Consider the following 57,671-nt stretch of genomic DNA (forward strand, 5'->3'; position numbering starts at 1 on the left):
TGAGCCAGATGATCAACATTCTGGAGAACGCCCCATGAGACGACAACTGCGCTGGATGGCCATCGGCGGCGCCGCCGGCGCCGCTGCCCTGCTGGGCGGATGCGTGGTCGCGCCGCCTGCCTACGGCACTTACGGGCCCTATGGCGAGGCCGCCTACGTGCAGCCGGCGCCGGTGGTGGTGGCACCGCCGGTCAGCGTCGGCATCGGCGTCGGCGGCTATTACGGGCGTCCCTACTACGGGCGCCCCTATTACGGCCGGCCCGGCTATTACGGACGCGGCTACTACGGACGTGGCTACTGGCGCTGATGGCGCTATCGCAGTCCTGCGCGGATACAGGCGCGTGCGCCACATAATCGGCGCATGGCTGTTCGAGAAATCCTGATGATGGGCGACCCCCGCCTGCTGCGCGTGGCGCAGCCGGTGGGCGAGTTCGACAGTGACGCGTTGCACCTGCTGGTGCGCGACATGTTCGAGACCATGGCCGCGGTCAATGGTGCGGGCCTGGCGGCCCCGCAGATCGGGGTCGACCTGCAACTGGTGATCTTCGGCACCGATGCACCCAATCCGCGCTATCCGGATGCGCCCGCCGTGCCGCGTACGGTGCTCATCAATCCGGTGATCACGTCGATCGGCGAGGAAGAAGAAGAAGGCTGGGAAGGCTGCCTCTCGGTGCCCGGCCTGCGCGGCGTGGTGCCGCGCTTTGCCAATATTCGCTACACCGGCTTCGACCCCTACGGCGATCCGATCGACCGCACGGTGAGCGGCTTTCATGCCCGCGTGGTGCAGCATGAAGTCGATCACCTGCTGGGCAAGCTCTACCCCATGCGGGTGCGCGACTTCACGCGCTTCGGCTTCACCGAGGTCCTGTTTCCAGGCCTGGACGCCGCCGAAGACGACTGAGTGCCTTGCTACCTTAGTTGTATTTGCCGCCGCTGCCGCCCACGCTGAAGCGGCCCGCGCCCATCAGGGCGACGGCGATGGCGGCAAACAGGAACATGCCTTGCAGTTCCAGCGCCCAGCCGCCGTTCTTGCCCAGCACGAACAGCTCCTTCATGTGCACCAGGTAGATGGCCACCAGCATGTTGATGGCCATGATCCAGGCTGCCGGCCGCGTGTAGATGCCGGCGATGATGAGCACCGGCGCCAGCACTTCGCCGACATACACGAAGTAGGCCAGTGCGCCGGGCAAGCCATGCGCCGACAGCCCGCCGGCAATGCCGCTCACGCCGGTGCTGATCTTGGCGATGCCATGCAGCAGGATGAGCACGCCCAGTGCGAGGCGAAGGATGAGTTTGCCGGTGTCGTCGGAACGGATCATTGCAGTTGCCACTTTCTCTTTGCTTTGGTTGGTTGACGAAAAAAAGCGCCATTGTGGTTCAAGACCGGATGCGCGCAAGCGCAATCGCTTGTGAGCATCGGCGCCCTGACGAGTTCCGCGATCAATGAAGGATTTGTCTTACAGCGTTGCCCTTGCTTTGGTCACACGGGCAAGCTACGCTGCGCGCGACCCGGGTTAAATGCGCAGCCTAGAACGACAAACAAGCGCAGCGGGCAAATTCAGGGAGCCAACCGGTCCGAAGCAACAAGACATCGGTGGCTATGACAGTATTCTTTGGTGGCGCAGGCAGCGCATGGTGGCGCAGCGCTGCGCGCTGGCTCGTGGCCAGCTTCGTGGCGCTCGGCGCGGCAGGCTGCGTCGGCCTTTCATCATCGGGCAGCGATCCCTTGCCGTCCTGGGCCGACGGCCCGGCGCGGCAGGCGATCATCGCCTTTGTCGACGACGTGACGCGTGACGGCTCGCCCAACTACGTGCCGCCGGCGCAGCGCATCGCCACCTTCGACAACGACGGCACCTTGTGGGTCGAGCAGCCCATGTACACGCAGTTCGCCTTCATGATCGATCAGGTCAAGGTGGCGGCGCCGCGCAACCCGCAATGGGCGAGCAACCCGGTCTACAAGGCGCTGGCTGCCAATGACCTGAAGGGCGCGCTGGCCCAGGGCGAGAAGCCGCTTCTGGAACTGCTGGTTCAGGCCAACGGCGGCATGTCGGTGGACGAGTACGACAGGTCGATCCGGCAGTGGCTGGCGACGGCGCACCATCCCACCCTGAAGCGTCCCTACACGGAAACCGTCTACCAGCCGCAGCTCGAGCTGCTGAGCTACCTCCGAAGCAAAGGCTTCAAGACCTTCATCGTCTCGGGCGGCACCATGGAGTTCATGCGGCCCTGGAGCCAGGCGGTGTACGGCATCCCGCCGGAGCAGGTGGTGGGTTCTACGCAAGGCATCGCCTTCGACGGCAGCGGGCTGATGCGCCAGCCGAACCTGCATTTCGTGGATGACGGCCCCGGCAAGCCGGTGGGCATCTACATGCACATCGGCCAGCGGCCGATCCTGGCCTTCGGCAATTCGGATGGCGACCTGCAGATGCTGCAGTACACCGCCGGCGGCCCGGGGCGGCGCCTTGCGCTCATCGTTCACCACGACGACGCGGAGCGTGAATTCGCCTACGACCGCGCATCGCCCTTCGGCAAGCTGGACAAGGCGTTGGACGAAGCGGCCGCGAAGAAATGGATCGTCGTCAGCATGAAGAACGACTGGAAGAAGATCTTTCCCGAGGCCCGAAAGCCTTGAACAACGCAAGGAGTGAAGAGATGAGCATGACCCATTCCCGATGGCATCGATTTCGCAGGCTGCTCCAGGCCTGCAGCCTGGTGATCGGCACCACCGTGCTCGCCACCGGTGCGCAAGCCCAAGCCCAGCCCAAGCCGCAGGCCCAGGGCCAGACCCAGTCGGCCAAGCCCAACATCCTGGTGATTTTCGGCGACGACATCGGGCAGACCAACATCAGCGCCTACTCGATGGGCGTGATGGGCTACAAGACGCCCAACATCGACCGCATCGCCAAGGAAGGCATGATGTTCACGGACTACTACGCCGAGAACAGCTGCACGGCGGGGCGCTCCTCCTTCATCACCGGTCAGACGCCGCTGCGCACCGGCCTGTCGAAGGTCGGCTTGCCGGGCGTGTCGGTCGGGCTGCAGAAGGGCGACATCACCATCGCCCAGGCCCTCAAGTCGCAGGGCTACGCCACCGGCCAGTTCGGCAAGAACCACCTGGGCGACAAGGACGAGTACCTGCCGACCGCGCACGGTTTCGACGAGTTCCTGGGCAACCTCTATCACCTCAACGCCGAGGAAGAGCCGCAGCGCGACTACTGGCCCAAGGACAAGAACGATCCGTTCGTCAAGGCCGCCTCGCCGCGCGGTGTCATCCATTCCTTCGCCGACGGCAAGATCAACGACACCGGTGCGCTCACCACCAAGCGCATGGAAACCATCGACGACGAGACCACGGCGGCGGCCATCGAGTTCATGCAAAAGCAGGTGAAAGCCGGCAAGCCCTTCTTCACCTGGATGAACACGACGCGCATGCACCTGTTCACCCACGTGCGGCCCGAGTACCGGGGCAAGAGCGGCATGCCGGGCAACGAGTACGGCGACGGCATGTGGGAGCACGACCAGGACGTCGGCAAGCTGCTCAAGGCGGTGGACGACCTGAAGATCGCCGACAACACCATCGTCATCTACACCACCGACAACGGCCCCAACCAGTTCTCCTGGCCCGACGCGGCGACCACGCCCTTCCGCAGCGAGAAGAATACCAACTGGGAAGGCGCCTTCCGCGTGCCCGCCATGGTGCGATGGCCGGGCAAGATCAAGGCCGGCGAAGTGTCCAACCAGATGTTCTCCGGGCTCGACTGGTTCCCGACCCTGCTGGCCGCGGCCGGCGACACCGGCGTCAAGGACAAGCTGCTCAAGGGCTGGGCGCCCAAGGCAGGCGGCACCAGCTTCAAGGTGCACCTGGACGGCTACAACCAGCTGCCCTACCTGACCGGCCAGTCGCCCAAGAGCGCGCGTGACGAGTTCTACTACTTCAATGACGATGGCGAACTGGTCTCCATGCGCAACGGCGACTGGAAGATTGTCTTCTGCGAGCAGCGGATGCCAGGCGGTATGCAGGTCTGGTCCAATCCCTTCACCTGCCTGCGCTTCCCGAAGGTGTTCAACCTGCGCATGGACCCGTATGAGCGGGCGGACGTGGTCTCCGATCAGTACTACGACTGGATCACCAAGAACGCCTATGTGGCGGAAATGGGCACCATGAAGGCCGCCGCTTTCCTCGAAACCTTCGTGGCCTATCCACCCAGCCAGAAGCCGGCCAGCTTCAGCATCGACCAGGTGCGCGCGAGTGTGGACGAGAGGATCGAGGCGAAGCGGCGCCAGGGTGCTGCGAAGAAGTGACGGTGGGCTGAGTGCATGGCGTGACGCTGCGCAACAAGGCGGCGACCCGGTCGGCCGATCTAGTGGCACGCAGTGCAACACTGGCGCTCGGCGCCGCGTGGCCGGCGGCCCTGCTGTTCGTCTCGGGCGTGGCGGCGCTCATCTACCAGGTGCTGTGGATCAAGCAGCTCTCGCTGGTGGTGGGCGTGGACGTCTACGCCGTCACGGTGGGCGTCAGCGCCTTCTTCGGCGGGCTGGCGCTGGGCGGCTGGGCCTTCGGCCGCCTGGCCGACCACAGCACGCGGCCCCTGCGCCTCTATGCCGTGCTGGAGTTCGTCGTGGCCCTGCTGGGCGTGGCGGCCACGCTGGGCCTGGCGCTGGCGGCTCGCCCCTTTGTCCTGCTGGAAGACCATGTCGGCCCCTTGGCCTGGTCGCTGCCTTTTGCTCTGGTCGGCATTCCTGCCGGCCTGATGGGCGGAACCCTGCCGGTACTGATGCGCGCCTTGCGGCCGGTGCTGGGCCAAGTGGGCACGGCCGGCGGCCGGCTTTACGCGGCCAATACCTGCGGAGCCATTGGCGGTACGTTGCTGGCGGCGTTTTTCCTGATTCCCAGGTTTGGCGTTCGCGGCAGTGCATTGGCGGCCGCGTTGCTGAACCTGCTGGCGGCAGGCGGCGCGCTCTGGCTGGCGCGCAACGCCGCACCGGTCGCCGCTGACTCGTCGGTGCTCCGGGATTCGCCGGTGCGCAGCTGCAACGCCCGCCTGGCCCTGGTGCTCTATGCCATCGCGGGCGGCATCGCACTGGGCTACGAGGTGGTCTGGTCGCAAGCCATCGTTCAGTTCATCAGTACCCGCAGTTTTGCCTTTGCCATCGTGCTGGCCAGCTACCTGCTGGGGCTGGTGCTGGGCAGCGCGTGGATTGCGCGCCGTGCCGACAGCCTGCGCGACCCCTGGGGTGCCTTCGCCTGGCTGATCAGCGCGGCCGGCGCCGTGGCCCTGCTGGAAATCGCGTTGCTGGGCCCCTGGCTCCTGCAATGGCAGTCGATGGTGGCGCGCTGGGTGCTGGACGCCGGCGGCGGCCTGCTGGCCTCCATGTCCGCGCGCTTCGCCGTGGCGGCGCTGTGCATCGTGTTCGTGCCGACCTTGCTGCTCGGCGCTGCCTTTCCGATCGTGCTGCGCCTGGGCGTGGACGACAGGCGGGTGGGGCAGGGCGTAGGCGCCGTGGTGGCGCTCAACACGCTGGGCGGCATTGCGGGTACGGTGCTGGCGGGCTTTGTGCTGGTGCCGCTCCTGGGCCTGGTGCGGGCCATGGCGGTGCTGGCAGTGGCGGCCTGCGGCGTGGGGCTGGCGGCGGTGCTGGCCGGCCCGGGCGTGCGGCCGCTGGCGCGTTGGAGCGTCGCGGCCCTGGCCGGCTTCGTGCTAGCCGGTGCCGCGCTGGCGCCACCCGACCGGTTGGCGCGCCTGCTCACGCATTCGCGCGGCGGCGATCTGGTCTTCTACGAGGAAAGCCGCGGCGGCACCGTGGCCGTGGTGGAGCAGCGCACCGGGCAGAACCGCTTCAAGCGCCTGTACATCCAGGGCGTGTCCAATTCGGGCGATGCGATGACCTCGCTGCGCTACATGCGGCTGCAGGCGCTGCTGCCGCTGATCGTGCACGGCGGCGAACCGCGCTCGGCGCTGGTCATCGGCCTGGGCACCGGCATCACCGGCGGCGCCTTGCTGGCCTATCCCGCGCTCGATCAGCGGGTGGTGGCCGAGTTGCTGCCGGCGGTGGTGCGCGCCGCGCCGCAGTTTCGCGGCAACCACGGCATCGTCGGCGACGGTCGCGTGGACATTCGCGTGCGCGATGGCCGGCGCGAACTGCTGCGCAGCGAGCAGGCCTACGACCTCATCACGCTGGAGCCGCCACCGCCTTCGGCGGCAGGCGTGGTCAATCTCTACTCGAGCGACTTCTATCGCCTGGCCGCCAGCCGGCTGCAGGCGGGTGGGCTGGTGGCGCAATGGCTGCCGCTGCCCACGCAGAACGACGAGGACACGCGCTCGCTGGTCAAGAGCTTCATCGAGGTCTTTCCGCATGCCACGCTGTGGACCACCGAGCTGCACGAGATGATGCTGGTGGGCTCGATGCAACCCATCGTGCTCGACGCGGCGCGCATCGCCGAACGCCTGGCGCAGCCTTCGGTGATGGCGGCGTTGGGCGAGGTGGGCGTGGCCTCGCCGGCGGCACTGCTGGCCACCTGGGTGGGCGACCACGCCATGCTGGCGCGCTACGCCGGCGAAGCGCCGGCGGTCACGGACGACCACCCGCGCATCGAGTACGCCGGCTGGGTGCGGCGCGAGGACTTTCCGCGCGTGCTGTCTCGCATGCTGGACCTGCGCAGCGAGCCGGCGCTGCTGGGCGCCAGCGCCGAGTTGATGACGCAAATTGCACGGGAGCGTCAGCATCTCTACCGCTTCTACAGTGCCGGCCTGCACGCCTACGAAGGCGATCGTGCCGGGTGGGCGCGCGATGTGCAGCAGCTGATGCGCGACGATCCCGCCAATCCCTACTACCGCTGGTTCACCGGCGGCAGCAGCAGCGCACAGCCGCGCTGAATCTTTCATGCTTCGAGGGCTGCCATCATGAGCGCACGCGACGACGTTTTACGCCTGAAGGGGCAGATGGGCGAATCCATCGTCGGCCAGGAGAAGATGATCGAGCGCCTGCTGCTCGGGCTGCTGGCCGACGGCCACCTGCTGGTGGAAGGGCTGCCGGGCCTGGCCAAGACCCGCGCCATCAAGAGCCTCGCCAGGCACCTGGACGCGAAGCTGTCGCGCATCCAGTTCACGCCGGACCTGCTGCCGGCCGACATCACCGGATCAGAGATCTATTTCAGCGAAGGCGGCAAGGGCGAGTTCCGCTTTCAGGCCGGGCCGCTGTTCGCCAACCTGATCCTGGCCGACGAGGTGAACCGCTCGCCGGCCAAGGTGCAGGCGGCGCTGCTGGAGGCGATGGAAGAGCGGCAGATCACTGTGGGCGGGACCACCCACGCCTTGCCGCCGCTCTTCCTGGTGATGGCCACGCAAAACCCGATCGAGCAGGAAGGCACCTATGCGCTGCCCGAGGCGCAGATGGACCGCTTCCTGATGCATGTGAATGTGGGCTACCCCGAGGCGTCGGCAGAGTCGCAGATCGTGCAACTGGCGCGCGCCGAGGAAGCAGCCGCCGCCCATGGCGCCGCGCAGGGCGAGGCCCGGCTCTCGCAGGACAGCATCTTCACCGCGCGTGCCGAGATCCACGCGGTGCAGGTCAGCGAGGCGGTGGAGCAGTACGTCGTGGCGCTGGTGCAGGCCACGCGCGAGCCGGCGTCCATCGACCCAGAGCTGGCCCAATGGATCCAGGTCGGCGTGAGCCCGCGCGGCTCCATCGGCCTGGACAAGGTGTCGCGCGCCTTTGCCTGGCTGCAGGGTCGCGACTACGTCACGCCGGAAGACGTGCAGGCCGTGGTGCACGAGGTGTTCCGCCATCGCCTCATCCTGTCCTATGAGGCGCATGCGGCGCGCATCGATGCGGACGCCGTCATCGACCGCCTGGTGCAGAAGGTGGCCGTCGCCTGAGGGGCGCCACCGGCGAGGAAGGCGCGATGCGCAGCCCCACGCGATTGCACCTGGCGAGCCGGGCCCGCGCCGGGCCGCCGCTGGCTGCACCGGCCGTCGCCGGCCCAGCCACGCGGCCGGGCGTGTACGTGAGCGCGGCGGATCTCGCCGCCCTCGAGATCGCGGCCCGCGACTTCCACTTTCTGCCGCGACAGCCCGTGCACAGCGTGCTGGCAGGCCGGCATGCCTCCAAGGTGCGCGGGCGCGGCCTGGAGTTCGAGGAGCTGCGGCCCTACCTGCCGGGCGACGACATCCGCAGCATGGACTGGCGCGTGACGGCGCGCACCGGCGCGCCGCACGTGCGCGTCTATTCGGAAGAGAAGGACCGGCCGGTGCTGCTGCTGGTGGACCAGCGCATGAACATGTTCTTCGGCACGCGCCGTGCGATGAAGTCGGTCAGCGCGGCGGAGGCAGCGGCGCTGGTGGCCTGGCGCGTGCTGATGGATGGCGACCGTGTCGGCGGGCTGGTGTTCGGCGACACCGACTTCTCCGACCTGCGGCCGCAGCGCAGCCGCGAAGCCGTGCTGCACCTGCTGGGCGAGGTGGCGCACCGCAACCAGCTGCTGCGTGCCGACGCGCCGGCCGGACGGGGCGGCGATCAGCTCAACCGGGCCCTGCAGCACGCGGCGCGGCTGGCGCACCACGATCACCTGGTGGTCGTCATCAGCGACTTCGACGGCCATGACGCCATGACGCGCGACCTGCTCACCCGCATCGCCGCGCGCAACGACCTGCTGGCGGTGATCGTGCACGATCCCTTCATGAGCGAGCTGCCACCGGCGGGCGACCTGGTGGTGAGCGACGGCGAACTGCAGGTGGAGCTGGGCCTGGGCCGCGATGCCGTGCGGCGCGGCATTGCCAGCTTCGTCGATGCGCGCAGCCGCGAGCTGTTCGAATGGCGCCACTTGATCGGCGTGCCGGTGCTGCCGCTGTCGGCCGCCGAGGAGACGGCGCCGCAATTGCGCCGCCTGCTGGGGCAGGACAGCGCCCACATGCGCCGGGGGAGGCGTGCATGAGCAACACCGCCGAGGTGCCTTCGCTGGCGCAACTGGCCGATGTGGCGCAGCCGCCGCCGCCCCCCTGGACGCCGCAGACCGTCGGCTGGGACGTGCTGGCCGTGTTGCTGGCCGGAGTCGCGCTGTGGCTGGCCTCGCGCGCATTGCGGCGCTATTGGCGCAACCGCTACCGCCGCGACGCGCTGGCCGAGCTGAAGCGGCTCGAGGCGCGATGGCAGAGGGCCGAAGGCGCCCGCGAAGAGGGCGCGCAGGTGTTGGTCGCATTGCCGGTGCTGCTCAAGCGCTGCGCGCTGGCGGCCTGGCCGCGCGCGCAGGTGGCAGGGTTGAACGGCGAGGACTGGGCTCGCTTCATCGTCGCGCATGCCGGCCACGCCACCCATGGCGCGCAGGCGCTGGCGCCGCTGGTGCGCGAGCTCGAATACCGCGATCGGGAGGCGCTGGCGCGGGTCTCGGCGCATGACGTGGAGGTGCTGCTGGAAGCCTCGCGCCAATGGGTCCAGGACCATGTATCAGCTTGAGTACCCCTGGTTGCTGGTGCTGCTGCCGCTGCCCCTTCTGGTGTGGTGGCTGCTGCCGGCCTACCGCGAAGAAGGTGCCTCGGTGCGCCTGCCATTCTTCGGCGAGGTGGCCAGCGCCACCGGGCTGAAGCCGGCCGCCGGTGCCGTGGTGGCTCGCCGCAACTGGCTGCAATGGCTGCTGGCGCCGCTGGCCTGGGCGCTCGTGGTGCTGGCGCTGGCCCGGCCGCAATGGGTGGAGCCGCCGATCGAGCACATCCAGCCGGCGCGCGACCTGCTGCTGGCGCTGGACCTGTCGCAGTCGATGGACACGCGCGACTTCAAGAATCCTGACGGCACCATGGTGCCGCGCGTCGATGCGGTGCGCCAGGTGGTGCGCGATTTCGTCGCGCGCCGCACGGGCGACCGCATCGGCCTCATCGTGTTCGGCGACGCGCCTTACCCGCAGGTGCCCTTCACCATGGACCATGCCCTGGTGCAGTCCATGATCGACGAGATGCTGCCCGGAATGGCCGGTCCGCGCACCGCGCTGGGTGATGCCATCGGCTTGGGGCTGAAGATGTTCGATGCCAGCCAGGCACGGCAGAAGGTGCTGATCGTGCTGACCGACGGCAACGACACGGCCAGCAAGATGCCGCCCGCGCGCGCCGCCGACATCGCCAAGGAGCGCAAGGTGATCGTGCACACCGTCGGCATCGGCGACCCGAATGCCAGCGGCGAGGACAAGGTCGACCTGGATGTGCTGCGCGCGGTGGCCGCCGCCACCGGCGGGCGCTTCTTCTTCGGCGGCAATCAAGGCGAACTGGCGCAGATCTACGCCACGCTGGACCGCATCACGCCGGAAAACCACAAGACCCTGTCGTGGCGGCCCAAGCGCGACCTGTTCCTCTGGCCGCTCGGCGCCGCGCTGGCGCTGCTCATCGCCTACCAGTTGCTGATGGCGGCCTACGCGTGGGTCCGGCGGCGCCTGGGCCGGCGCCGGCCGGAAGGCGAGGGCGCCTTGCCCGGCCGCGGGGCGGGAGGACCGGCCTGATGGACGCGCTGGCCCAGTTCCATTTCCTGCGGCCGCTGTGGCTGCTGGCGCTGTTGCCGGCCGGCTGGCTCCTGTGGGTGGTGGGCCGGCAGGGCGATGTGCGGCGGCGCTGGCGCCAGGCCATCGCCGCGCATCTGCTCGAGGCCCTGGTGGTGCAGGGACGCGCCGGTTGGCGGCTGCGGCCGGTGCACCTGGCGGCCGCGCTCATTGTGCTGGGCGCGCTGGCCATGGCGGGCCCGACCTGGGAGCGCGACCGGCCTCCCTTCGTGGAGGAGAAGGCGCCGCTGGCGATCGCCATCGACCTGTCGCGCACCATGGACGCGATCGACGTGAGCCCGACCCGGCTGGAGCGCGCCAAGCTCAAGGTCAAGGCCCTGCTGGTCCAGCGCCAGGGCGCGCGGACCGCCGTCTACGCCTATGCCGGCTCCACGCACCTGGTGCTGCCGCTCACCGAAGACAGCCAGCTCGTCCAGACCTTCGTGGACGCGCTGCAGACGCACATCATGCCGCTGCCCGGCAAGAACACGGCGCTGGCACTGCGCACCATCGACGCGGTGCTCGGCAAAGAGGACACGCCCGGCACCATCGTCTTCTTCACCGATGGCGTCGAGGCCGCTGCCACGGCCGCCTTCAAGGCCCAGCTCGACAGCGGCCGCAGCCAGCCGGTGGTGCTGGGCTTCGGCACCGCACAGGGCGGGCCGGTTCGCGCCGTGCCGGGCGATGGCTTCGTGACGGACGCGAGCGGCCAGCAGCTTTTTGCCAAGCTGGACGTGGCGGCCTTGCAGCGGCTGAAGAGCGAGTCCGGCGTGCCGGTGGCCACGGTCACGCTGGAGGGTGACGACGATGTGCGCTGGGTGCAGCGCCGCGTTCAGTCGCACCTGGCGCAGAAGGAGTCGGACGCGAACGTGCGCTGGAAGGAGGCGGGCTGGTGGCTGCTTTGGCCCATCGCCGTGCTGGGCGCGCTGTGGTTCCGCAAGGGCTGGACGGTGCGCTGGGTCGGCGCATGGATGCTGGGCCTGCTGGTCGGCCTGGCGATGCTGCCGCAGGACGGCCTGGCGCAGACGCCTTCGAGCGAGGTGCCGGCCGAGCACGGTGGGCGCTTCGTGGATCTCTGGCTCACGCCCGACCAGCAGGGCCGCCGCGCCTTCGAGAAGGGCGACTTCAAGGCCGCCGCCGCGCTGTTCCAGGATCCGATGTGGCGCGGCATCGCGTTGTACCGCGGTGGCCGCCATGCCGATGCGGTGCAGGTCTTCGCGCTCGTCGATTCGGCCGAGGGCGAATACAACCAGGGCAATGCCTTGGCGCAGTTGAAGCGCTACCCGGAGGCGGCAGCGCGCTACACGCAGGCACTGCAGCGCCGCCCGGGTTGGAAGGAGGCCCAGGCCAACCTGGCGCTGATGGCCAAGCTTACGCCGCTAAAGAAGAAGGACGACCCGGCAACGCAGGAGCAGGCGCCCGATTTGGCGCCCGACCAGATCCAGTTCGACGACAAGGGCAAGCAAGGCCAGAAGCAGATGCAGCTGGCCAATGCGCAAAGCGCCGAGGCCTGGATGCGCAACATCCAGACCACGCCAACCGAGTTGCTGGCGCGCAAGTTTGCGTTGCAGAGCCAGGGTGCTTCCAGGCAGCCGGCGGGAGCCAGGCCGTGAGCCGCGTTCTTTGCACAACGCTTGGCCTGCTGCTGGGTCTCTTGTCGACCGTCGCGACGCAGGCGGCCGAACCGGCGCTGCGGGTCGAGGTGCAGGCCAGCCAGCCGGTGCTCGTGGGGCAGCAGGTGCAGATCGACGTGACGGTGGCGGCGCCCAACTTCTTCACCTCGGCACCGCCATTTCCGCCGCTGGCGGTGCCGGGCGCCATCGTCACCATGCCGGACGAGCGAGGGCAGAACGGCGTGGAGCAGGTGGGCGGCGAAACCCTGGCGACCATCACCAAGAGCTACCAGTTCGCTGCGCAGCAGGCCGGCGACTTCAGCTTGCCGCCGGTGAAGATCGAGTTCAGCTACGGCGGCGACGACGGCAAGCCGCGCAGCGCCAGCCTGACCCTGCCGCCCACCCGCATCACGGCGCGCCAGCCGGAAGGCGCGGCGGCGCCTGGCGGGGCGGCCTTGCCGGTGGCCCGCCTGACGATCCGCCAGGTCTTCGATCGCAGCACCGATGGCCTCAAGGCCGGCGATGCCCTGGTGCGCAGCATCGAGATTTCCGCTGCGCGCACCCAGGCCATGCTGATCCCGCCGCCACGTTTCGAGGCGCCGGACGGCGTGCGCGTTTTCGTCGCCGACCCGCAACTCAGCGACGAGAACCCGAGCGGCGGCGGCGGCTTCGTCGGTGGCACGCGCACCGACCGCGCCACCTACGTGTTCGAGAAGGCGGGGCGCTACACGCTGCCGGCCATCGAGGTGAAATGGTTCGACCCGGCCAGCCGCCGGCCGATGAGTACGCAGGCGCCCGCCGTCACGGTGCATGTGGCCGCCGCGGCGCATCGCGGCGAAGCCATTGCGCCGGAAGTGCCGGCGCTGGGTGTCGACCCGGCGCCGCGGCGCCCCATTGATTGGGCATCGCTGGCCGTCCAGGCGGTCAGCCTGATCCTGCTGGCCGCGCTGTCCTGGTGGGGGCATGGGCAGTGGCTGCGCTGGCAGGCCCGGCGCAATGCCCGACGCCAGGCCCAGGCGGCTTCCGACGGCGCGATGTTCCGGCAGGTGCTCGACGCCAGCGCGCAGGGCGACGCCCGGCGCACCCATGCTGCGCTGCTGGCCTGGTGCAGCGCCCATGCCGGCGCCGCGCCGCACGCATGGGCCGCGCAATTGCAGGACACGGCGCTGGGCGCGCAGATCGAGGCGTTGCAGCGCCAGCTCTATGGCGGCGCCACAACCGCGTCAGGGGGCACGACGCCGTGGTCGGGGGGCGCCTGCGCCGCCGCCCTGCGGGCGGCCCATCGACAATGGCGCGCCGTCCGGCCAGCGCCAACCAACCGGCGCTGGCGACAGCACGCGCTGGGCCCGCTCAATCCATTTCGCAGCAGCAATTCGAAAGCATGACCCGCAACAAATCCATCGCGCTGGGCGCCGGCCTGGCCATCGTCCTTCTTCTTCTCGTGGCCGCGGGCATCTACGCCAGCCCCTACTGGTCGGTGCACCAGATGAAGGAGGCAGCGCGCGAACGCGACGTCGACGCATTGTTGGCGCGCGTCGACCAGAGCGCGCTGCGCCAGAGCGTCCGGCTGTCGCTGGGCTTCAAGTTGAGCGAGGCGCTGCACGACGCGCAGGCCGAAAGCGGCAAGGCGCAGGCGGAAGGCGCACGTGCCCAGGCGGCAGCGCAGGTCGATCCGCTCACGGAGGCCCTGACCTCGCCACCCCTCCTGATCGCCATGCTGATCGAAGGCCGCCCCAGCCGGGCGCTGGGCGGCATCGGCCGGCTGCCGGCCTCCGGCGACGCCGACCTGGGCGAGTGGGAGGCGCAGCTGCGCTATGTCGACAGCGCCACCGTGCAGGTGCGATCCAGCCAGGCACCGCAGGCCGGCGGCTTCATCCTGCGGCGCAGCGGCCTGATCGACTGGAAGCTGAGTGGATTGCTGCTGCCGGGCCAATAGGGCGATCGATCTGCGCTCGGCAGGCGATGCCGGGCGTTCAACTTGGCGGCGGGAGTCCTAGGGAGAAGCCCCTGATCTGCGCGTTTGTTGTGTTGCTGCGTGCGATCATCGAACAGTCGACGTGCTCAGGTCTTGGCGCCAACGGAGGGCAAACCTAAAGTTCGTCCCATGCGCCGATCCATCGCCACCGTCTCCCTCAGCGGCACCCTGCGTGAAAAACTGGAAGCCATCGCGGCAGCGGGCTTCGACGGCTACGAGCTGTTCGAGAACGACTTCATCAATTTCAAGGGCTCGGCGCGCGAGCTCAAGCGCATCGGCGAAGACCTGGGCCTGACCCTGGCGCTGTACCAGCCCTTCCGCGATTTCGAAGCCATGCCGCCGGCCCAGTTCCAGCGCAGCCTGGAGCGGGCCGAGCGCAAGTTCGACCTGATGGGAGAGATGGGCGCAGAGCTGATGCTGTGCTGCTCCAACACCTCGCCGCTGGTGATCGACGATCCGGCGCTGGCGGCCGAGCAGCTGCAGGAGCTGGCGCGGCGCGCGGCCCAGCGCGGCCTGCGCATCGGCTTCGAGGCGCTGGCCTGGGGCCGCGCCACCAAGCTTTACGGACAGGCCTGGGACATCGTGCGCCGGGCCGACCACGCGAATCTGGGCCTGATCCTCGACAGCTTCCACACCTTGTCGCTGAAGGACGATCCGGCCGGCATCGCCGACATTCCCGGCGAGAAGATCTTCTTTCTGCAGATGGCGGACGCGCCGCTGCTGTCGATGGATGTGCTGCAGTGGGCGCGCCATCACCGCTCCTTCCCCGGGCAGGGCGAGTTCGACATGGCCGGTTTCTTCGAGCAGGTCTTGCGTGCTGGCTACCAGGGCGTGCTGTCGCTGGAGATCTTCAATGACGTGTTCCGCGAGACGCCGAACCGGCGCACCGCGGTGGATGCGATGCGCTCCCTTTTGTATCTGGAAAGCCAGGTGCGCCAGCGCCTGCAGGCCTCGGCGCCCGTCGATGCCAAGGCGCAGCGCGCGCTGCAGGCGGTCGAGCTCTTCGATCCGCCGGTGGTGCCGGAAATGAAGGGCCTTTCTTTCATCGAGTTCGCGGCCAACGACGATTCGGCCGTGGCGCTTGGCCAGCTCTTTCTGCAACTCGGCTTCAAGCGGGTAGGGCGGCACCGCTCCAAGGCGGTGGTGCTGTACCGCCAGGGCGACATCCATTTGATCGTCAATGGCGAGCCCGATTCCTTTGCGCGCAGCCGCTTCACGCTGCACGGCACCGGCGTCTGCGCGCTGGGCATCCGCAGCACCCACCCCGAGCAGTCGGTACAGCGCGCCACCGGCATGTGCTCGCAGCGCCACGACAGCCCGGTCGGTGCAGGCGAAGTGACCGTGCCGGCCATCGTGGTGCCGGGCGGCAACCTGATCCATTTCATCGACGCGGACCTGGGGCCCGAAGGGCTCTACCAGGCCGATTTCATCCTCGATGCCGCCGCCATAGCCGATGCCGGCGCGTCCGCCGGCCTCATGGCCATCGACCACGTGGCGCTGGGCCTGGCGTCCGACCAGCTCGATACCTGGGTGCTGTTCTCGCGCGCCGTGCTGGGCCTTACGGCGGGCGAAAGCCTGGAGCTGGCCGACCCCTTCGGCCTGATTCGCAGCCGCGGCTTCGCGAACGAAGCGCGCACGGTGCGGCTGGTGCTCAATGCCTCCATGAGCCGGCGCACCCGCACCGCCCGCACGGTGAATGTGCGCGGCGGTGGCTCGGTGCATCACATCGCCCTGGCTTGCGAGGACATCTTCGAATCGGTAAACAAGCTGCGTGCGCAGGGCGTGCGCTTCGTGCCGATCTCGCCCAACTACTACGACGACCTGCCCACCCGCATGGACGTCGACCAGGTCCTGCTGGCGCGGCTGCGCGCTGCCGGCGTGCTGCTCGACCGCTCGCCGGCCGGCGAGGATTACCTGCACATCTACACCGAAAGCTTCGAAGAGGGCGGCTTCTTCTTCGAACTGGTGCAGCGCCAGGCCGGCTACGACGCCTACGGCGCCAGCAACGCGCCGGCGCGCATGGCGTCCGAGGCGCAGCTGCAGACCTGAAGCCTTTTCTTTTCGCATCCCCGTCGTTCACACACATCAGGCAGGAGACCACAACCATGGCCAATCCCAACGAGCACGAGCCGCAGGGCACGCACCAGTCGAAGAAGGCCGCCGCCAGCGGCTGGATCGGCTCGGCGCTCGAGTACTACGACTTCTTCATTTATGCCACCGCGGCGTCGCTGATCTTTCCGCAGATCTTCTTTCCGGCCGGCAACCCCAAGCTGGCCATCATTGCCTCGCTGGCGACCTATGGCGTGGGCTACGTGGCGCGTCCCATCGGCGCCTTCGTGCTCGGGCACATGGGCGACACGCACGGGCGCAAGCAGGTGCTGCTGATCTGCATGTTCCTGATGGGCTTCTCGACCGTGGCGGTGGGCCTCTTGCCCACCTATTCGCAAGTGGGCCTGCTGGCACCGGTGCTGCTGGTGATCCTGCGCCTGGTGCAGGGCTTCGCGGTGGCCGGCGAGATCTCGGGCGCCAGCTCGATGATCCTGGAGCACGCGCCTTTTGGCCGACGCGGCTTCTTTGCCAGCTTCACCCTGCAGGGCGTGCAGGCCGGCCAGATCCTGGCGGCCGCGGTCTTCCTGCCGCTGGCCCACTACATGCCCGAAGACGCCTTCAACAGCTGGGGCTGGCGCATTCCCTTCCTGCTGTCCTTCCTGGTGATCGTGGCCGGCTACATCATTCGCCGCGAAGTGGCGGAGACGCCGGCCTTCACCGAAGAAGGCAAGCAGGGCGAAGTGCCCAAGTCGCCGATCGTCATGGCCTTCCAGGACAGCTGGCAGGACATGCTGCGCGTGATCTGCATGGCGCTGATGAACGTGATCCCGGTGGTGGCCACCGTGTTCGGTGCGGCCTATGCGGTGCAGTCGGCCTACGGCATCGGCTTTGCGAAAGACGTGTACCTGTGGATTCCGGTGCTGGGCAACATCCTGGCCGTGATCGTGATTCCCTTCGTCGGCAACCTGTCGGACAAGATCGGGCGCAAGCCGCCGATCATCGTCGGCGCGCTGCTGTCGGGCCTGTTGTCCTTTGCCTACCTGTACGCCATCAGCATCCGCAACGTGCCGCTGGCCATCGTGATCTCGCTCTTGATGTGGGGCGTGGTCTACCAGGGCTACAACGCCACCTTCCCGAGCTTCTATCCGGAGCTGTTCCGCACCCGCAGCCGCGTTTCGGCAATGGCGATCTCGCAGAACCTCGGCACCACCGTCACCGCCATGCTGCCGGCGCTGTTCGCCGCCGTGGCGCCTCCTGGCTCAGACAACATCTGGTTCACGGTGGGTGCCATCACCTTCGGCGTGACGGTGCTGGCCGCCATTGCCTGTGCCAGCGCGCGCGAGACCTACCGCATCCACATGAACGATCTGGGCAACGCGGACGCGGTGCCGGTGCCCAAGCCCGACTACGAGCGCATGCGTGCCCAGACTGTGGCGCAGGGCCAGCTGGCCAAGGCCTGAACGACTACTTCACGGGCGCCCGAGCGCATCGAGCCAGGGCACGATGGCGTCCAGGCCGGCCACGATGAGGTCGGGCCTTTGGCCCAGTTCGTCGAAGTGGCCGGCGCCGCGGTCCAGCCAGGCAGTGACAAAGCCGAAATGACGCGCGCCGCTGGCGTCCCAGGCATTGGAAGACACGAACAGGATCGAGGCGCGGTCCACGCCCAGCGCATCCGTCGCCAGCTGATAGACGCTGGCGTGCGGCTTGAAGATGCGCAACGGATCCACGCTCAGCAGATGGGCGAAGTGCCCGCCAAGGCCGGCATGGCGAACCACGTCTTCGATCGAGCGTGCGCTGCCATTGGAAAGCACGGCCAGGGGCAGTCCCCGCGCCTTCAGCGCCGTCAGCGCTGCCGGCACTTCCGCAAAGGGCGTGAGCCGCAGGTAGGCGTCGCACAGCGCCTGCTCGCTCCGCGCATCCAGCGGCAGCGCGAGTTGCCGGCAGGCAAAAACCAGGGCGTCACGCGTGACCTGGTCGAAATCCGCGAAGTCCCCCATCAGGCTGCGCAGCCAGGTGTATTCGAGCTGCTTCTGACGCCACAGCATGCTGAGCGCCGCGCCCTGGCCGGGAAAGAGCGCCTCGCAGCGCCCCCGCACCGAATGCACGTCGACCAGCGTGCCGTAGAGGTCGAAGACGATGGCCCGGATGTTCATGCGCGGTCTCAGGAGGACAGCGCCTCGACCAGCTCGGTTTCGATTTCCATCTGGGACCGGTGGCCCTGCAGTTCGGGGCCGCTGATCAGGAAGGTGTCTTCCACCCGCTCGCCCAGGGTCGTGACCTTGGCCAGCTGCAGGTTGAGGTGGTGCCGGGCCAGCACGCGCGCCACCGAATAGAGCAGGCCGATCCGGTCGCTGGCCGAGATGTTGAGCACCCAGCGCTGCGCCTTCTCGTCGGGCATGAGCGTGACGCGGGTCTTGATCGGGAAGCTCTTGACCCGGCGCGACACCCGGCCACGGCTGGGCGCGGGCAGTTCGCCCAGATCGGTGAGCGCATGGGCCAGGTCGGTCTCGACCATGCTGATCAACTCGCGGTAGTGGTCCGGCAGGAAGGTGGTGATCACCTGGAAGGTGTCGAGCGCATAGCCGTTGCTGGCCGTGTGCACCTTGGCATCCAGGATGCTGAAGGAGGCGTGGTCGAAGTAGCCGCAGATGCGCGCGAACAGGTCGGGCTGGTCGGGCGTGTAGACCAGCACCTGCAGCCCTTCGCCCACCGGCGACATGCGGGCGCGCACGATGGGCGGCGCCTTGGGGTCGATCGGCACGCCGGCCAGCGGCACGTGGCGCGACAGCTGGCGCGTGTGCCAGGCGATCTCGGCGGCGTCGTGGCGCATGAAGTAGCCGACGTCCAGCGTCTCCCACAGCGCCTTGTGCGCCTCGAAGGGCAGGGCGTGCGGTGCCAGCAGCGCCAGCGCCTCGCGCTTGCGTGCCTCGATCTCGGCCCCCGGGTCGGGCATGCGGCCGCCCAGGGCGCGGGCGGTGGCGCGGTACAGGTCTTCGAGCAGCTTGCCTTTCCAGGCGTTCCACACGCGCGGCGAGGTGCCGCGGATGTCGGCCACGGTGAGCAGGTACAGCGCCGTGAGGTAGCGCTCGTTGCCAACCAGCTTGGCGAAGTCGCCGATGACTTGCGGATCGCTCAGGTCCTGCTTCTGGGCGATATGGCTCATCACCAGGTGCGAGCTGACGAGAAACTCGATGAGCTTCGCGTCTTCGCGCTCGATGCCGTGCTGGCGGCAAAAGCGCTGCACGTCGCGCGCGCCCAGCACCGAATGGTCACCGCCGCGGCCCTTGGCGATGTCATGGAAGAGGGCGGCCACGTACAGCACCCAGGGCTTGTCCCAGCCGCCGGCGAGCTGCGAGCAAAAGGGGTACTCGTGCGCATGCTCGACGATGAAGAAGCGCCGCACGTTGCGCAGCACCATCAGGATGTGCTGGTCCACCGTGTAGACGTGGAACAGGTCGTGCTGCATCTGGCCGACGATGCTGCGGAACACCCGCAGGTAGCGCCCCAGCACCGAGGTCTGGTTCATCAGCCTGAAGGCGTGCGTGATGCCGCGCGGCTCCCTCAGGATGCGCATGAACATCTCGTGATTGGCGGGGTCGTTGCGGAACTTGCTGTCCATCACGTGGCGCGCGTTGTACAGCGCGCGCAGGGTACGGGCCGACAGGCCCTTCACGCCCACCGTCTTCTCGAACAGCCAGAAGGTCTCCAGGATGGCGTGCGGCTCGCGCAGGTACAGGTCGTCGCTGGCCACCTCGATGGTGCCGCCCTTGTCGAAGAAGCGTTCGTTGATGCGCACGGGCTCGTCGGCCTGCGGCTGCAGGCGCTCGCCGATGTTCAGCAGCAATATCTCGCTGAGCTGCGTCACCGCCTTGGCGGCCCAGTAGTAGCGGCGCATCAGCGCCTCGCTGGCCTTGCGCTGTGATTCGCCTTCGTAGCCGAAGCTGGCGGCCACCGCGGTCTGAAGATCGAACACCAGGCGGTCTTCGCGCCGGTTGGCGATCACGTGCAGGCGGGCGCGGATCAGGCTTAAGAGCGCCTCGTTGCGCTTGATCTGCTGCACCTCGAAGGCGGTGGCCAGGCCGTTTCGGGCCAGGTCGTCCCACTTGCTGCCGAAGCCCGCTGCCTTGGCCACCCACAGGATGATCTGCAGGTCGCGCAGGCCCCCGGGTGACTCCTTGCAGTTGGGCTCCAGCGCGTAGGGCGTGTTCTCGTATTTCTGGTGTCGGTGGCGCATCTCCTGCGTCTTGGCGGCAAAGAACTCGCTCGGATCGACCGAGGCCAGGAAGCGCTGGCGGAAGGTGGCGTAGAGCTTCTTGTCGCCGGCCACCAGGCGCGACTCGAGCAGCGAGGTCTGCACCGTGACGTCCTTGGCGGCCTCGAGCAGGCACTCTTCCAGGTTGCGCACCGAAGAGCCGATTTCCAGGCCGGCATCCCAGCACTGGCCGATGAAGGCTTCCAGCTTGGCCGAATCGATGGCACCGTCGCCGTCGGGCAGCAGCAGCAGCACGTCGACGTCGGAATGCGGAAAGAGCTCGCCGCGGCCAAAACCACCCACCGCCACCAGCGCGAACTGATTGCCAAAGCCGGCCTCGTTCCAGAGGGCGCGCAGGGCCTCGTCGGCCAGGGTGGAAAGCTGCTTGAGCACCGCATGCACCCCGCGCGACGGCGCATGGGCGTTGCGCAGCGCATCGAACACCGAGGTCTTGTGCGCGCGATAGGCGTCGCGCAGCATGGAAATGTCGACCATGTCTGCTGTCCAGCTCTGCGGTATGAGCCGCTGGCGCGCCTTGTCGCGGCTCAAGCGGCGGCGTTCACGAAATCAGGCGGGGGCGGGCTGCCGGCCGACAGGGTCAGCACCTCGTAGCCCGTTTCGGTGACCAGCACCGTGTGCTCCCATTGCGCCGACAGGGAATGGTCGCGCGTCACGATGGTCCAGCCGTCATTGCCGAACTCCTTGATGTCGCGCTTGCCGGCGTTGATCATCGGCTCGATGGTGAAGGTCATGCCCGGCTTGAGTTCGTCCAGGGTGCCGGGCTTGCCGTAGTGCAGCACCTGCGGCTCTTCATGGAAGCCGCGGCCGATGCCGTGGCCGCAAAATTCACGCACCACCGAGAAGCTGTTGCTCTCGGCAAAGCGCTGGATGGCAAAGCCGATGTCGCCCAGCCGCACCCCTGGCTTGACCTTGACGATGCCGTGCCACATGGCCTCGTAGGTGAAGTTCACCAGGCGCTTGGCGGCGATGGAGCCTTCGCCCACGATGAACATGCGGCTGGTGTCGCCGTGCCAGCCGTCCTTGATGACGGTGATGTCCAGGTTGATGATGTCGCCCTTCTTCAGGGCCTTGTCGTTCGGGATGCCGTGGCACACCACGTGGTTGACCGAGGTGCAGATCGACTTGGGGTAGGGGATGGAGCCGCCGCCCATGTAGTTAAGTGGTGCGGGGATGGCGCCCTGGACCAGCGTGATGTAGTCGTGCGCCAGCTTGTCGAGTTCGTTGGTGGTGACGCCCGGCTTGACGTGCGGGGTGAGGTAATCCAGCACTTCGGATGCAAGGCGGCACGCCACGCGCATGCCGGCCACGCCTTCGGCGTCTTTGTAGGTGATGCTCATGCGGCAATTATCCCATCGGGAACACTAGAATTCAGGGTTTGCGCGGATGGCCCCAGTCAGCGGCCAGGCGCCTGCCGAGCTATCGATCCCAATCCAGGGCCGCCCCGCCCATTCAACGAGTTGACGCTGCCCGTGACCTCCAACCGGCCCCACACCGCCCCCACCGTGACGCGCTTTACCGGCGCCAGCGCCCTGAGCGATTTCCGCGCCCGCCAATTGCTGCCCCGCCTGCAGGCGGTAGACCCGCGCATCGAGACCCTGAGCGCCCGTTTCGTGCACCTGGTGGCCACCGACGAGCCCCTTTCCGATGCGCAGCATGCCCAGTTCGGTGCCTTGCTGAGCTACGGCGAGCTGGCCGAGGCGCCGCGGCGCGAAGCGGCCGCCATCGTGGTGGCGCCGCGCCTGGGCACCGTCTCGCCCTGGGCTTCCAAGGCGACCGACATTGCCCACAACTGCGGCCTGGCGGTGCGCCGCATCGAGCGGGTGAGCGAATTCCACGTGGGCCTGAAAGCCCCGCTGATCGGCAGGGCGCCGCAGCTCGAGGGCGACAAGCTGGCCGCCGTGGCCGCGCTGCTGCACGACCGCATGACCGAATCGGTGCTGGCATCGCTGGACGATGGCGAGGCCCTCTTTGCCGAGCTGCCCGCCACCCCGATGGCCCACGTGGACGTCGCCGCCGGCGGCCGCGCTGCCCTGGAAGACGCCAACAAGGCCTTCGGCCTGGCCCTGGCCGAGGACGAGATCGACTATTTGGTGGACGCCTTCACTAGGCTGGGCCGCAACCCGACCGACGTCGAGCTGATGATGTTCGCCCAGGCCAACAGCGAGCACTGCCGCCACAAGATCTTCAACGCCGACTTCACCATCGACGGCGAGAAGCAGCCGCAAAGCCTGTTCTCGATGATCCGCCACACCGAGCGCACCAATCCGCAGCACACGGTGGTGGCCTATTCGGACAACGCCTCCATCATGGAAGGGCACCAGGTCGAGCGCTTCAGCGCCCGCTTGGAGGCCGGTGCCGGCAAGGCTCCGCAGTTCGAGAAGAGCCAGGCCCTGCACCACGTGTTGATGAAGGTGGAGACGCACAACCATCCGACGGCAATCTCGCCCTTCCCGGGTGCGTCCACCGGCGCTGGCGGCGAGATCCGCGACGAGGGCGCCACCGGCCGCGGCTCGCGGCCGAAGGCCGGCCTGACCGGCTTCACGGTTTCGAAGCTGTGGCCGGAACAGGGCCCCCAGACGGCTTCGCCGTCGTCCCCCGAGGGGAGCGCGGCACCTTGGGGCGGCCCGGCGTTGCCGCAGGGCAGCTACGGCAAGCCCGAGCACATCGCCAGCCCGCTGCAGATCATGACCGAGGGCCCGCTGGGCGGCGCCGCATTCAACAACGAATTCGGCCGGCCCAACCTCCTGGGCTATTTCCGCGAGTACGAGCAGGCCGTGCAAAGCGATGTCGACACGGTGCAGCGCGGCTATCACAAGCCGATCATGATCGCCGGCGGCCTGGGCCAGATCGACGCCCAGCAAACCCAGAAGATCAAGTTCCCGCCCGGCACTCTGCTGATCCAGCTGGGCGGCCCGGGCATGCGCATCGGCATGGGCGGCAGCGCCGCCAGCTCGATGGCCACCGGCGCCAACGCGGCCGAGCTGGACTTCGACTCGGTGCAGCGCGGCAACCCCGAGATCGAGCGGCGCGCGCAAGAGGTCATCAACCACTGCTGGCTGCAGGGCGATGCCAACCCGATCCTGGCGATTCACGACGTGGGTGCCGGCGGCCTGTCGAACGCCTTCCCCGAGCTGACCAACGACGCCGGCCGCGGCGCCCGCTTCGACCTGTCGGCGGTGCCGCTGGAAGAAAGCGGCCTGGCGCCCAAGGAGATCTGGTGCAACGAGAGCCAGGAGCGCTACGTGCTGGCGATCGCGCCGGATTCCTTGCCGCAGTTCCAGGCGTTTTGCGAGCGCGAGCGCTGCCCCTTCGCGGTGGTTGGCGTGGCCACCGAGGAGCGCCAGCTGCTGCTGGCCGACCCGAAGGCGGACGATGCCGACGAGGCCGTTCACATGCCGATGGACGTGCTCCTGGGCAAGCCGCCCAAGATGCACCGCGACGTCAAGACGGTGGCACGCCAGTTCAAGGCGCTCGAACTGACCGGCGTCGACCTCACCAAGTCGGCCATTGCGGTGCTTGCGCATCCCACGGTGGCCTCCAAGCGCTTCCTCATCACCATCGGCGACCGCACGGTGGGCGGCATGAGCCATCGCGACCAGATGGTCGGTCCCTGGCAGGTGCCGGTGGCCGACTGCGCCGTGACCCTGGCCGATTTCGCGGGCTTTGCCGGCGAGGCCATGAGCATGGGCGAGCGAACCCCGCTGGCCGCCTACGACGCGCCGGCTTCCGGCCGCATGGCGGTGGCCGAGGCCATCACCAACCTGTTGGCCGCGCCCATCGAGCTGCCCAAGGTCAAGCTGTCGGCCAACTGGATGGCCGCCTGCGGCGAGCCGGGTGAAGATGCCGCGCTCTACGAGACCGTCAAGGCCGTGGGCCTGGAACTGTGCCCGGCACTGGGCATCTCGATTCCCGTGGGCAAGGATTCCTTGTCCATGCGCACCCAGTGGCGCGAGGGCGACGCGCAAAAGCGCGTGACCTCGCCGGTGAGCCTGATCGTCAGCGCCTTTGCCTCCATCGACGACGTGCGCGGCACCCTGACACCCCAGCTCGATGCGCAAGAGGCTGACACCACGCTGGTGCTGATCGACCTGGGCCGCGGCAAGCAGCGCATGGCCGGCAGCATCCTGGCCCAGATCCTGGGGCAGGGCGGTGATGCGGTGCCCGACCTGGACGACCCGCAAGACCTGGTGCGGCTGGTGAGCGCGGTGAACGAGCTGCGCGCCCAGGGCCGCATCCTGGCCATGCACGACCGCAGCGACGGCGGCCTCTTCGCCGCCGCCTGCGAGATGGCCTTTGCCGGCCACGTGGGCTTGGCGCTCAACATCGACATGCTGGTGACCGAAGGCGACGGCATCAGCGACAGCCGTGCCGAGTACGGCGATGCCAAGAACTGGGCCAGCCAGGTGAGCGCGCGCCGCGAAGAGCTCACGCTCAAGGCGCTGTTCAACGAAGAGCTGGGCATGCTGCTGCAGGTGCGCACCGATGCCCGCAACGAGGTCATGCAGACCCTGCGCGCGCATGGCCTGTCGGCCTGCAGCCATTTCATCGGCAAGACCCGCCCCGACAGTTCCATCATCGAAGCCGGCAAGGGCCGCGTGGAAATCTGGCGCGATGCCAAGTCGGTGTTCGGCGCCAGCCTGCAGGATCTGCACCAGGTATGGGATTCGGTCAGCTGGAAGATCGCGGCGGAGCGCGACAACCCCGCCTGCGCGGACCAGGAGCACGCGGCGGCGGGCGATCCGGCCGACGCGGGCCTGCACGTCTACCTGCCCGAGTCGGTGCAAGCCGCCCTGGCTGCGCCGGCCATCGTCGGCGCCGCGCGGCCCAAGGTGGCCATCCTGCGCGAGCAGGGCGTCAATTCGCATGTGGAGATGGCCTACGCCTTCACCGAAGCCGGCTTCGACGCCTTCGACGTGCACATGACCGATCTGCAGTCGGGCCGCGCCGACCTGGCCGCGTTCAAGGGCGTGGTGGCCTGCGGCGGCTTCAGCTATGGCGACACGCTGGGCGCCGGCATCGGCTGGGCGCGCAGCATCACGTTCAACCCGCGCCTGTCGGCGCAGTTCCAGGCCTTCTTCGGCCGTGCCGATACCTTCGGCCTGGGCGTGTGCAACGGCTGCCAGATGTTTGCCGAGCTGGCCGACATCATTCCGGGCGCGGAGCACTGGCCGCGCTTTACCACCAACCAGAGCGAGCGCTTCGAGGCGCGCCTGTCGCTGGTGGAAGTGCTGGAGTCGCCCAGCCTGTTCTTCGCCGGCATGGCCGGCAGCCGCCTGCCGATCGCGGTGGCGCACGGCGAGGGCTATGCCAACTTCAAGCACCGCGGCGATGCCAGCCAGGTGATCGCGGCGATGCGTTATGTGGACCACCAGGGCGCGGCGACCGAGCGCTATCCCTTCAATCCCAACGGCAGCGCCGGCGGCCTGACCTCGGTCACCACGGCGGACGGCCGCTTCACCGCGCTGATGCCGCACCCCGAGCGCGTTTTCCGCAACATCCAGATGAGCTGGACCAGCGGCGACAAGAGCGCGCTCAGCCCCTGGATGCAGATCTGGCGCAACGCCCGCAAATGGGTGAGCTGATGGCCTTGCGCGAGCAAGGCAGGCAGCGCCGTGCCATCCTCGGCGCCGGCGCCTTGCTCGCCGCTGGAGTTGTTCCGATGTCCCTGCCTTTCGAGTCCGAAGCCGCGTCCGCAAACGCCTTTGTCTTCAAGAACCTGAAGCCTTCGGCGCGGTTGCCGGTGCTGTTCCTGGGCCATGGCAGCCCGATGAACGCGATTGGCGACAACGCCTACCGGCGCAGCTGGCAGGCCCTGGGCGCGGAGCTGCTCGCCAAATACGCTCCACCGCAACTCATCCTGTGCATCTCGGCCCATTGGCTGACGCGCGGCGGCTGGTGGCTGACGGCCATGGACAAGCCCAAGACCATTCACGACTTCGGCGGCTTTCCGCAGGAACTGTTCGACCAGCAGTACCCGGCGCCCGGCGCGCCCAAGGCCGCCCTGGAGATCGGCCAGGCGGTGCGCCAGCCGGTCAGCGGCGCGGCCCTTGGCTTGGACAAGAGCGAGTGGGGTCTGGACCACGGGACCTGGTCGGTGCTGAAGCCCATGTTCCCCAAGGCCGAGATCCCGGTGGCTCAGCTGAGCATGGACTACAGCCGCTCGCCCGCCGAGCACTACCAGCTGGGGCAGCAACTGCGCGCCCTGCGCGAGCGCGGCGTGCTGATCGTGGGCAGCGGCAACATCGTGCACAACCTGCGCGCCACCCGGCGCGACGCCCCGCCGAACCAGGCCCATGACTGGGCCGTCGAGTTCGACAAGGTGGTGGGCGAGCAGATCCGCAAGGGCGAGCTGGCGGCCTTGCCGGACTTCCAGAAGCTGGGGCAGGTGGCGGTGCAGGCGCATCCGACCTATGACCACTATCTGCCGCTGCTCTATGCGGCGGGCGCGGTCGATGCGGCCAAGGAGCAGCCGCGCTTCTTCAATGAAGACTTTCAGGCGGCGTCGATTTCGATGCGGTCGGTGGTCTGGGCGTAGCGCCGCCACTCGCTCGGCACCCCCATCAAGAAGCGGCCCAATACGGGCCGCTTTTTTTGTTTCATGGAGTGCTTCGGTACTACCCAGCTACCGTTCAAGCCCTTGCCGCGACCGCTGAGCGGCACGAAGTGTTGTTGGTGGGAAAAGTTCACACATTTCTTGTTAGGCTCGATGTGAGAGATTCACACTTATCACATACAGTTACACAAACTCCAATGGCCAATTGACTTACCTCGGGGCGGGGAAGCAGGCCGACCCGATGAATGTGGTGCTTTTACCTATGAGCCTGCTTACGGAACTGCCTCGGAAGGCGTCGCGTGGATTCACGCTGATCGAGCTGATGATCGTGGTGGCCATCGTCGCCATCCTGGCTGCGGTCGCCTATCCCTCGTACACGAGCTACGTCATCCGTTCGAACCGTTCGGCGGCGCAGGGTTTCCTGCTGGAAGTGTCGAACCTGCAGCAGCGGTATCTGCTCGACAAGCGCAGTTATGCCGCCGACCTTGGGGCGCTGAACCTGAGCGCGCCTCCTAGCGTGGTGTCGAACTACACGGTGACGACGGCGCCCAAGACCGGGACCGCGCTGCCGGGATTTACCGTTACCGCAGCACCAAAAACCAACCAAGCGGCGCGCGATGCGGCTTGCGGGACCCTGACGATCGACGAGGCGGGCGCAAAAACCGCCTCGGGCGGAGGGACCTCATGCTGGTAGCAAGAGGCCGCACTAGGTCGCCGCGCCGTGCTCGTGGTTTCACCCTCATCGAGCTGATCACCGCCATCACGATCATGGCAGTGCTGGCAGGCTTGGCGGCGCCATCCTTCAGCAGCTTCATCGCCAACCAGCGCATCCGAAACACCTCCTTCGATCTGATGGCGGCCTTGATGCTGGCGCGCAGCGAGGCAGTCACCCGCAACGGCAACGTCTCTTTCGTCAAGGCTGGAGACGACTGGTCCGCCGGCTGGAAGGTCAAGGTCGGGACCAACGACATCCTCAACCAGCAAGCGTTGAGCAATTTGTCCATCACCGATTCGGCGGACCTTTCCACCATCACCTACGGTAAGGACGGCCGTGCCAGCACCGGCGCCACCCGTTTCACCATCTCGCCTTCGAACGTCATGAGCGGCGTCAGCTCGCGCTGCATCTCGATCGGCACAAGCGGGCTGCCAAGCAGCCGGGTGGGGGCCTGCTCATGAGCAGCAGAAAAAACGCGCGCGGCATCGCCCTGATCGAAGTATTGGTCTCGCTGGTGATCCTGCTGTTCGGCCTGCTGGGACTGGTCGGCATCAGCAGCCGCGCCAATCTGTCGGAGTTGGAGGCCTATCAGCGCGTGCACGCGCTGCAACTGTTGCAAGACATGGCGGACCGGCTCAACGCCAACCGCAAGGTGGCGGCCTGCTATTCCAACGGTGCGACCGGTGTGACGTTGGGCAACGGCAGCAGTACGGCACCGGACTGCACTACTGGCACCGTACAGGAGCGTGCGCGCGCCGCCGCAGACTTGGCCGCCTGGGACGCAATGCTCAAGGGAGCCGCCGAGACGCAGGGCGACAGCAAGCTTGGCGGCATGATCGGCGCCGTCGGCTGCGTGACGCAGGAAAGCGCGGCAGACAGCATCTACCTGATCGCCGTCGCCTGGCAGGGGCTGGCCCACACGGCGGCGCCCTTGCTGGCTGACGAAACGACCAAATTCCCGTGCGGCGCCGACGCCTACGGCAACGAAAAACTGCATCGTGTGGCCACCACCAAGGTGCGCATTGGAGCACTCAAGTGACGAATCTGCGCCGTCTCTCGATCGCGGCCCGCGGCTTCACACTGGTGGAGCTGATGGTGGCCATCACCTTGGGCATGTTCCTCCTGATTGGGTTGGTGAGCCTCCTGGTTTCGACCGTCAATTCACGCTCCGAGCTCGACAAGACCACGCGCCAGATCGACAACGGCCGCTACGCGATGCAGGTGCTCAGCGAGAACATTCAGCTCGCCGGCTATGTTGGCGCCACCGCCAGCACTGCCTTCGCAACCGTGGCGCCGGTCGCCTGCCCCAGCACGCTGGCCGAGCTGGGCTATCAGGCGGAAACCAACCCAGGCACCTCGAAGGTGCCGTACCCGGTCTACCGGCTGGATGCCGCGCCCACCTGCATCGACAACGTCCTGGCGGGCACGGCCATGCTGCTTCTCACGCGCGTGCACACCAGCGCCGTTCCTGTGGCTTCCGCCGTAGCCGCCGAGCGCTACCTTCAAGTGTCGACCTGCGCCAATGACCTGGTGCCCTTCGCCGTGGCGGCCGGTTCCGGAACCTCCGCCTTCACCCTGATGCAGAAGGACTGCAAGAGCGCCAACCTCGCGCCGCTGCGCAAGATCGTGCAGCAGATCTATTTCGTGGCGAGTTGCAACGACTGCGGCAAGGACACCACGCCCACCCTCAAGGTGGCCGAGTACAAGGACGGCGCCATGAGCGTCACGCCTCTGGTCGAAGGCATCGAGAACCTTCAGTTCGACTACGGCATCGACATGGATGCCAACGGCTCGCCTGACTGCTACGTCAGCAATCCGACGCTGCCGCCGGAGGCGGAGAAGGCCGAGGCCGTCTGCCCGCAGACGACCCCCACCGCATACGCCTGGACCGCCGCCGAGAACTGGAACAACGTGATGGCGGTGCGCGTCCATGTGCTGGCACGCAACCTGGAAGGCAGCGCCGGCTGGACCGACGGGCGCAAGTACGACCTCGGCCTGGCGGTGCCGGAAGCCGGGCCTTTCAATGACCGCATCAAGCGGCACGCCTACAGCACGGTGGCCCGCCTGTACAACGCCTCGGGCCAGAGGGAAGCGCCATGAAACATTCCGACGTCGCCCGCGTGCGGCGCGCCCAGCGCGGCGCGACTTTGCTCGTGTCGATGATCTTTCTGGTGGTGATCACCTTGATGGTGGTGTCGGCCGTCAAGGTGAGCACGATGAATACCAAGATGGTGGGCAACTTGCAGACTGAAAAGGAGGCCGACGCGGCCGCTCTCCAGGCCATCGAAGCCACCATCAGCAAGGACTTCACGCTGAACCCGCATGCGACCACCAGCGCGGTCGACATCAACAACAGCGGTCAGACCGGCTCCACCTATACCGCCACGGTGGACGCGCCGGTGTGCACCGGTGTCAAGGCGATCAAATTGAGCGAACTGGACCCGGCCGTGGAGGCTGACCAGCCCTGCTATGCCAGTGGCGCGGCGGCCAACACGGGCATCGTGGGCGCGGGCAGCGGCGGCAATTCGCTGTGCTCGGCTTCCAACTGGAATGTGAGGGCATCCGCGACGGCACCCAACGGCGGCGCCGCTGGTGTTGCCACGAATCAGGGCATTGCGGTTCGGGTAGCGGTGGGCTCGGCGTGCTGATCGGCAAGGAGCAGAGGAACATGAAGAAGAAACTCTCGTATGCGCGCCGGCTGGGCGCCTTGGCCTTGGTCGTGCTGGCCAGCGCCGGCGCACGCGCCGAAGACATCGACATCTACCAGGGCACGGCTTCCTCGGGCCCGGCCAACCTGCTGATCATTCTGGACAACGCGGCAGCGGCATCCGCCAGTTCGAGCTTCACCTGCAATGCCTTGACGGTGAACGACCCGGACAAGAACCTGGGCTTCGAGCAATGCGGACTGTATGCGGCCGTACGTGCGCTGGGCACCAACACTTCGCTGAACGGAAACCTCAATCTGGGCTTGATGTACATGCCGCCCGGGGGCACCGACGGAGGCACCTTCGTCCTTCCCGACCCGACGCCCGCGCCATCTTCGCTGCTGCTGATGGATGGCAATGGCAACGGCGACGGCAATGGCGTGGACAAGATGCTCAAGCGCGTCGAAGCGTTGAGCTTGGCCAAGGACAAGAGCAATAACAACCAGATCGCCCAGGCCATGCAGGAGGCTTGGGCCTTCTATCAGGCCAAGACCGGCCTGTCCGGAACCCAATATCCCGTCAACCAGAACCCGCAAGCCTGCACCCGCAACTTCGTTGTTTACGTCACGCTGGCCACCGGCAACCAGAAGCCGCAGGATGCCGGCGACCGCGCCGGTGCCGCGCTGCAAACCGCGGCCAAACTGACCAAGTTGCCGGACCAGGTCGCGCTACCGGGCTGGACGGGCGCCTCGGGCAAGTACAAGAGCGACTACGCAGACGAGTGGGCCGCCTTCATGTACAAGAACGCCGGCATCACCACCTACAGCATCATCCTGAGCGACGGCAGCAACCCGGACTACGAGCAGCTCATGGCCAGCATGGCCCAGCAGGGTGGCACCACCGCCACGGTGGTGCAGATCGGCGACGTCGACGCGCTGGTGAAGGCCCTCGAGCGCATCTTCCGGGACGTGCAGGCGACCAACAGCGTGTTCGCGGCCCCGGTGCTGCCGGTCAGCGCCAACACCCAGGGCACCTACGTCAACCAGATCTACATGGGCATGTTCCGGCCGGACAAGACCGGCAGCCCGCGCTGGATGGGCAACCTCAAGCAGTATCAGTTCGGTGTCGACATGACCGACAACGACGCGCCGCAGCTGTTCCTGGCCGATGCGACCTGGGGCGACTACTCCAAGGGTGGCATCAACGCCACCCGGGCGTTGAATGAAGCCAACACGGGCTTTCTTTCGACCTCGGCGATCAGCTTCTGGACCGCCAAGAACACCGACAACCTGCCCGATGCCTGGGAGGGCTTCTGGCGCAACGTCTACGTCCAGCAAGAGGCTACGCATGGCTACGACTGGCAGGACGGCCAAGTGGTGGAGAAGGGCGGCGTGAGCCAGCAGATCCGGCTCAAGCACCTGACCGATGCCTATGCGCTCGACGCGAACTCGAGCACCTATGCGAGTGCGCGCAATGTCTTCACCTGCGTGGGGAGCGCCTGCAATCCCACTGCGACGCCGGAACTGCGCACGATGCCCCTCAAGACCAGCAACACGAGCCTGAATGATGCGCTGATGGGAATCAAGGCTGACGCCACCACGCTGTCGCTGCTGGCCCGCAAGCTGATCGATTGGGTGCGCGGCGCCGACACCCGTGCCGCAGGCGATACGGACGCTGGACCAGAGGCGGGCAGTCCGCCCAGCGGCCCCAACGTCAAGGATCCCAAGATCACGGTCCGCGGCTCGGTGCATGGCGACGTGCTGCATTCGCGGCCGGTGGTGATCGACTACGGCGGCTCGACCGGCGTGGTGGTGTTCTACGGCGCCAATGACGGGCTGTTCCGTGCCGTCAACGGCAACCAGCCGCCGAAGTCCACCATGCCCGCCAACGACAGCAATGGGGACTACGGGCGCACGCCCATGGGCAATTGCGTGCTGGCCGGCAATGCCACTTGCTCGATTCCGGTCACTGCCGGCGGCGTGACCACCCAGGTGCCTCCGGGCGGCGAGCTCTGGAGCTTCGTGCCGGAAGAGTTCCTGCCTCGCCTGCAGCAGCTCTACAGGAACAGCCCGGCGCTGACCCTGGGCTCGGCCAATGGCTCCGGCAAGCCCTATTTCTTCGACGGCGCACCGGGCGTCTACTACAACCGTGTCACCGGCAAGGCCTACCTCTTCCTGTCGGCGCGCCGCGGCGGGCGGCTGCTGTACGCGCTGGACGTGAGCGATCCGGCTAATCCCACCTTCATGTGGAAGCGCAGCAATACGGACAGCGGCTTCGAGGAGTTGGGCCAGACCTGGTCGCAACCCAAGGTCGCGATGATCAAGGGCTACAGCAACCCGGTGCTGATCTTTGGCGCCGGCTACGACACCAGCGAAGACGCCGAGCCGCCCAAGGCGGACAACATGGGCCGCGGCATCTTCGTGCTGGACGCTGTCACCGGCGCGCAGCTGTGGCGCGCCGTTCCGGCCGCGGACGGCGCGTCGGCGAGCTGCGCCGACAACGTCTGCAAGGTGCCCGGCATGAACTACGCGATTCCCGCCGACATCACGCTGGTGGACCGCGACTTCGATGGGCTGATCGACCGGCTCTACGCCGCCGACACGGGCGGCAACATCTGGCGAGTCGACCTGCTGCGCTCCACCACCGGCGCGCGCAGCGACTGGGGTGTCACCCAACTGGCGGCCCTGGGCGGCACTGGCACGACCAAGCGCAAGTTCTTCTATCCGCCGGACGTCGTGCTGACCAAGACCTACGACGTGGTGGTCAACGTCACGGGCGATCGGGAGCATCCATTGCTGTCGAACGACGCCAACGCCATCGTCAACCGCTTCTACATGATCAAGGACGGCAATCCTGGAAACAGCGCGAGCGGCTGGTCGACCGTGGTCGACGACACCGCCAGCAATGCGGACAACAAGCCCGCGTCCCTGTTCCGGGTCACCACGGACACGCCCTATGACAACAGCGGGAGCGGCTTTTTCGTGACGCTGGGCAACGCGGGCGAGAAGGGCGTCAATGCCCCCACCACCGTGGGCGGCAAGGTCTATTTCGGGACCAACCAGCCCGTCGACACGAGCTCGACCAGCTGCAAGGCCAACCTGGGTGATGCCCGCAGCTACGCGGTGAACTTCCTCAAGGGCACCACGGACATCACCAAGCTCGAAGGCGGCGGCCTGGTGCCTTCGCCGGTCTTTGGCATCGTCACCGTCAACGTGGACGGCACGGACCGGCAGTTGCCTTTCCTGATCGGCGGCGGAGGGGGCAAGGGCGCCGACGGCAAGTCCGGCCTTGGCGCGCAAAAGCCTGTCATCTTGGTCAACCCCGTACGCAAGAGAACGTACTGGTACCGCGAGACGGACCGTTAAAAAAAAGGTCGCGCCGTCAACTCGCCGGCAGGCCCAGGTCCGGGGCCTGCCGGCAGTCGAGATATAAACGGGCCCCACACCTCCATGGAAAATCAACTCGCCTGGGTCCAATCTGCTTGTGCGCGCGTGCTGCGCCCGGTGATCCGGCTCGCCTTGACCATGGGGCTCAAGCATCCCCAGCTGGACGAGCTGCTGCGCAACCTGCTGCTGGAGGAGGCGCGCCGGCTTTGGCAGGCCGAGGGCGTTGCCCAGCCCAACATCAGCCAGCTGTCGGTCACCACCGGCCTGAACCGCAAGGCGGTGACGGCGAAGGTGCGCGAGCCGGCCGAAGCGCTGCCCAGCACCGAGGTGTCGGCGGCGGCCAAGACCTTCACGCTGTGGCTGCAGATGCATGCCGACGATCCCGGTCAACGCCGCCTGCCGATGGCAGGCGAGGAACATGCCCTGAGCTTCGAGAAGATCGCGCGCCAGGCCACCCGCGGCAACTGGCACCATCGCGCGGTGCTGGATGAACTGGTGCGACTGAAGCTGGTGACGGAGTTGGACGACGGACACGTCGAGCTGTCGGCCGACGGCTTCGTGCCGCATGCGGACCTGCAGTCGATGCTGGCCTTTCTGGGCGACAACACGCGCGACCACCTGCTGGCGGCGGTTTCCAATGTGACCGGCGATCGGCCGCCGATGCTCGAGCGGGCCGTCTATGCCAAGGGCCTCACGCTGCAGGACTGCGAAACCATTCACGCCCTGGTGCGGCAGCGCTGGAGCACGCTGCACCACGAACTCACCGAACAGATGAACCGCGCCGTCGATACCGCCGAGGGCACCGCCCCGGGCCGCATGCGCGTGGGCATCTACACCTACTTCGAGAACGCCGATGAAACTGCCGGCGCCGGAGGCCCACGATCGTGATGAACACCACCAAACTCTTGCGCGCGGGCCTCGGTTCGATGTTGTTGGCCTTGCTGCTTTCCTGCGGCGGGGGCGGCGACTACAGCGGTACGGGCAGCGGCAGCATCACAACCGACGGCAGCACCGTCGTCGTGGATGGCGGTGGTGCGCCAGGCTCGGGCTCCGGCTCCGGCTCCGGCGTGGATGGCGGCGGCGGTAGCGTGGGCGGCAGCGGCTCCTCGCCAGGCGATGGCACCAGCACGGCTGGCAATGGCACCGGCGACGGCTCGGGCGTGGGCTCCGGCGGCACCGGCGTCAGCACCGCCGACGCGGCCACCAGCGTGGGCGGCGTCGACGGCATGGGCAGCATCATCGTGGGCGGCTTGCGCTACGACATCGACAAGGCCACGATCGACCTGAAGGAGGCGAGCCAGCTCCAGATCGGCATGACGGTCGCAGTCACCGGTCCGGTGGACGCCGCTTTCACCAGCGGTGTGGCAACCAAGGTGGTCTCGGTGCCGCAGTTGCGCGGGCCGGTGACCTCGGTCGACGTGGCAGGCGGCAGCTTCGAGTTGCAAGGTGTCGACGTGAGCGTGGACGAGGGCACCGTCTGGGGCGATCTGCCCGGCCTGGCCAGCCTGCCGGTCAACAGCACCGTGCAGGTCTGGGGCCTGCCGTCCGGCCCCGGCATGCTGCGTGCCACCCGCGTCGAGACGCGCAGCGCCGGCGACGCGCCCCTGGCGGGCGAGTGGTATGCCATTCCGACACAGGCGGGTGTCCAGGTCCAGCTGGAAGGCGTGATCACGGACTATGCCTCGCAAGGCGCGTTCAAGCTGCTGGGCCAATCGATCGATGCCTCGGCCGCGGCAGTCACCGGCGGTCAGCCCGACAGGCTGGGCGATGGCATCAAGGTGGTGGCCAGCGGCACGCTCAATGCCAGTGGCGTCCTGGTGGCCAGCAAGCTGAAGATTCGCCATCTGCCCGGGGGCGGCGCGCTGCCTGCCTTCACCCTGATCGGCGCCGTGAGCGAGTATGTGTCACCGGCCGACTTCCGCGTGCGCGGCCAGCGCGTGGATGCCAGCGGCGTCACCATCACGGGCATTGGGCAACTGGCCAATGGCGTGCGCGTCAACGTGCAGGGCACGCAGGTGGTCAACGGCGTGCTGCTGCTGACCCAGCTGTCGTTCGAATAGAGCTGCCGGAGCGCTTGGCCGCCGCGCAGCTTTTTCAGTGCTCGGGCCGCGAGCCCATGGCCGTCAACACCCCCAGGCCGATGAAGGAGGTGCCCGCGAGCCGGTTGCCCCAAACAGCGCGTCGTGCGGCCTTGTTCAGGCGAGGCGCGGTGAGGCTGGCTGTCAGCACGTAGAACAGGTCCGTGCAGCAGGCGATCGCGATGAAGACGCCGGTCAGCGACAGGGTCTGCAGCAGCGGGTTCGCGTGCGCGTCCATGAACTGGGGCAGGAAGGCGGCGAAGAACAAGGTGGTCTTCGGGTTCAACATGGCCACCAGGAAGCCGTCGCGAAAGATGCGGCGCAAGGGCTTGCGCGACACTTGCGCCGCGTCGCTGGCGACCGCCGGCGGGCTGCGCCATAGCTGGATGCCCAGATAGACGAGATAGGCGGCGCCGACCCATTTCACGACCGTGAAGGCGACCGACGACACGGCAAACAAGGCCGCCAGGCCAAGCGCGGCGCCGACGGCATTGGCCAGATTGCCCAGCGCCACACCCAGCACCGACGTCAGGCCGCAGGCGCGGCCCTGGGCCAGCGTGCGCGCCACGATGTAGACGACGGCGGGGCCAGGTGTCAGGGCGAGCACCAGGCTCGCGCCCACGAAGGCCAGCAGCAGGGGCAGGTCGGGAAGCATTGCGGACTCCAGGAAGAAGAAAAATGGATCCGCAAGTATCGCCCGCCGAAGCAAAAAAAAGCGGCCCCTAAAGGCCGCTGATCCGGAGCTGAATGGCCGGAAAAGGTGTTACTCCACCTTCGCCTTGGCGCGCAGCTCTTCCTGGTACTTTTGCAGGCGCTGCTGCGCCAGTTGCTGCGAGATCTGCGGCTTGACGTCTTCCAGCTTGGGCAGCTGCGCCTGGCGGATGTCGTCGACGCGGATGATGTGCCAGCCGAACTGCGACTTGACCGGCGCTTGCGTGGTCTCGCCCTTGTTCAACTTGATCATGGCTTCGGAGAATTCGACCACGAAGCTGCTGGGGTTGGCCCAGTCCAGGTCGCCACCGTTCGCGCCCGAACCCGGGTCCTTGCTCTGCTTCTTGGCGATGTCCTCGAACTTGGCGCCCTTCTTCAGATCGGCAATGATCTTCTTGGCCTGGTCTTCGTTCTCGACCAGGATGTGGCGCGCCTTGTATTCCTTGCCGGCGTTGGCGGCGACGAACTTGTCGTACTCGGCCTGCACCTCGGCGTCGGTCACCGGATGCGTCTTGCGGTAGGTCTCGAACAGCTGGCGGATCAGGATGGCCTGGCGGGCCAGGTCGAGCTGGGCCTTGTAGTCATCGGTGGCGTCCAGGCCCTGCTTCTTGGCTTCCTGCATGAAGATCTCGCGGGCGATCACTTCTTCCTTGAGCTGCGGCTCCATCTCCGGCGTGACCGGGCGGCCGGCGGCGGCCAATTGCTGGGCCAGCACGTCCACGCGCGCCTTGGGCACCGGCTGGCCGTTGACGATGGCAATGTTTTGCGCCTGGGCAGCCATGGATGTCGCGCCCAGCAGCGCTGCGGCCGCGATGGCCTGCAAGAGTTGTTTTTTCATGGAAAGCAAGGGGAGGGGGATTTTTTTCAGAGCACTTCGATGGCAAGCGCATGAAGGCCCTGGACCACGAAATCGTGCAATGCATCATACACAAGCCGATGCCGGGCCACGCGGCTCTTGCCCTCGAAAAGCGGAGAGGCAATGCGCACCCGGAAATGGCTGCCGTAGCCCTGCGCATTGGCGCCGGCATGGCCCGCATGGGCGGCGCTTTCGTCGATCACTTCGAGCGCTGTGGGGCGCAGCACTTCGCGCAGGCGCGCATCGAGGGCGTCGGCGGTGGGGAGTGCGGCTTGCTGCAAGCTCATGGTCATGCGCTCGGCTCGTCCGACTTGAGGTGCGGGGCGATATACAGGCCCTGCGCCACCAGGAATCCGATCGGGAACGCATAGCCCCACAGCTTGAAGTTGACCCAGGCATCGGTGCTGTAGAAGGCCGCCACCCAGCCGTTGATGGCCGACATGAACAGGCAGTAGACGATCCACGCCATGTTCAGGTGGGACCAGATGCGCTCGGGCAGCACCAACTGGCTGCCCAGCAGCATCTTCAGGAAGTTCTTCTTCATGACCCAGTAAGCCACCGCCAGCGCAATGCCCATGGCGGCATAGAGCACGGTGGGCTTCCACTTGATGAAGCGGTCGTCCTGCAGCACCAGGGTGAGGGTGCCGAACACCAGGATCAGCGCCAGCGTGGCCTTTTGCATCGGCTGCAGCTTGCCTTCGGTGAAGTAGGCGATGCCCATCTGGATGGCGGTCGCCAGCATCAGCACGGCGGTGGCGACGTAGATGCCGTAGAGCTTGAAGGCGCCGAAGAACAGCAGGATGGGAAGAAAGTCGAGCAGCAGTTTCATTCTTTGGGTTGGAAGTCGAGCGAGGCGGAGTTCATGCAATAGCGCAGGCCGGTTTCGGTCGGGCCGTCCGGAAAGACGTGGCCCAGGTGCGCGCCGCAATTGGCGCACAGGTTCTCGGTGCGCACCATGCCGTGCGAGCGGTCCACCACGTTCTTGACGGCGCCGGGAATGGCCTCTTGCGAGAAGCTGGGCCAGCCGCAGCCGGCATCGAACTTGGTGCCCGAATCGAAGAGCTTGGCGCCGCAGCAGATGCAGTGGTAGCTGCCGTCGTCCCAGTGGGCTTCGTACTTGCCCGTGAAGGGACGTTCGGTGGCGGCGTGGCGGGTGACCTCGAAGGCGGCGCGCTCGGCGCCTTTTTCGGCCAGCAGCGCCTTCCACTCGGCCTCGGATTTCTCAACAGGGTAGGTCATGACGAGCAGCTGATTTCGATGGAGGAAGCCCAGTCGGGCGGGAAGCCGGCCATGTCTTCGTGGCCGGGGTGCTCTTCAAATGGGGATTCCAGCAGGGCCTGCAAGCGAGCCACGCCGGAGAAGTCTTTTTGCCGGGCCTGGTCGATCGCGATCTGGCCCAGATGGTTCCGCAGCACGAACTTGGGATTGCTGCGCAGCATGATCTGCGCGCCGGCATCGGGCGCATTGTTCCTGGCCCGGCGCTCTGCATAGTCTTTCAGCCAGGCATCGATGGCCGTCCGGTCGATGAACAGGTCGCGCACCAGGGTGGCGCTGTCGCCTGCAACATGCTGTGACAGGCGCCGCCAGAAAATGGTCCAGTCCACCTTTTCGGCGGCCAGCAGGCGCAGCAGGCCATCAACCAGCGCGCGGTCGGCTTCTTCGGCCGAGGCCAGGCCCAGCTTGGCGCGCATGCGCGATTCGAACTGCGCCGGGAACACCGTCTTGTAGGACTCCAGCGCCGCCACTGCCACCTGCTGATCGCCGATCAGCGGCAACAAGGCCTGTGCCAGGCAAAAGAGGTTCCAGTACGCCACGTTCGGTTGCTGGTTGTAAGCGTAGCGGCCCGATGTGTCGCTGTGGTTGCAGATGTGGCGCGGATCGAAGCCGTCCAGAAACTGGAAGGGCCCGTAGTCGATGGTGAGCCCCAGGATGCTCATGTTGTCGGTGTTCATCACGCCGTGGCAAAAGCCCACCGCCTGCCACTGCGCCAGCAGGGCGGCGGTGCGCTCGCTCACCGCTTCCAGGAAGGCGGCATAGGCGTTGCCGCCGAAGCGCGTGCTTTCGCGGCAGGCCGGGTAGTAGCGCTCGATCACATAGTCGGCCAGCTGGCGCAGCTCCTCATGGCGCGCGTTGGCAGCAAAGTGCTCGAAGTGGCCGAAGCGGATGAAGCTGGGCGCCACCCGCGTGACCACGGCCGAGGTTTCGATTTCTTCCCGATACACCGGCGCATCGGAGCCGGTGACGCACAGCGCCCGCGTGGTGGGAATGCCCAGGGCGTGCACCGCTTCGCTGCAGAGAAACTCGCGGATGCTCGAGCGCAGCACGGCGCGGCCATCGCCCATGCGCGAGTAGGGCGTGGGGCCGCTGCCCTTGAGCTGCACTTCCTGTCCGCTGGCGGTTTCGCCCAGCAGCAGGGCGCGGCCGTCGCCCAACTGCCCGGCCCATACGCCAAACTGGTGCCCGCTGTAGACGCTGGCCAACGGCTGGCTGCCGGCGAGCAGGACATTGCCGGTGAAGGCCTCCAGCGCCTCGGGCGTGTCCAGCTGTTGCGGATCGAGGCCCAGCGTGCGCGCCACCGCCGCGCTCGTGCCGACCCAGTAGGGTTCGGGCAGGGGGCGCGGGCGCAGCTCGGTGTAAAAGGCGGGGCCCAGTGCGCGGAAACCGGGGGTCCAGCGCAGGCCCAGGTCGACCACCTGGGCTTCGTCGGCAAGAAGGCTCATCCGGCGGATTGTCCTTCAGCCGGTACGGCCCCATGCAGGGCGGGTCATCCGCCGCCGTCGATCAGCTGGATGCGCAGCTGGGCCGGCGGCAGTCCGAACCAGCGCTTGCAGGCGCGAAAGAAGTTGCTGGTGTCGACGAAGCCAAGCAGGTCGGACACCTCGGCCAGCGAATGGCGCTTGTCGGCCAGGTGGTGCTGGGCCAGTTCGCGCCGGGTCTGGTCGAGCAGTTGCAGGTAGGAGCTGCCTTCGGCCTGCAGGCGCCGCTGCAGGGTGCGGTCGGCCAGGCCCAGGCCGGCGGCGACGTCCTGGCGGCGCGGCTCGCCCTGGTGCAGGCGGCGCGCAATTTCGGCGCAGACGCGGGCCCGGACGCTGTCCTGGCCGAGGCGGGCCAGCTGCTCTTCCAGCAGCCGCTCGTGCAGCGCAGCCAGGGCCGGGTGCTGGGTTGGAATCGGCGCCAGCAGGTCGGCGCCGGCCAGCAGCAGGCGGTTGGCATGCGCGCCGAAGCGGGGCGTGAGCCCGAAGGCTTCGCGGTAGGGCGCCAGGTCGGAGGGCGGCGCAAACACCAGCTCCAGCGCCAGCGGCTGCAACTCGTGCCGGGTGATCCAGCGGCACAGCATCAGCATGGTCAGCATCCCGTACTCGACCCGCTGGCGCGGCACGGGACGCCGGCTGCCGATGTTGCCCAGACACAGCCATTGGCCGCGCAGCTCGGGCTCCATGCCGAAGGTGGCGGCATCCGACACCAGTGCCAGGTAGCGCGCCAACCGCTCCAGCCCGGCCAGCAGCGAGGGGCTGCACAGCATGGCGTGGCCCACTGCGTCCAGGTTGCCGTGGCGTGCCGCCAGCTCGCGCGACAGGCCCAGCGTGGCCTTGCCGGAGCGCTCCACCGCCCGCTGCCACAAGAGGCTGATCTCGTCAGCCGGAAAGCGCGCCTCGGCCTTGGCCAGTTCGTTGGCGTCGAAGCCGCAGTCGCGCAGCAGCGCGCCGACATCCACGCCCTCGGCCTCGAACATGGCGAGCACGCCGCGCAGCCAGGCGCCGGAACTGGTGCGCACCGGCGCCGGGTTGCTTGGCGCGGTGTTGCGTTGTCGAGAAAGGTGGGTCTCTGAAGTCACTGCTTTGGCCCGGTTGCGATAGCGGCGAACCGGGTAGGTCTTCCTAGAATTTTTGGCTGGGGGCACGAGGCGTGCAGCGGCGAAGTATCGAGCACGCGCGGGGCGGGGCCCATTCCAGATAACCCCAAAAGAAGGAGACAAGACATGAGCAACAACAAGACATTGGGTTGGCGCGCCAGCGCCTGGCTGATCTGCGCCGCACTGGCGGCCTGCGGCGGTTCGGGAAGCAGCGCACCGGCGACGCCCGACGCACCGCCGCCCGCGCCCGAAATGCCCAAGGACCCGCCCACCGTGCGCAGCACTGCCCAGGGCAAGGTCGAAGGCATCGACGACTCGGCCGGCAGCGGCACCTATGCCTGGAAGGGCCTGCCCTTTGCCCAGCCGCCGGTGGGCAAGCTGCGCTGGCGCGCCCCGGTCGAGCCCGAGGCCTGGAGCGAAACCCGCACCGCCAAGGCATTCGGCAACCCTTGCCTGCAGAACGGCCGCATCTACGGCCCGGGCGCCAACAACCGCTACGACGCCAGCATCGCCAGCACCCTCAACACGCCGGTGGGCAGCGAGGATTGCCTGAGCCTGAACATCTGGCGCCCGGCCTCCACCGACGAGAAGCTCCCGGTGCTGCTGTTCATCCATGGCGGCAGCAACATCTCCGGCTACAGCGCCGACCCGGTGTATGACGGCGCCAAGCTGGCGAAGGCGACGAACGCGGTGGTCGTCACCGCCAACTACCGGCTGGGCGTGCTGGGCTTCCTGAACCTGCCGCAGCTGCGCGATGGCGACGCGGCCGGTGGCGACTCGGGCAACTTCGCGCTGCTGGACAACCTGGCGGCGCTGAAATACATCCAGACGAACATCGCGGCCTTCGGCGGCGACGCCGGCAACGTCACCTTGATGGGACAGTCGGCCGGCGCCATCAACGTGCTGGCGCTGATGACCTCGCCGCTGGCCAAGGACCTGTTCCACAAGGCCATGCCGCTCTCCGGCGGCATCTCGCTGGCGAGCAACCTTCCGGCCGGCAGCCTGCCGACCTTGAACCCGGCCGGGGCCTACCTGAACCAGGGCAACGCACTGCTGGCCCAGTTGCTGGTCGCCGACGGCAAGGCCGCCGATACCGCGGCCGCCGCGGCGTTTGTCGCCACGCAAACGCCGGCGCAGATCGCCGACTACCTGCGCGCCAAGGACGGCAAGCAGATCCTGACGATCGTGCTGGTCAAGGGCCTGACCGGCTCCGGTCCGATCCCGGACGGCACGGTGATCCCGACCGACCCGATCGCCGCCATCGGCGCCGGCCGCTACCAGAAGGTGCCCACGGTGGTGGGCGTGACGCGCGACGAGGGCAAGCTGTTCGCGGCGCTGCTGCCGCTGGTGGGCGGCCCCAAGCCCGGCATCAAGATCGATGATGCGATGCGCTTTGCCATGATGCAGAACTTCGATCCGGACGTGCCCACGGCGCTGACGTCGGCCGACATCATCGATGCCGCCTACCTGCCGGTCACAACGCCTGTCACCGGCTACGACGCGATGACCGCGCGCATCACCAACGCCTTCATGGTGCCCAGCCGCAACAACCTGCTCGACACCTTGAAGACGCAGCAGGCGAACGTCTGGCACTACCAGTTCGACTGGGCGCAGGAGCCTTATCCGTGGAACGAGGTGTATGGCGCGGCGCACGCCTTCGACCTGGGCTTCGTGTTCGGCAATTTCGGCCCTTCGCTGTTCTCCAATGCGACCAACAGCGCGGCCAACCGGCCCGGCCGCATCGCCTTGTCGAATGCCATGATGGCCAGCATCGGCGCCTTCATGCGCAAGGGCGATCCGAACGTCGACGCACTGGGCACCAGCTGGGCGCCATGGCCGTCGAAACTGCTGCTCGACGCCACGCCGAGCGCGCTCAAGATCTCGGCGCAATGAGGCGGCGCCACGCTACGGGCATTCCCCCAGTCTTCGGGATGTTGCACTGCGCAATACTCGCCGCCGTGACGCATTTCACCGATACGAAGGAGACATACCCATGCTGGGCCTGATGCAAGAACAACCGCTTCTGATTTCGTCGTTGCTCGAGTTCGCCGAGCGCCACCACGGCGACGGCGAGATCGTGTCGCGCAGGGTCGAGGGCGACATCCACCGTTACACCTGGGCCGACGTCGCCCGGCGTTCGCGCCAGGTCGCGCGGGCGCTTGACGGCGAGAAGCTGGAGTTTTCCGATCGCATCGCCACCCTGGCCTGGAACGGCTACCGCCATCTCGAGCTGTATTACGGCGTGAGCGGCTCCGGCCGAGTGCTGCACACCATCAACCCGCGGCTTCACCCGGACCAGATCGCCTGGATCGCCAACCATGCGGAAGACCGCATCCTGGCCTTCGACTTGAGCTTCCTGCCGTTGATCCAGGCGGTGCACGCACGCTGCCCGGGCATCAGGAAATGGATCGCGCTGTGCGACGCCGACAAGCTGCCGGCCGACAGTGGCGTGCCCAACCTGGTCAGCTATGAGGCCTGGATGGGCACGCAACCCAGCGACTACGCCTGGCCCCGCTTCGACGAAAACAGCGCCTCGAGCATGTGCTACACCAGCGGGACCACCGGAAATCCGAAGGCTGCGCTCTTCAGCCATCGGTCCACGGTGCTGCATGCCTATGCCGCCGCGCTGCCCGACGTGATGTGCCTGTCGGCCCGCGATTCGGTGCTGCCCGTGGTGCCGATGTTCCACGTCAATGCCTGGGGCATTCCCTATTCGGCGGCGATGACCGGCTGCAAGCTGGTGTTCCCGGGGCCGGCGCTGGATGGCAAGTCAGTCTATGAACTGATTGAGCAGGAAAAGGTGAGCTACGCCGCCGGCGTGCCCACCGTCTGGCAGATGATGCTGGGCCACATGAAGCCGGCCGGCCTGCGCTTCTCGACTCTCAAGCGCACGGTGATCGGCGGCTCGGCCTGTCCGCCCGCCATGATCCGCGCCTTCCAGGACGAGTACGGCGTGGAGGTGCTGCACGCCTGGGGCATGACCGAGATGTCGCCGCTGGGCACCCTGTGCACGCTGAAGAACAAGCACCTGGAGATGAACCCCGAGGAGCGCCTGGCCATCCGCCTCAAGCAGGGCCGCGCGATCTTCGGCGTGGACATGAAGATCGTCGACGCCGATGGCAAGGATCTGCCCTGGGACGGCAAGACCTCCGGCAACCTGCTGGTCAAGGGGCCCTGGGTGGTCAAGGAGTACTTCAAGGGCGAGGGCGGCGACCCGCTGGTCGATGGCTGGTTCCCCACCGGCGACGTGGCCACCATCGACCCGGACGGCTTCCTGCAGATCACCGACCGCAGCAAGGACGTCATCAAGTCCGGCGGCGAGTGGATCAGCTCGATCGACATCGAGAACATCGCGGTGGCGCACCCGGCCATTGCGATGGCGGCCTGCATCGGCGTGTTCCATCCCAAGTGGGACGAACGCCCGGTGGTGGTGGTGGTCAAGCGCCCCGGCGCCGAAGTGACGCGCGAGGAGCTGCTCAAGTTCTACGAGGGCAAGACAGCCAAGTGGCAGATTCCCGATGACGTGGTCTTCGTCGAATCCATCCCGCTGGGCGCCACCGGAAAGATCCTGAAGACCAAGCTGCGCGAAGCATTGAAGGACTACAAGCTGCCGGGCCTTTGAGCCTGGATGAATGGCGCGCATCCTACCGGCCGGTAGCACCACCATCGTGCGTGCTGTCACCTGGGTGATAGATGGCGGCCCGGGGGAGGTTTTCTTAGGGGCAATCCCTGTGCGATGCTCCCTGGAAAGCGCTTGTAATCCCGTCGTTCTTTTGACTTTTGATGACTGACAGAAACTGGAGACTCGTATGAAATTCGCTCTGAAACTCGTTTGCGCCAGCGTCGTTGCGGCGAGCGCCACCGGCGCCTTCGCCCAGAAGGGCGAAACGGTCAAGCTGGCCTGGATCGATCCGCTGTCCGGCCTGATGGCGGCGGTGGGCACCAACCAGCTGAAGACCTACCAGTTCCTGGCCGAGGAATTCAACAAGAAGAACGCGGCCGGCGTCAAATTCGAGATCGTCGGCATCGACAACAAGCTCAGCCCGCAGGAAACCACCAGCGCGCTGCGCTCGGCGCAGGACCAGGGCGTGCGCTACGTGCTGCAGGGCAACGGCTCCGGCGCGGCGCTGGCCATCATCGACGCGGTCGAGAAGAACAACGCGCGCAATCCGGGCAAGGAGCTGCTCTACATCAACTACGCCGCGGTCGATCCGGACCTCACCAACAGCAAGTGCAGCTACTGGCACTACCGCCTGGACGCCGACACCTCCATGAAGATGGAAGCGCTGACCACCTACATGAAGGATCAGCCGGACATCAAGAAGGTCTACCTGATCAACCAGAACTACGCGCACGGCGTGCAGGTGGCCAAGTACGCCAAGGAAAACCTGAAGGTCAAGCGCCCCGACGTGCAGATCGTCGGCGAAGACCTGCACCCGCTGGCGCAGGTGCGCGACTTCGCACCCTACATCGCCAAGATCAAGGCCTCCGGCGCCGACACGGTCATCACCGGCAACTGGGGCTCCGACCTGGCGCTCCTGATCAAGGCGTCCAACGACGCCGGCCTGAACAACGTCAAGTTCTACACCTACTATGGCAGCGTGAGCGGCACGCCCACGGCCATGGGCGCGGCCTCCGCCGGCAAGGTCTACCAGGTGAGCTACGGCCACGCCAACATGGGCGGCGAGATCCAGCGACTGGGTGTCGAGTTCAACAAGAAGTTCAAGGAAGACCTGTACACCCTGGCGGCCTACTCGGCCTTCCAGATGCTCACCGACGCCTTCGTCAAGACCAAGTCGACCGACCCGGTCAAGGTGGCGGCCGCGCTCGAGAACATGAAGTTCAAGAGCTTCAACGGCGAGGTCGAACTGCGCAAGGCAGACCACCAGATGCAGCAGGGCCTGTACATCACCAAGTGGGAAAAGGCCGGCGGCAAGTACGCGGTCGATGCCGAAGCCACCGGCTACACCTTCGTGCCGGTGAAGTACTACGAGCCCTACGTGGCCAGCACGCCCACCACCTGCCAGATGAAGCGCCCGGGCCAGACCGGCTGACGAGAGGCCTGCTTGGAGCCGCGCGCACCGCGCGGCTTCGCAAGTAGAAGGGCCCGACCCGGTTCGGGCCTTTTTTTTGTCGATACGGGAGTGGAATCTTGGAATTCTTTGTCATCTCGCTGCTGAACGGCGTCAGCTACGGGCTGCTGCTGTTCATGCTCAGCTCGGGCCTGACGCTCATCTTCAGCATGATGGGCGTGCTCAATTTCGCGCACACCAGCTTCTACATGCTGGGTGCCTATTTCGCCTACACGGTGTCGGGTGTGCTGGGCTTCTGGCCGGCCCTCTTCATCGCGCCGCTGCTGGTCGGTGCCCTGGGGGCGGCCTTCGAGCGCTACAGCCTGCGCCGGGTGCACAAGTTCGGCCATGTGCCCGAACTGCTGGTGACCTTCGGCCTCTCTTACCTGATCCTGGAACTGGTGCAACTGGTGTGGGGCCGCTCCACCGTGCCCTACGGCCTGCCCGAAGCGCTGCAGGGGCCGCTGTTCAGCCTGTACGGCACGCAGTTTCCGCGTTCGCGCTCCTTCATCATGCTGGTGGCGCTCTTGATGCTGTTGTCGGTCTGGCTGCTGCTGACCCGCACCCGCATCGGCCTGGTGATCCAGGCGGCGCTCAAGCACCCCGAGATGGTCGAGGCGCTGGGCCACAACGTGCCGCGCGTCTTCATGCTGGTGTTCGGCGGCGGCGCTGCGCTGGCGGGCCTGGCGGGCGTGATCGGCGGCAACACCTACGTCACCGAGCCGGCCATGGCCGCTTCGGTGGGTTCCATCATCTTCGTGGTCGTGGTGGTGGGCGGCATGGGCTCGCTGGCCGGCGCCTTCCTGGCGTCGCTGCTGATCGGCATCATCCAGACCTTCGCGGTGGCGCTGGACTATTCGGGCGCGTCGGCGCTGCAGGGGCTGGGCATGAACATCACGTCCGAGACCTTCGGCTACCCGCTGCTCTCGCTCACCATCTCGCAGGTGGCGCCGATCCTTCCTTACCTGTTCCTCGTGCTGATCCTGATCTTCAGGCCCAAGGGCCTGCTGGGTACGCGAGAGGACTGAAGCCATGAGCCCACGCCCGGCCGCTCCGAAGGGGGCTCGCACCGCAGTGCGAAGCACGAAGGTCATCCAATGAATACCGCCATGTCCACGACGACGACTCCCTACTACCGCTTCAAGCCGATGAACGTCGGCCGCATCCTGATCTGGTCGATCTTCGCCATCGGCCTGATCGTGGCGCCCATGCTCTTCAGGAGCAGCCTGGCCCTCACCATGCTCTCGCAGATCGGCTACCTGGTGATCATCTGCCTGAGCTACAACATGCTGTTGGGCCAGGGCGGCATGCTGAGCTTCGGCCACGCGGTCTATGTCGGCCTGGGCTCCTTCATCGCCATCCACGCGATGAACCTGGCCAGCAAGGGCTCGATCCCGGTGCCGCTGGTGCTGATCCCGCTGGTGGGCGGGCTGGGCGGCGCCTTCTTCGCGGTGCTGTTCGGCTTCGTCACGACCAAGAAGTCGGGCACCACCTTCGCCATGATCACGCTGGGCATCGGCGAGCTGGTGGCGGCCATGGCGCTGATGTTCCCCGGCTTCTTCGGCGGGGAGGGCGGCGTCACCACCGACCGCACCTATGGCGCCTTCCTGGGCCTGACCTTCGGGCCGCAGATCCAGGTGTACTACCTGATCGCCGCCTACTGCTTCGTCTGCACCGCGCTGATGTTCGCCTTCACCGGCACGCCGCTGGGCCGCATGCTCAATGCGGTGCGCGACAACCCGGAGCGCGTCGAGTTCATCGGCTACAACACGCAGTACGTGCGCTACTTCGCCTTCATCATCGCCGGCTTCTTCGGCGGTATCGGGGGCGGGCTGGCGGCCATCAACTTCGAGATCGTGAACGCGGCCGACAGCCTGAACGCGGTCCGTTCCGGCGGCTACCTGCTGTTCACCTTCCTGGGCGGCGCCACCTTCTTCTTCGGTCCCATGATCGGCGCGGTGCTGCTGGTGCTGGCCTCGATCCTGCTGTCGGAGCTGAGCAAGGCCTGGCTCCTGTACCTGGGCCTGGTGTTCCTCTTGATGGTGATGTTCGCGCCCGGCGGCGTGGCCAGCCTGATCATGATGAACCTGCGCGTGGCGGCCTTCGGCAAGTTCAAGCGCCTGGTGGTGCCCTACCTGGGCCTCATCGCGACCTCGGCCATCTTCGTGGCGGGCGCCGCGGTGCTGATCGAGATGACCTACCACATGCAGCTCAATGCGGCGCTGGGCCCGATAGTGCCGCTGTTCGGCATCGATCTGGACACCTCCAAGCCGGCTTCCTGGATCATCGCCAGCGTGCTGTTGGTGGTGGGCGTGGCCCTGTTCGAGATGGCGCGGCGCAAGTTCGTGCGCATCTGGGGCCACGCGCAGGAAGAGATCGAAGCCGAGATCAAGCGGCGCGAAACGGTCTGATCGGGAGACGAAGAACAACATGACCTACGCACTCGAACTCAAAGACCTGCGCAAGAGCTTCGGCAAGACCGAGATCATCCGCGGCGTCGACCTCGCGGTGAATGCCGGCGAGCGCATTGCCATCATCGGCCCCAACGGCGCCGGAAAATCCACCTTGTTCAACCTCGTCAGCGGACGCATGGCGCCCAGCAGCGGCGAGGTGCACCTGAAGGGCAAGCGCATCGACGGCCTGAAGCCTTTCGAGGTGAACCGGCTGGGGCTGTCGCGCAGCTTCCAGATCACCAACATCTTTCCCAAGCTGAGCGTTTTCGAGAACCTGCGCTGCGGCGTGCTGTGGAGCCTGGGGTACCGCTACAGCTTCCTGCGTTTCCTGTCCAACCTGCACGATGCCAACGCGCGGGCCGAGGAACTGCTGGTGCAGGTGGGGCTGGGCCGCAAGCGCAACGTGCTGGCGGTGAACCTCACCTATGCCGAGCAGCGCGCGCTGGAGATCGGCGTCACCATCGCGGGCGGCGCCGAGGTGATCCTCCTGGACGAACCCACCGCCGGCATGAGCAAGACCGAGACCTCTCACTTCATCTCGCTGATCAAGCAGGTGACGGTCGGCCGCACCCTGCTCACGGTGGAGCACGACATGGGCGTGGTGTTCGGCCTGGCCGACAAGATCGCGGTGGTGGTGTATGGCGAGGTGATCGCATTCGACACGCCGGACGCGGTGCGCGCCAACGCGCGGGTGCAGGAGGCCTACCTGGGCTCGCCTGTGGCCCAGGCCCAGGGAGGACATTGAGATGCTGAAGCTGCAAGACATTCACGCCTACTACGGCAAGAGCCATGTGCTGCATGGCGTCTCCTTCGAGGTGGGCAAGGGCGAGATCGTGGCGCTGCTGGGGCGCAACGGCTCGGGCCGCTCCACCACGGCCAAGGCCATCATGGGCCTGGTGCATGCCGAGGGCGGCCTTTCGTGGAAGGGGCAGGACATCCTGCGCAAGAAGGCCTACGAGGTGGCGCATCTGGGCATCGGCTACGTGCCGGAAAACCGCGACATCTTCCCCAAGCTCACGGTGCATCAGAACCTGCTCCTGGGCCAGAAGGGCGCGGGCAAGGACAGCCGCTGGAGCTTCGAGGACATGTACGCCATGTTCCCGCGCCTGAAGGAGCGCCAGCACACCGAGGCCGGCGTGCTCTCGGGCGGCGAGCAGCAGATGCTGACCCTGTGCCGCACCCTGATGGGCGATCCCGACCTCATCATCATCGACGAGCCGACCGAGGGCCTGGCGCCCAAGATCGTCGAGCTGGTGGGCGAGTACCTCAAGCGCCTGAAGGACCGCGGTATCTCCGTGTTGCTGATTGAACAGAAACTGACCATTGCGATGCACATTTCCGATCGCGCGCTGGTCATGGGCCACGGTACGATCGTTTTCGACGGCACGCCCGACTCATTGCGCGCCGATGCCGGCACTCGGAAAGAGTGGCTGGAAGTCTGAGCATCCAGGGCCCTTCAAGAGGCTCCCGCCTTTGTCCCTAGCGCGACTCCAAACGCGCGGGACATGGGCCTAGAATCAAAAAAAAGAACACCCGTGCTTTTTGGCAACGGGCGCATGCGGGCCGCAGGATTGGCGGCCGGCGTCGCCTGGGTTCGTCCCCATTTCTTCTTCCCATTCAAAGGAACGCAGCATGACCGCTGAATACAAAGTCCACGGCGACGTGGCCGTGATCACCTTGAACAATCCTCCGGTCAACGGCCTGGGCCATGCAACGCGCCTGGGCATCACCGAAGGCCTGGCCAAGGCGCAAGCCGACGCGGCCGTGAAGGCAGTGGTCATCACCGGCGCCGGCAAGGCTTTCTCGGGCGGCGCGGACATCAAGGAATTCGGCTCGCCCAAGGCGCTGGCCGAACCCAACCTGCTGTCGGTGATCCTGGCGGTGGAAGCCACCACCAAGCCGGTGGTCGCCGCGATCCACACCGTCTGCATGGGCGGCGGCCTCGAGCTGGCCCTGGGCTGCCACTACCGCGTGGCCGCACCCGGCACCAGCGTCGCGCTGCCCGAAGTCAAGCTGGGCCTGATCCCCGGCGCCGGCGGCACGCAGCGCCTGCCGCGCGTGCTGGGCGTGGAAACGGCCCTCAACATGATCGTCAGCGGCGAGCCGGTGAAGAGCGAACTGCTGGCCAGCCTGCCGGGCCAGAAGCTGTTCGACAAGATGGCCGCTTCCGCCGAGACGGTGGTGCAGGAAGCCATCGAGTTCGCCAAGGATGTGGCCACCAAGGGCGAGCCGCTGCCGCTGGTGCGCAACCTGCCGTGCAAGCACCCGCAGGGCGACGCCTACTTCCAGTTCGCGCGCAACATGGTCGCCGGCATGTCGAAGAACTTCCCGGCCCCGGGCAAGTGCGTGGACGCCGTGCAGGCCGCGACCAAGATGAAGTTCGACGACGGCATGGCGGAAGAGCGCCGCATCTTCACGGCCCTGATGTTCACGCCCGAATCGGCCGCCTTGCGCCACCTGTTCATGGCCGAGCGTGCCGCCAGCAAGATCCCCGACGTGGCGGACGACACGCCCAAGCGCGAGATCAAGACGGTGGGCGTGATCGGCGCCGGCACCATGGGCGGCGGCATCTCGATGAACTTCCTGAACGCCGGCATCCCGGTCAAGATCCTCGAGATGAAGCAGGAGGCGCTGGACCGCGGCATCGCCACCATCAAGAAGAACTACGAAGCGCAGGTCAAGAAGGGCAAGCTCAAGCAGGACAAGTACGACCAGCGCATGTCGCTGCTCTCCACCACGCTGAGCTACGACGATCTGAAGGACTGCGACCTGATCATCGAGGCCGTGTTCGAGGAGCTGGGCGTCAAGGAAGCCGTGTTCAAGGAACTTGACCGTGTCGCCAAGCCTGGCGCCATCCTGGCCTCCAACACCTCCACGCTCGACGTCGACAAGATCGCAGCCTTTACCAAGCGTCCGCAGGACGTGGTCGGCATGCACTTCTTCAGCCCGGCCAACGTGATGAAGCTGTTGGAAGTGGTGCGCGGCGCCAAGACCGGCAAGGACGTGCTGGCCACGGTGATGGCCATTGGCAAGAAGATCAAGAAGACCTCGGTGGTCTCGGGCGTGTGCGACGGCTTCATCGGCAACCGCATGATCGAGCAGTACAGCCGCCAGGCTGGCTTCCTGCTGGACGAAGGCGCGACGCCGCAGCAGGTCGACAAGGCGGTCGAGAAGTTCGGCTTTGCCATGGGCCCGTTCCGCATGGGCGACCTGGCCGGCAACGACATCGGCTGGGCCATCCGCAAGCGCCGCGCCACCGAGCGCGCCGGCATGTTGTACAGCAAGACGGCCGACAAGCTGTGCGAGCTGGGCCGCTTTGGTCAAAAAACTGGCGCCGGCTGGTACGACTACGCGCCGGGCAAGCGCGACGCGATCCCGTCGGACCTGGTCAACAAGATGATCGAGGATCACCGCAAGGAACTGGGCATCACGCCGCGCAAGATCTCCGACGATGAAATCGTGCAGCGCCTGGTCTACGCCCTGGTCAACGAAGGTGCCCACATCCTGGAGGACGGCATTGCCTCCAAGGCCGGCGACATCGACATGGTCTACCTCACCGGCTACGGCTTCCCGATCTGGCGCGGCGGCCCGATGCACTACGCCAGCCAGGTCGGCCTGTACAACGTGGCCTCGGCGATGAAGCGCTTTGCGCAGAACCCGAATGACGACGCCAAGTTCTGGGAGCCGGCACCGTTGATCCAGAAGCTGGCCGCCGAAGGCAAGCAGTTCAGCTGAGCCACGCACCAGGACGCATGCCTTGAACATCAAGCGCGTTTTCCTCGGGCTGCTGCTGGTGCTCGCCGCACTGGCTGTGGCGGTGGGCATCAACACCTGGCGCAACCCGTCGCGCCAGGTCAGCGTGCCGCCGGTGCAGAAGGTGGCGGTCGACGCTGCGGCCGTGGCCAGGCGGCTGTCCGGCGCGATCGGCTTCAAGACGGTGTCCAGCCAGGACGACCCGGGCCTGAACGCCGACCAGTTCGTGAAGCTGCAGGCCTACCTGAGCGAGCAGTTTCCCAAGCTGCATGCCACCTTGAAGAAGGAAGTGGTGGGCGGGCATTCGCTGCTCTACACCTGGACCGGCAGCGACCCGAAGGCGGCGCCCATCGGGCTGATGGCGCACCAGGACGTGGTGCCCATCGCCTCGGGCACCGAAGGCGAATGGAAGGTCGAGCCCTTCAGCGGCGCCATCAAGGACGGCTACATCTGGGGCCGCGGCGCCTGGGACAACAAGGGCAACCTCGTGTCCCAGATGGAAGCCATCGAGATGTTGCTGGCCAGCGGCTTTGCGCCCAAGCAGACCATCTATCTCATCTCCGGCGCGGACGAAGAGGTGGGCGGCCAGCGCGGCGCGAAAGCGATTGCCGAGCTGCTCAAGTCGCGCGGCGTGCGCATGGCCTGGATCCTCGATGAAGGCCTGCTGGTGACCGAAGGCGTGCTGCCGGGGCTGGACAAGCCGGCCGCACTGATCGGCCTGTCCGAGAAAGGCTACGGCAGCTTCAAGCTGACGCTGGACGCGGCCCCGGGCCATTCCTCGATGCCGCCGCCCAGCTCGGCCATCGGCAGCATGAGCCGCGCGCTCGCCCAACTGGAGGCCAAGCCGATGCCGGCCGCCATCAGCGGCGTGGCGGGCGACATGTTCGCCACGCTGGCGCCCGAGATGAAGGGCGTCAACCAGGTGTTCCTGTCCAACCTGTGGCTGTTCGGCCCGCTGGTGCAAAAGCAGTTGGAGAAGAGCCCGAGCAGCAACGCCATGCTGCGCACCACCACCGCGCTGACCATCGTGAATGCGGGCAACAAGGACAACGTGATGCCCGGCCATGTCGAGGCCACGGTGAACTTCCGCATTCTGCCGGGCGACAGCCTGGCCTCGGTCGAGCAGCATGTGCACCAGGCGGTGGGCAACGACGCCATCAAGGTGCAGCCGTACCCGGGCAATTCCGAGCCTTCGGCGGTCTCGCCGGTGGACGGGGCAGGGTACGCGGCCATCCAGCAGACGGTGCGCCAGGTCTTCCCCGAAGGCGTGGTGGCGCCCGGGCTGATGGTGGCCGCCACCGACGGCCGCCACATGGGCCCGGCGGCCGATGCCGTCTACCGTTTCTCGCCGGTGCGCGCCAAGCCGGAAGACCTGCCGCGCTTTCACGGCACCAACGAGCGCGTCTCGATCGCCAACTACGTCGAGATGATCCAGTTCTATCACCAGCTCCTGCGCAACGCCGGCAATCCGGCCTCGCCGAGCTGACCCCGTTACCTGACCTTCACACGAAAAGGAAATCCATCATGACCAGCGCCGTCATCGTTTCCACCGCCCGTACCCCGCTCGCCAAGAGCTGGAAGGGTGCCTTCAACATGACCCACGGCGCCACCCTGGGCGGCCACGCGGTGCAGCACGCCGTTGCGCGCGCCGGCATCGACGGTGCCCTGGTCGACGACGTGATCATGGGTTGCGCCACGCCCGAAGGGGCCACCGGCTCCAACATCGCGCGCCAGATCGCGCTGAAGGCCGGCCTGCCCATCACCACCTCGGGCATGACCATCAACCGCTTCTGCTCCTCGGGCCTGCAGACCATCGCCACCGCCGCCCAGCGCATCATCGCGGGCGAGGGTGACGTGTATGTGGCCGGCGGCGTGGAGAGCATCTCCTGCGTGCAGAACGAAGCCAACAAGCACATGCTCGTGGACCCGGCGCTGATGAAGCAGAAGCCCGAGATCTACTGGAACATGCTGCAGACGGCCGAGCAGGTCGCCAAGCGCTACGGCATCGGCCGCGACGCCATGGACGAATACGGCGCCCGCAGCCAGCAGCGCGCCTCCGCCGCGCTGGAAGCCGGCAAGTTCAAGGACGAGATCGCCCCCATCACCGTGCTGGCCGGCGTGGCCGACCCGGTCATGGGCCTGCGCACCAAGGAAGTCACCGTCGAGAACGACGAAGGCATCCGCGCCGGCACCACCAAGGAAGGCATCAGTGGCATCCGCTCGGCGATGCCCGGCGGCCTGATCTCGGCCGGCAATGCCAGCCAGTTCTCCGACGGCGCCGGCGCCTGCGTGGTGGTCGACGAGAAGTTTGCGCAGCAAAAGGGCCTGAAGCCCCTGGGCCGCTTCCTCGGCTTCGCCGTGGCCGGCTGCGAGCCTGACGAAATGGGCATCGGCCCGGTCTTCGCGATCCCGAAGGTGCTGTCCAAACTGGGCCTGAAGGTCGGCGACATCGACCTGTGGGAACTGAACGAAGCCTTCGCCGTGCAGGTGATCTACTGCCGCGACAAGCTGGGCCTGCCGGATGACCGCCTGAACGTCAACGGCGGCGCCATTGCCGTGGGCCACCCCTACGGCGTGAGCGGCCAGCGCCTCACGGGCCACGCTTTGATCGAAGGCAAGCGCCGCGGCGCCAAGAAGGTCGTCGTCACGATGTGCATCGGCGGCGGCATGGGCGCCGCCGGAGTATTTGAAGTTCTCTGACGCGGATGACTAGCCAGGCCTCCGCCATGTCCAAGACACCGGAAGCCTTGCTCGCATGGGGGCGCGAGGTGCTTGCCTCGCAACCCTTCAGCGTGCTGCTCGGCGCCGAGCTGCACGCACTGTCGCGCGGGCAGGCCGAACTGCACCTGCCGATGTCGCCCAAGCTCTTGCAGCAGCACGGCTTTGCGCACGGCGGGGTGGTGAGCTACCTGGCCGACAACGCGCTGACCTATGCCGGCGGCGCGGCCATGCAGGTGCCGGTCGTCACGGCCGAGTTCAAGATCAACTACACGCGGCCCGCGATCGGCGAGCGCCTGATCGCGCGCGCCAAGGCCATGCACGTGGGCAGCTCGCAATCGGTCTGTACCTGCGAGGTGTTCGTGGTGAAGGAGGGCGTGGAAAAGCTCTGCGCCGTCGCCCAGGGCACCATTGCACGGCTGCCCGATGCGCCGCAGCCGCGTGCCTCCCAGGAAGCGCCATGAACTATCGTCCCACCCTCGATTTCCTGCTCTACGACTGGCTGCATGCGGAAACGCTGGCCGGCCGCGAGCGCTTTTCCGACCATTCGCGCGAGACCTTCGACGCCGTGCTCGACACCTGCGAGCGCATCGCCCGCGAGAAATACGCACCGGCCAACCGCACCGTCGACGTGCAGGAGCCACACTTTGACGGCGAGAAGGTGATCCTGCCGCAGGCCACGCACGACGCGCACAAGGCCTTCGTCGAGTCCGGCATGCTCAGCGCCGCGCAGGACTACGACATCGGCGGCATGCAGCTGCCCTATACGCTGCAGGCGGCGGCCAACAGCTTCTTCGCCATGGCCTCGGTCAGCATCGGCTCGGGCATGCTCACCAGCGGCAATGCCAACCTCTTGATGGTGCACGGCACGCCGATGCAGCAGCAGGTGTTTGCCAAGAACGAGTTCAGCGGCCGCTGGTCGGGCACCATGTGCTTGTCCGAGCCGCAGGCCGGTTCGTCCTTGAGCGACGTGGCCACCCGCGCCGTGCCCGACGGCGATGATTTCGAAAGCGATCCGCTGGGTCCGCGCTATCGCCTGACGGGCAACAAGATGTGGATCTCGGCCGGCGACCACGAGCTGACCGAGAACATCGTGCACATCGTGCTGGCCAAGATTCCGGATGCCGATGGCAAGCTGGTGCCCGGCACGCGCGGCATCTCGCTCTTCATCGTGCCCAAGCGCCTGGTGAACACCGAGGGCGAGCTCACCGGCCAACGCAACGACGTGGCGCTGGCGGGCCTGAATCACAAGCTGGGCTGGCGCGGCACCACCAACACCTTGCTCAACTTCGGCGAAGGCAAGTACCCGGTGGATGGCAAGCCCGGCGCCATCGGCTACCTGGTCGGCTCGCCCGGCAAGGGCCTGCACTGCATGTTCCACATGATGAACGAGGCACGCATCGGCGTCGGCACGGCCGCCACCATGCTGGGCATGGCCGGCTACTACGCCTCGCTGGAATATGCGAAGAGCCGCCCGCAGGGCCGCCCCGTGGGCCCCGAGGGCAAGGACGCCGCCAAGCCGCAGGTGCGCATCATCGAGCATGCCGACGTGCGCCGCATGCTGCTGGCGCAGAAGTCCTATTCGGAAGGCGCGCTGGCGCTGGAGCTGTATTGCGCCCGCCTGGTCGACGAACAGAAGACCGGCGACGCGCAAGCCGCCGACGACGCGCGCATCCTGCTGGAAGTGCTGACGCCCATTGCCAAGAGCTGGCCCAGCGAGTGGTGCCTGGAGGCCAATTCGCTCGCCATCCAGGTGCATGGCGGCTACGGCTACACGCGCGATTTCCCGGTGGAGCAGTACTGGCGCGACAACCGCCTGAACATGATCCACGAAGGCACGCACGGCATCCAGGCAGCAGACCTCCTGGGCCGCAAGGTGCTGATGGAAAATGGCCGCGGCCTCACGCTCTTGGCCTCGCGCATCGGCGAGACCAGCGAGCGGGCAGGGCGCGTGCCTCAACTCGCGCCGCACGCCAAGGCACTGGGCGCGGCACTGGCGCGCATCGGCTCGGCCACGCGCGAGGCCTGGGCCACCGGCAACCCGCGCGACGCCCTCATCAACGCCGTGCCCTACATGCAGGCCTTCGGCCACGTGGTGCTGGCCTGGCTGTGGCTGGACGTGGCGCAGCGCTCGCTGCAAGTCGATGGCGCGGCGGCGCAGCCGGCCACCGCGGGCCGCGTCGGCGCGGCCGACTACTTCTTCCATTACGAGCTGCCGAAGATCGGCGCCTGGCTCAACGTGGTCGAAAAGCGCGACGCCACCTGCGTCGCCATGCCGGAGGAAGCCTTCTGATGGCCGCTAATCAAGCCAAGCCCTTCGCCAGGCTCGAAGCCTGGATCTGGGTGCTGATCTACGGCGGCCTGTTGACGCTGATCCTGGGCATCGCCACCGGCCGCAGCAACGAGCTCGTGGGCTGGTTGCTGGCCGTGCCGGGTGTCATCGTGGCGACCG

At 67.1% G+C, this 57,671-nt stretch carries 48 protein-coding genes and 1 pseudogene (1 of these 49 only partly in view); 37 read left to right on the forward strand and 12 right to left on the reverse strand.

The window, feature by feature from the left end; all coding sequences use genetic code 11:
• Positions 1-34 precede the first annotated feature (34 nt).
• On the forward strand, positions 35-307 hold the full coding sequence (locus tag ACIPRI_RS13255; protein WP_446621915.1) for a hypothetical protein: 273 nt from the start codon (positions 35-37) through the stop codon (positions 305-307).
• Between the two features lie 54 nt (positions 308-361).
• Positions 362-901, forward strand: a complete 540-nt coding sequence (gene def, locus ACIPRI_RS13260) for a peptide deformylase (RefSeq protein WP_446621916.1) — start codon at positions 362-364, stop codon at positions 899-901.
• A gap of 13 nt (positions 902-914) precedes the next feature.
• Here the strand turns inward: def and ACIPRI_RS13265 are convergent, their stop codons facing one another.
• Complete coding sequence (locus ACIPRI_RS13265) at positions 915-1,319, reverse strand: DoxX family protein (protein WP_446621917.1); 405 nt, start codon at positions 1,317-1,319, stop codon at positions 915-917.
• Positions 1,320-1,600: 281 nt separating this feature from the next.
• Between ACIPRI_RS13265 and ACIPRI_RS13270 the strand changes: the two genes are divergently transcribed.
• The 12 genes from ACIPRI_RS13270 to ACIPRI_RS13325 all read left to right on the forward strand — a co-directional run bounded on the left by ACIPRI_RS13270 (position 1,601) and on the right by ACIPRI_RS13325 (position 17,613).
• Positions 1,601-2,632 (forward strand): HAD family hydrolase, encoded by a 1,032-nt coding sequence (locus tag ACIPRI_RS13270; protein ID WP_446621918.1) that lies wholly within the window; start codon positions 1,601-1,603, stop codon positions 2,630-2,632.
• A gap of 20 nt (positions 2,633-2,652) precedes the next feature.
• Positions 2,653-4,302 carry an arylsulfatase gene (locus tag ACIPRI_RS13275; protein WP_446621919.1) on the forward strand — a complete coding sequence of 550 codons (1,650 nt, stop codon included), beginning with the start codon at positions 2,653-2,655 and terminating at the stop codon, positions 4,300-4,302.
• 62 nt (positions 4,303-4,364) lie between these two features.
• Complete coding sequence (locus ACIPRI_RS13280; protein ID WP_446622101.1) at positions 4,365-6,875, forward strand: fused MFS/spermidine synthase; 2,511 nt, start codon at positions 4,365-4,367, stop codon at positions 6,873-6,875.
• A 27-nt stretch (positions 6,876-6,902) separates the two neighbouring features.
• Positions 6,903-7,877, forward strand: coding sequence for an AAA family ATPase (locus tag ACIPRI_RS13285; protein ID WP_446621920.1), 975 nt, complete (start codon positions 6,903-6,905; stop codon positions 7,875-7,877).
• Positions 7,878-7,903: 26 nt separating this feature from the next.
• Positions 7,904-8,932, forward strand: a complete 1,029-nt coding sequence (locus ACIPRI_RS13290) for a DUF58 domain-containing protein (RefSeq protein ID WP_446621921.1) — start codon at positions 7,904-7,906, stop codon at positions 8,930-8,932.
• Entirely contained in the window at positions 8,929-9,450 is a 522-nt protein-coding gene (locus ACIPRI_RS13295; protein WP_446621922.1) for a DUF4381 domain-containing protein, read from the forward strand. The genes ACIPRI_RS13290 and ACIPRI_RS13295 overlap by 4 nt, the downstream gene beginning before the upstream one ends.
• Positions 9,437-10,480 (forward strand): vWA domain-containing protein, encoded by a 1,044-nt coding sequence (locus ACIPRI_RS13300; protein ID WP_446621923.1) that lies wholly within the window; start codon positions 9,437-9,439, stop codon positions 10,478-10,480. Before ACIPRI_RS13295 ends, ACIPRI_RS13300 begins: the two co-directional genes overlap by 14 nt.
• A complete protein-coding gene (locus tag ACIPRI_RS13305; RefSeq protein WP_446621924.1) occupies positions 10,480-12,129 on the forward strand; it encodes a VWA domain-containing protein in 1,650 nt (549 codons plus the stop codon). The genes ACIPRI_RS13300 and ACIPRI_RS13305 overlap by 1 nt, the downstream gene beginning before the upstream one ends.
• On the forward strand, positions 12,126-13,514 hold the full coding sequence (locus ACIPRI_RS13310; protein ID WP_446621925.1) for a BatD family protein: 1,389 nt from the start codon (positions 12,126-12,128) through the stop codon (positions 13,512-13,514). The genes ACIPRI_RS13305 and ACIPRI_RS13310 overlap by 4 nt, the downstream gene beginning before the upstream one ends.
• Positions 13,511-14,065 carry a DUF2939 domain-containing protein gene (locus ACIPRI_RS13315; RefSeq protein ID WP_446621926.1) on the forward strand — a complete coding sequence of 185 codons (555 nt, stop codon included), beginning with the start codon at positions 13,511-13,513 and terminating at the stop codon, positions 14,063-14,065. The genes ACIPRI_RS13310 and ACIPRI_RS13315 overlap by 4 nt, the downstream gene beginning before the upstream one ends.
• Positions 14,066-14,233: 168 nt before the next feature.
• Positions 14,234-16,153 (forward strand): bifunctional sugar phosphate isomerase/epimerase/4-hydroxyphenylpyruvate dioxygenase family protein, encoded by a 1,920-nt coding sequence (locus tag ACIPRI_RS13320; RefSeq protein WP_446621927.1) that lies wholly within the window; start codon positions 14,234-14,236, stop codon positions 16,151-16,153.
• A 56-nt stretch (positions 16,154-16,209) separates the two neighbouring features.
• Positions 16,210-17,613, forward strand: coding sequence for an MFS transporter (locus ACIPRI_RS13325; RefSeq protein ID WP_446621928.1), 1,404 nt, complete (start codon positions 16,210-16,212; stop codon positions 17,611-17,613).
• A gap of 9 nt (positions 17,614-17,622) precedes the next feature.
• On the opposite strand, the gene ACIPRI_RS13330 is transcribed toward ACIPRI_RS13325, so the two are convergent.
• The 3 genes from ACIPRI_RS13330 to map are packed head-to-tail and all read right to left on the reverse strand — an operon-like array spanning position 17,623 to position 21,763.
• Complete coding sequence (locus tag ACIPRI_RS13330; RefSeq protein WP_446621929.1) at positions 17,623-18,306, reverse strand: haloacid dehalogenase type II; 684 nt, start codon at positions 18,304-18,306, stop codon at positions 17,623-17,625.
• 8 nt (positions 18,307-18,314) lie between these two features.
• Positions 18,315-20,900, reverse strand: a complete 2,586-nt coding sequence (locus ACIPRI_RS13335) for a [protein-PII] uridylyltransferase (RefSeq protein WP_446621930.1) — start codon at positions 20,898-20,900, stop codon at positions 18,315-18,317.
• A 50-nt stretch (positions 20,901-20,950) separates the two neighbouring features.
• Positions 20,951-21,763, reverse strand: a complete 813-nt coding sequence (gene map, locus ACIPRI_RS13340) for a type I methionyl aminopeptidase (RefSeq protein ID WP_446621931.1) — start codon at positions 21,761-21,763, stop codon at positions 20,951-20,953.
• 120 nt (positions 21,764-21,883) lie between these two features.
• Here map and purL point away from each other — a divergent pair, with 120 nt between their 5' ends.
• Positions 21,884-26,008, forward strand: a complete 4,125-nt coding sequence (gene purL / locus ACIPRI_RS13345; RefSeq protein ID WP_446621932.1) for a phosphoribosylformylglycinamidine synthase — start codon at positions 21,884-21,886, stop codon at positions 26,006-26,008.
• 77 nt (positions 26,009-26,085) lie between these two features.
• Positions 26,086-26,961 (forward strand): 4,5-DOPA-extradiol-dioxygenase, encoded by an 876-nt coding sequence (gene ygiD / locus ACIPRI_RS13350; protein ID WP_446621933.1) that lies wholly within the window; start codon positions 26,086-26,088, stop codon positions 26,959-26,961.
• Here ygiD and ACIPRI_RS13355 read toward each other — a convergent pair.
• A complete protein-coding gene (locus ACIPRI_RS13355; protein ID WP_446621934.1) occupies positions 26,919-27,113 on the reverse strand; it encodes a hypothetical protein in 195 nt (64 codons plus the stop codon). The two genes, ygiD and ACIPRI_RS13355, sit on opposite strands and share 43 nt — an antisense overlap.
• 128 nt (positions 27,114-27,241) lie before the next feature.
• On the opposite strand from ACIPRI_RS13355, the gene ACIPRI_RS13360 reads away from it, so the two are divergent.
• The 8 genes from ACIPRI_RS13360 (at position 27,242) to ACIPRI_RS13395 (ending at position 35,785) form a co-directional block, all read left to right on the forward strand.
• A complete protein-coding gene (locus ACIPRI_RS13360) occupies positions 27,242-27,673 on the forward strand; it encodes a type IV pilin protein (RefSeq protein WP_446621935.1) in 432 nt (143 codons plus the stop codon).
• Positions 27,664-28,155 carry a GspH/FimT family pseudopilin gene (locus ACIPRI_RS13365; protein ID WP_446621936.1) on the forward strand — a complete coding sequence of 164 codons (492 nt, stop codon included), beginning with the start codon at positions 27,664-27,666 and terminating at the stop codon, positions 28,153-28,155. The genes ACIPRI_RS13360 and ACIPRI_RS13365 overlap by 10 nt, the downstream gene beginning before the upstream one ends.
• Positions 28,152-28,733, forward strand: coding sequence for a type IV pilus modification protein PilV (gene pilV, locus ACIPRI_RS13370; protein WP_446621937.1), 582 nt, complete (start codon positions 28,152-28,154; stop codon positions 28,731-28,733). Before ACIPRI_RS13365 ends, pilV begins: the two co-directional genes overlap by 4 nt.
• Complete coding sequence (locus tag ACIPRI_RS13375) at positions 28,730-29,794, forward strand: PilW family protein (protein WP_446621938.1); 1,065 nt, start codon at positions 28,730-28,732, stop codon at positions 29,792-29,794. The genes pilV and ACIPRI_RS13375 overlap by 4 nt, the downstream gene beginning before the upstream one ends.
• Positions 29,791-30,342 (forward strand): pilus assembly PilX family protein, encoded by a 552-nt coding sequence (locus ACIPRI_RS13380; RefSeq protein ID WP_446621939.1) that lies wholly within the window; start codon positions 29,791-29,793, stop codon positions 30,340-30,342. The genes ACIPRI_RS13375 and ACIPRI_RS13380 overlap by 4 nt, the downstream gene beginning before the upstream one ends.
• 20 nt (positions 30,343-30,362) lie before the next feature.
• The gene (locus tag ACIPRI_RS13385; RefSeq protein WP_446621940.1) at positions 30,363-33,704 is read left to right on the forward strand and encodes a pilus assembly protein; all 3,342 of its coding nucleotides are present in this window, start codon (positions 30,363-30,365) and stop codon (positions 33,702-33,704) included.
• A gap of 84 nt (positions 33,705-33,788) precedes the next feature.
• Positions 33,789-34,613, forward strand: a complete 825-nt coding sequence (locus ACIPRI_RS13390) for a DUF6502 family protein (RefSeq protein WP_446621941.1) — start codon at positions 33,789-33,791, stop codon at positions 34,611-34,613.
• A complete protein-coding gene (locus tag ACIPRI_RS13395) occupies positions 34,613-35,785 on the forward strand; it encodes a DUF5666 domain-containing protein (protein ID WP_446621942.1) in 1,173 nt (390 codons plus the stop codon). The genes ACIPRI_RS13390 and ACIPRI_RS13395 overlap by 1 nt, the downstream gene beginning before the upstream one ends.
• Positions 35,786-35,819: 34 nt before the next feature.
• On the opposite strand, the gene ACIPRI_RS13400 is transcribed toward ACIPRI_RS13395, so the two are convergent.
• The 7 genes from ACIPRI_RS13400 to ACIPRI_RS13430 all read right to left on the reverse strand — a co-directional run bounded on the left by ACIPRI_RS13400 (position 35,820) and on the right by ACIPRI_RS13430 (position 41,103).
• The gene (locus tag ACIPRI_RS13400; protein WP_446621943.1) at positions 35,820-36,458 is read right to left on the reverse strand and encodes a LysE family translocator; all 639 of its coding nucleotides are present in this window, start codon (positions 36,456-36,458) and stop codon (positions 35,820-35,822) included.
• Positions 36,459-36,566: 108 nt separating this feature from the next.
• A complete protein-coding gene (locus tag ACIPRI_RS13405) occupies positions 36,567-37,352 on the reverse strand; it encodes a peptidylprolyl isomerase (RefSeq protein ID WP_446621944.1) in 786 nt (261 codons plus the stop codon).
• A gap of 26 nt (positions 37,353-37,378) precedes the next feature.
• The gene (locus ACIPRI_RS13410; RefSeq protein WP_446621945.1) at positions 37,379-37,657 is read right to left on the reverse strand and encodes a BolA family protein; all 279 of its coding nucleotides are present in this window, start codon (positions 37,655-37,657) and stop codon (positions 37,379-37,381) included.
• A gap of 2 nt (positions 37,658-37,659) precedes the next feature.
• Positions 37,660-38,199 (reverse strand): septation protein A, encoded by a 540-nt coding sequence (locus tag ACIPRI_RS13415; RefSeq protein WP_446621946.1) that lies wholly within the window; start codon positions 38,197-38,199, stop codon positions 37,660-37,662.
• Positions 38,196-38,609, reverse strand: a complete 414-nt coding sequence (gene msrB, locus ACIPRI_RS13420; protein WP_446621947.1) for a peptide-methionine (R)-S-oxide reductase MsrB — start codon at positions 38,607-38,609, stop codon at positions 38,196-38,198. The genes ACIPRI_RS13415 and msrB overlap by 4 nt, the downstream gene beginning before the upstream one ends.
• The gene (locus ACIPRI_RS13425) at positions 38,606-40,090 is read right to left on the reverse strand and encodes a protein adenylyltransferase SelO (RefSeq protein ID WP_446621948.1); all 1,485 of its coding nucleotides are present in this window, start codon (positions 40,088-40,090) and stop codon (positions 38,606-38,608) included. The genes msrB and ACIPRI_RS13425 overlap by 4 nt, the downstream gene beginning before the upstream one ends.
• A gap of 44 nt (positions 40,091-40,134) precedes the next feature.
• Positions 40,135-41,103 (reverse strand): AraC family transcriptional regulator, encoded by a 969-nt coding sequence (locus tag ACIPRI_RS13430; protein ID WP_446622102.1) that lies wholly within the window; start codon positions 41,101-41,103, stop codon positions 40,135-40,137.
• Between the two features lie 246 nt (positions 41,104-41,349).
• On the opposite strand from ACIPRI_RS13430, the gene ACIPRI_RS13435 reads away from it, so the two are divergent.
• The 13 genes and pseudogenes from ACIPRI_RS13435 to ACIPRI_RS13495 form a co-directional block, all read left to right on the forward strand.
• On the forward strand, positions 41,350-43,116 hold the full coding sequence (locus ACIPRI_RS13435) for a carboxylesterase/lipase family protein (RefSeq protein ID WP_446621949.1): 1,767 nt from the start codon (positions 41,350-41,352) through the stop codon (positions 43,114-43,116).
• Between the two features lie 100 nt (positions 43,117-43,216).
• Entirely contained in the window at positions 43,217-44,845 is a 1,629-nt protein-coding gene (locus tag ACIPRI_RS13440; protein ID WP_446621950.1) for a 3-(methylthio)propionyl-CoA ligase, read from the forward strand.
• A 187-nt stretch (positions 44,846-45,032) separates the two neighbouring features.
• Positions 45,033-46,277 (forward strand): branched-chain amino acid ABC transporter substrate-binding protein, encoded by a 1,245-nt coding sequence (locus ACIPRI_RS13445; RefSeq protein ID WP_446621951.1) that lies wholly within the window; start codon positions 45,033-45,035, stop codon positions 46,275-46,277.
• Between the two features lie 98 nt (positions 46,278-46,375).
• Positions 46,376-47,323, forward strand: a complete 948-nt coding sequence (locus tag ACIPRI_RS13450) for a branched-chain amino acid ABC transporter permease (RefSeq protein WP_446621952.1) — start codon at positions 46,376-46,378, stop codon at positions 47,321-47,323.
• A gap of 81 nt (positions 47,324-47,404) precedes the next feature.
• Positions 47,405-48,706, forward strand: a complete 1,302-nt coding sequence (locus tag ACIPRI_RS13455) for a branched-chain amino acid ABC transporter permease (RefSeq protein WP_446621953.1) — start codon at positions 47,405-47,407, stop codon at positions 48,704-48,706.
• Positions 48,707-48,725: 19 nt separating this feature from the next.
• Positions 48,726-49,493 carry an ABC transporter ATP-binding protein gene (locus tag ACIPRI_RS13460; protein WP_446621954.1) on the forward strand — a complete coding sequence of 256 codons (768 nt, stop codon included), beginning with the start codon at positions 48,726-48,728 and terminating at the stop codon, positions 49,491-49,493.
• A gap of 1 nt (position 49,494) precedes the next feature.
• On the forward strand, positions 49,495-50,190 hold the full coding sequence (locus ACIPRI_RS13465) for an ABC transporter ATP-binding protein (RefSeq protein WP_446621955.1): 696 nt from the start codon (positions 49,495-49,497) through the stop codon (positions 50,188-50,190).
• Between the two features lie 190 nt (positions 50,191-50,380).
• Positions 50,381-52,483, forward strand: a complete 2,103-nt coding sequence (locus ACIPRI_RS13470; RefSeq protein ID WP_446621956.1) for a 3-hydroxyacyl-CoA dehydrogenase NAD-binding domain-containing protein — start codon at positions 50,381-50,383, stop codon at positions 52,481-52,483.
• A pseudogene (locus ACIPRI_RS13475) lies at positions 52,473-53,987 on the forward strand (M20 family peptidase); the annotation flags it as partial. The gene ACIPRI_RS13470 and the pseudogene ACIPRI_RS13475, both read left to right, overlap by 11 nt.
• 38 nt (positions 53,988-54,025) lie before the next feature.
• A complete protein-coding gene (locus ACIPRI_RS13480; RefSeq protein ID WP_446621957.1) occupies positions 54,026-55,201 on the forward strand; it encodes an acetyl-CoA C-acyltransferase in 1,176 nt (391 codons plus the stop codon).
• Positions 55,202-55,227: 26 nt separating this feature from the next.
• Positions 55,228-55,683, forward strand: a complete 456-nt coding sequence (locus ACIPRI_RS13485) for a PaaI family thioesterase (RefSeq protein ID WP_446621958.1) — start codon at positions 55,228-55,230, stop codon at positions 55,681-55,683.
• On the forward strand, positions 55,680-57,512 hold the full coding sequence (locus ACIPRI_RS13490) for an acyl-CoA dehydrogenase (protein ID WP_446621959.1): 1,833 nt from the start codon (positions 55,680-55,682) through the stop codon (positions 57,510-57,512). Before ACIPRI_RS13485 ends, ACIPRI_RS13490 begins: the two co-directional genes overlap by 4 nt.
• Positions 57,512-57,671, forward strand: the 5' portion of a protein-coding gene (locus tag ACIPRI_RS13495) for a hypothetical protein (protein WP_446621960.1). It continues 56 nt past the right edge of the window; the window shows 160 of its 216 coding nt (coding positions 1-160); the start codon lies at positions 57,512-57,514; the stop codon falls past the right edge of the window. Before ACIPRI_RS13490 ends, ACIPRI_RS13495 begins: the two co-directional genes overlap by 1 nt.

Source organism: Variovorax sp. LARHSF232 (assembly GCF_052871435.1).

Coding starts and splice junctions, on each gene's coding strand:
- ACIPRI_RS13270 (WP_446621918.1), top strand. CDS start 1,601: ATGACAGTATTCTTTGGTGGCGCAGGCAGCGCATGGTGGCGCAGCGCT.
- ACIPRI_RS13460 (WP_446621954.1), top strand. CDS start 48,726: ATGACCTACGCACTCGAACTCAAAGACCTGCGCAAGAGCTTCGGCAAG.
- ACIPRI_RS13455 (WP_446621953.1), top strand. CDS start 47,405: ATGTCCACGACGACGACTCCCTACTACCGCTTCAAGCCGATGAACGTC.
- ACIPRI_RS13400 (WP_446621943.1), bottom strand. CDS start 36,458: ATGCTTCCCGACCTGCCCCTGCTGCTGGCCTTCGTGGGCGCGAGCCTG.
- ACIPRI_RS13480 (WP_446621957.1), top strand. CDS start 54,026: ATGACCAGCGCCGTCATCGTTTCCACCGCCCGTACCCCGCTCGCCAAG.
- ACIPRI_RS13425 (WP_446621948.1), bottom strand. CDS start 40,090: ATGAGCCTTCTTGCCGACGAAGCCCAGGTGGTCGACCTGGGCCTGCGC.
- ACIPRI_RS13295 (WP_446621922.1), top strand. CDS start 8,929: ATGAGCAACACCGCCGAGGTGCCTTCGCTGGCGCAACTGGCCGATGTG.
- msrB (WP_446621947.1), bottom strand. CDS start 38,609: ATGACCTACCCTGTTGAGAAATCCGAGGCCGAGTGGAAGGCGCTGCTG.
- ACIPRI_RS13265 (WP_446621917.1), bottom strand. CDS start 1,319: ATGATCCGTTCCGACGACACCGGCAAACTCATCCTTCGCCTCGCACTG.
- ACIPRI_RS13440 (WP_446621950.1), top strand. CDS start 43,217: ATGCTGGGCCTGATGCAAGAACAACCGCTTCTGATTTCGTCGTTGCTC.
- ACIPRI_RS13405 (WP_446621944.1), bottom strand. CDS start 37,352: ATGAAAAAACAACTCTTGCAGGCCATCGCGGCCGCAGCGCTGCTGGGC.
- ACIPRI_RS13290 (WP_446621921.1), top strand. CDS start 7,904: ATGCGCAGCCCCACGCGATTGCACCTGGCGAGCCGGGCCCGCGCCGGG.
- ACIPRI_RS13430 (WP_446622102.1), bottom strand. CDS start 41,103: ATGTTCGAGGCCGAGGGCGTGGATGTCGGCGCGCTGCTGCGCGACTGC.
- map (WP_446621931.1), bottom strand. CDS start 21,763: ATGAGCATCACCTACAAAGACGCCGAAGGCGTGGCCGGCATGCGCGTG.
- ACIPRI_RS13435 (WP_446621949.1), top strand. CDS start 41,350: ATGAGCAACAACAAGACATTGGGTTGGCGCGCCAGCGCCTGGCTGATC.
- ACIPRI_RS13360 (WP_446621935.1), top strand. CDS start 27,242: ATGAGCCTGCTTACGGAACTGCCTCGGAAGGCGTCGCGTGGATTCACG.
- ACIPRI_RS13395 (WP_446621942.1), top strand. CDS start 34,613: ATGAACACCACCAAACTCTTGCGCGCGGGCCTCGGTTCGATGTTGTTG.
- ACIPRI_RS13315 (WP_446621926.1), top strand. CDS start 13,511: ATGACCCGCAACAAATCCATCGCGCTGGGCGCCGGCCTGGCCATCGTC.
- ACIPRI_RS13335 (WP_446621930.1), bottom strand. CDS start 20,900: ATGGTCGACATTTCCATGCTGCGCGACGCCTATCGCGCGCACAAGACC.
- ACIPRI_RS13325 (WP_446621928.1), top strand. CDS start 16,210: ATGGCCAATCCCAACGAGCACGAGCCGCAGGGCACGCACCAGTCGAAG.
- ACIPRI_RS13255 (WP_446621915.1), top strand. CDS start 35: ATGAGACGACAACTGCGCTGGATGGCCATCGGCGGCGCCGCCGGCGCC.
- def (WP_446621916.1), top strand. CDS start 362: ATGGCTGTTCGAGAAATCCTGATGATGGGCGACCCCCGCCTGCTGCGC.
- ACIPRI_RS13385 (WP_446621940.1), top strand. CDS start 30,363: ATGAAGAAGAAACTCTCGTATGCGCGCCGGCTGGGCGCCTTGGCCTTG.
- ACIPRI_RS13445 (WP_446621951.1), top strand. CDS start 45,033: ATGAAATTCGCTCTGAAACTCGTTTGCGCCAGCGTCGTTGCGGCGAGC.
- ACIPRI_RS13490 (WP_446621959.1), top strand. CDS start 55,680: ATGAACTATCGTCCCACCCTCGATTTCCTGCTCTACGACTGGCTGCAT.
- ACIPRI_RS13470 (WP_446621956.1), top strand. CDS start 50,381: ATGACCGCTGAATACAAAGTCCACGGCGACGTGGCCGTGATCACCTTG.
- ACIPRI_RS13285 (WP_446621920.1), top strand. CDS start 6,903: ATGAGCGCACGCGACGACGTTTTACGCCTGAAGGGGCAGATGGGCGAA.
- ygiD (WP_446621933.1), top strand. CDS start 26,086: ATGTCCCTGCCTTTCGAGTCCGAAGCCGCGTCCGCAAACGCCTTTGTC.
- ACIPRI_RS13330 (WP_446621929.1), bottom strand. CDS start 18,306: ATGAACATCCGGGCCATCGTCTTCGACCTCTACGGCACGCTGGTCGAC.
- ACIPRI_RS13380 (WP_446621939.1), top strand. CDS start 29,791: ATGAAACATTCCGACGTCGCCCGCGTGCGGCGCGCCCAGCGCGGCGCG.
- ACIPRI_RS13415 (WP_446621946.1), bottom strand. CDS start 38,199: ATGAAACTGCTGCTCGACTTTCTTCCCATCCTGCTGTTCTTCGGCGCC.
- ACIPRI_RS13320 (WP_446621927.1), top strand. CDS start 14,234: ATGCGCCGATCCATCGCCACCGTCTCCCTCAGCGGCACCCTGCGTGAA.
- ACIPRI_RS13305 (WP_446621924.1), top strand. CDS start 10,480: ATGGACGCGCTGGCCCAGTTCCATTTCCTGCGGCCGCTGTGGCTGCTG.
- ACIPRI_RS13275 (WP_446621919.1), top strand. CDS start 2,653: ATGAGCATGACCCATTCCCGATGGCATCGATTTCGCAGGCTGCTCCAG.
- ACIPRI_RS13485 (WP_446621958.1), top strand. CDS start 55,228: ATGTCCAAGACACCGGAAGCCTTGCTCGCATGGGGGCGCGAGGTGCTT.
- ACIPRI_RS13410 (WP_446621945.1), bottom strand. CDS start 37,657: ATGAGCTTGCAGCAAGCCGCACTCCCCACCGCCGACGCCCTCGATGCG.
- ACIPRI_RS13465 (WP_446621955.1), top strand. CDS start 49,495: ATGCTGAAGCTGCAAGACATTCACGCCTACTACGGCAAGAGCCATGTG.
- ACIPRI_RS13390 (WP_446621941.1), top strand. CDS start 33,789: ATGGAAAATCAACTCGCCTGGGTCCAATCTGCTTGTGCGCGCGTGCTG.
- ACIPRI_RS13300 (WP_446621923.1), top strand. CDS start 9,437: ATGTATCAGCTTGAGTACCCCTGGTTGCTGGTGCTGCTGCCGCTGCCC.
- ACIPRI_RS13365 (WP_446621936.1), top strand. CDS start 27,664: ATGCTGGTAGCAAGAGGCCGCACTAGGTCGCCGCGCCGTGCTCGTGGT.
- pilV (WP_446621937.1), top strand. CDS start 28,152: ATGAGCAGCAGAAAAAACGCGCGCGGCATCGCCCTGATCGAAGTATTG.